This window comes from Clostridium sp. Cult2 (assembly GCF_021655075.1).
Classification (GTDB): domain Bacteria; phylum Bacillota; class Clostridia; order Tissierellales; family Tepidimicrobiaceae; genus Schnuerera.
On record NZ_PPXX01000096.1, the window covers coordinates 57672 to 115342 of the forward strand.

Annotated in this window: 58 protein-coding genes and 1 pseudogene (2 of these 59 cut by a window edge); 50 read left to right on the forward strand and 9 right to left on the reverse strand. The window is 32.4% G+C overall.

The features are described from left to right. Window positions 1–74: the 5' portion of a cell wall hydrolase gene (locus C3E90_RS10015; protein ID WP_236915510.1), read on the reverse strand. Its footprint begins 622 nt before the window's first position; 74 of the gene's 696 nt are visible here — the first part of the coding sequence; the start codon lies at window positions 72–74; the stop codon falls past the left edge of the window. 332 nt (window positions 75–406) lie between these two features. On the opposite strand from C3E90_RS10015, the gene C3E90_RS10020 reads away from it, so the two are divergent. Both C3E90_RS10020 and C3E90_RS10025 read left to right on the forward strand, forming a co-directional pair. Beyond that, window positions 407–2290, forward strand: coding sequence for an aldehyde ferredoxin oxidoreductase family protein (locus tag C3E90_RS10020; protein ID WP_236915511.1), 1884 nt, complete (start codon window positions 407–409; stop codon window positions 2288–2290). A 102-nt stretch (window positions 2291–2392) separates the two neighbouring features. Continuing rightward, complete coding sequence (locus tag C3E90_RS10025) at window positions 2393–3328, forward strand: ring-cleaving dioxygenase (RefSeq protein ID WP_236915512.1); 936 nt, start codon at window positions 2393–2395, stop codon at window positions 3326–3328. A gap of 42 nt (window positions 3329–3370) precedes the next feature. Here the strand turns inward: C3E90_RS10025 and C3E90_RS10030 are convergent, their stop codons facing one another. After that, the gene (locus tag C3E90_RS10030) at window positions 3371–4237 is read right to left on the reverse strand and encodes a MurR/RpiR family transcriptional regulator (RefSeq protein ID WP_236915513.1); all 867 of its coding nucleotides are present in this window, start codon (window positions 4235–4237) and stop codon (window positions 3371–3373) included. A gap of 229 nt (window positions 4238–4466) precedes the next feature. Here C3E90_RS10030 and C3E90_RS10035 point away from each other — a divergent pair, with 229 nt between their 5' ends. The 6 genes from C3E90_RS10035 to iadA all read left to right on the forward strand — a co-directional run bounded on the left by C3E90_RS10035 (window position 4467) and on the right by iadA (window position 9230). Next, window positions 4467–5486 (forward strand): Gfo/Idh/MocA family protein, encoded by a 1020-nt coding sequence (locus C3E90_RS10035; protein WP_236915515.1) that lies wholly within the window; start codon window positions 4467–4469, stop codon window positions 5484–5486. A gap of 74 nt (window positions 5487–5560) precedes the next feature. Then, complete coding sequence (gene srlA, locus C3E90_RS10040; protein WP_236915516.1) at window positions 5561–6091, forward strand: PTS glucitol/sorbitol transporter subunit IIC; 531 nt, start codon at window positions 5561–5563, stop codon at window positions 6089–6091. A gap of 14 nt (window positions 6092–6105) precedes the next feature. Then, a complete protein-coding gene (srlE, locus tag C3E90_RS10045; protein WP_236915517.1) occupies window positions 6106–7110 on the forward strand; it encodes a PTS glucitol/sorbitol transporter subunit IIB in 1005 nt (334 codons plus the stop codon). Window positions 7111–7140: 30 nt separating this feature from the next. Next, window positions 7141–7497, forward strand: coding sequence for a PTS glucitol/sorbitol transporter subunit IIA (locus C3E90_RS10050; RefSeq protein ID WP_236915519.1), 357 nt, complete (start codon window positions 7141–7143; stop codon window positions 7495–7497). A 13-nt stretch (window positions 7498–7510) separates the two neighbouring features. After that, window positions 7511–7864, forward strand: coding sequence for a transcriptional regulator GutM (locus tag C3E90_RS10055; protein ID WP_236915520.1), 354 nt, complete (start codon window positions 7511–7513; stop codon window positions 7862–7864). A gap of 193 nt (window positions 7865–8057) precedes the next feature. Beyond that, window positions 8058–9230: a beta-aspartyl-peptidase gene (gene iadA, locus C3E90_RS10060; protein WP_236915521.1), complete on the forward strand. Its 1173-nt coding sequence runs from the start codon at window positions 8058–8060 to the stop codon at window positions 9228–9230. Between the two features lie 78 nt (window positions 9231–9308). Here iadA and hydF read toward each other — a convergent pair whose 3' ends face one another. The 4 genes from hydF to C3E90_RS10080 are packed head-to-tail and all read right to left on the reverse strand — an operon-like array spanning window position 9309 to window position 13194. After that, a complete protein-coding gene (gene hydF, locus C3E90_RS10065) occupies window positions 9309–10487 on the reverse strand; it encodes a [FeFe] hydrogenase H-cluster maturation GTPase HydF (protein WP_236915523.1) in 1179 nt (392 codons plus the stop codon). Further along, entirely contained in the window at window positions 10474–11889 is a 1416-nt protein-coding gene (hydG, locus tag C3E90_RS10070) for a [FeFe] hydrogenase H-cluster radical SAM maturase HydG (protein ID WP_236915524.1), read from the reverse strand. Before hydG ends, hydF begins: the two co-directional genes overlap by 14 nt. Before the next feature lie 13 nt (window positions 11890–11902). Next, window positions 11903–12937 carry a [FeFe] hydrogenase H-cluster radical SAM maturase HydE gene (hydE, locus tag C3E90_RS10075; protein ID WP_236915525.1) on the reverse strand — a complete coding sequence of 345 codons (1035 nt, stop codon included), beginning with the start codon at window positions 12935–12937 and terminating at the stop codon, window positions 11903–11905. Continuing rightward, the gene (locus tag C3E90_RS10080; RefSeq protein ID WP_236915526.1) at window positions 12937–13194 is read right to left on the reverse strand and encodes a TM1266 family iron-only hydrogenase system putative regulator; all 258 of its coding nucleotides are present in this window, start codon (window positions 13192–13194) and stop codon (window positions 12937–12939) included. Before C3E90_RS10080 ends, hydE begins: the two co-directional genes overlap by 1 nt. 285 nt (window positions 13195–13479) lie before the next feature. Here C3E90_RS10080 and C3E90_RS10085 point away from each other — a divergent pair, with 285 nt between their 5' ends. The 11 genes from C3E90_RS10085 to C3E90_RS10135 all read left to right on the forward strand — a co-directional run bounded on the left by C3E90_RS10085 (window position 13480) and on the right by C3E90_RS10135 (window position 21315). Next, entirely contained in the window at window positions 13480–13752 is a 273-nt protein-coding gene (locus C3E90_RS10085) for a hypothetical protein (protein ID WP_236915527.1), read from the forward strand. Between the two features lie 133 nt (window positions 13753–13885). Further along, window positions 13886–14356 carry a hypothetical protein gene (locus C3E90_RS10090; RefSeq protein ID WP_236915528.1) on the forward strand — a complete coding sequence of 157 codons (471 nt, stop codon included), beginning with the start codon at window positions 13886–13888 and terminating at the stop codon, window positions 14354–14356. A gap of 18 nt (window positions 14357–14374) precedes the next feature. Next, window positions 14375–15556: an iron-containing alcohol dehydrogenase gene (locus C3E90_RS10095; protein WP_236915530.1), complete on the forward strand. Its 1182-nt coding sequence runs from the start codon at window positions 14375–14377 to the stop codon at window positions 15554–15556. A gap of 39 nt (window positions 15557–15595) precedes the next feature. Next, window positions 15596–17497 (forward strand): aldehyde ferredoxin oxidoreductase family protein, encoded by a 1902-nt coding sequence (locus tag C3E90_RS10100; RefSeq protein WP_236915531.1) that lies wholly within the window; start codon window positions 15596–15598, stop codon window positions 17495–17497. Between the two features lie 12 nt (window positions 17498–17509). Continuing rightward, a complete protein-coding gene (locus C3E90_RS10105) occupies window positions 17510–17758 on the forward strand; it encodes a MoaD/ThiS family protein (RefSeq protein WP_236915532.1) in 249 nt (82 codons plus the stop codon). Window positions 17759–17789: 31 nt separating this feature from the next. Next, entirely contained in the window at window positions 17790–18095 is a 306-nt protein-coding gene (locus C3E90_RS10110; protein WP_236915533.1) for a phosphoribosyltransferase family protein, read from the forward strand. A 168-nt stretch (window positions 18096–18263) separates the two neighbouring features. Next, window positions 18264–18560: a plasmid stabilization protein gene (locus C3E90_RS10115; RefSeq protein ID WP_236915534.1), complete on the forward strand. Its 297-nt coding sequence runs from the start codon at window positions 18264–18266 to the stop codon at window positions 18558–18560. 396 nt (window positions 18561–18956) lie between these two features. Continuing rightward, complete coding sequence (locus C3E90_RS10120; RefSeq protein WP_236915535.1) at window positions 18957–19106, forward strand: copper homeostasis protein CutC; 150 nt, start codon at window positions 18957–18959, stop codon at window positions 19104–19106. Further along, complete coding sequence (locus C3E90_RS10125; protein ID WP_236915537.1) at window positions 19100–19219, forward strand: aminotransferase class I/II-fold pyridoxal phosphate-dependent enzyme; 120 nt, start codon at window positions 19100–19102, stop codon at window positions 19217–19219. The genes C3E90_RS10120 and C3E90_RS10125 overlap by 7 nt, the downstream gene beginning before the upstream one ends. A 319-nt stretch (window positions 19220–19538) precedes the next feature. Further along, on the forward strand, window positions 19539–19826 hold the full coding sequence (locus tag C3E90_RS13620; RefSeq protein ID WP_442870577.1) for a hypothetical protein: 288 nt from the start codon (window positions 19539–19541) through the stop codon (window positions 19824–19826). Next, complete coding sequence (locus C3E90_RS10135; RefSeq protein ID WP_236915538.1) at window positions 19819–21315, forward strand: sensor histidine kinase; 1497 nt, start codon at window positions 19819–19821, stop codon at window positions 21313–21315. Before C3E90_RS13620 ends, C3E90_RS10135 begins: the two co-directional genes overlap by 8 nt. Before the next feature lie 41 nt (window positions 21316–21356). Here the strand turns inward: C3E90_RS10135 and mnmH are convergent, their stop codons facing one another. Then, entirely contained in the window at window positions 21357–22382 is a 1026-nt protein-coding gene (gene mnmH, locus C3E90_RS10140; RefSeq protein ID WP_236915540.1) for a tRNA 2-selenouridine(34) synthase MnmH, read from the reverse strand. A 306-nt stretch (window positions 22383–22688) separates the two neighbouring features. Here mnmH and C3E90_RS10145 point away from each other — a divergent pair, with 306 nt between their 5' ends. The 16 genes from C3E90_RS10145 (at window position 22689) to pfkB (ending at window position 39316) form a co-directional block, all read left to right on the forward strand. Continuing rightward, window positions 22689–23303, forward strand: a complete 615-nt coding sequence (locus C3E90_RS10145) for a LysE/ArgO family amino acid transporter (RefSeq protein ID WP_236915541.1) — start codon at window positions 22689–22691, stop codon at window positions 23301–23303. 30 nt (window positions 23304–23333) lie between these two features. Next, on the forward strand, window positions 23334–23753 hold the full coding sequence (locus C3E90_RS10150; RefSeq protein WP_236915542.1) for a PPC domain-containing DNA-binding protein: 420 nt from the start codon (window positions 23334–23336) through the stop codon (window positions 23751–23753). A gap of 276 nt (window positions 23754–24029) precedes the next feature. Continuing rightward, window positions 24030–25115 (forward strand): GntR family transcriptional regulator, encoded by a 1086-nt coding sequence (locus C3E90_RS10155; RefSeq protein WP_236915543.1) that lies wholly within the window; start codon window positions 24030–24032, stop codon window positions 25113–25115. A 351-nt stretch (window positions 25116–25466) separates the two neighbouring features. Then, window positions 25467–26438: a sugar ABC transporter substrate-binding protein gene (locus C3E90_RS10160; protein ID WP_236915544.1), complete on the forward strand. Its 972-nt coding sequence runs from the start codon at window positions 25467–25469 to the stop codon at window positions 26436–26438. Window positions 26439–26519: 81 nt separating this feature from the next. After that, a complete protein-coding gene (locus C3E90_RS10165; RefSeq protein WP_236915545.1) occupies window positions 26520–28010 on the forward strand; it encodes a sugar ABC transporter ATP-binding protein in 1491 nt (496 codons plus the stop codon). 66 nt (window positions 28011–28076) lie between these two features. Then, the gene (locus C3E90_RS10170) at window positions 28077–29009 is read left to right on the forward strand and encodes an ABC transporter permease (RefSeq protein WP_236915592.1); all 933 of its coding nucleotides are present in this window, start codon (window positions 28077–28079) and stop codon (window positions 29007–29009) included. A 19-nt stretch (window positions 29010–29028) separates the two neighbouring features. After that, complete coding sequence (locus C3E90_RS10175) at window positions 29029–30045, forward strand: carbohydrate kinase family protein (protein ID WP_236915547.1); 1017 nt, start codon at window positions 29029–29031, stop codon at window positions 30043–30045. 10 nt (window positions 30046–30055) lie between these two features. Then, entirely contained in the window at window positions 30056–30913 is an 858-nt protein-coding gene (locus C3E90_RS10180) for a class II fructose-bisphosphate aldolase (protein ID WP_236915548.1), read from the forward strand. Between the two features lie 13 nt (window positions 30914–30926). Then, window positions 30927–31469, forward strand: a complete 543-nt coding sequence (locus C3E90_RS10185; RefSeq protein ID WP_236915550.1) for a D-lyxose/D-mannose family sugar isomerase — start codon at window positions 30927–30929, stop codon at window positions 31467–31469. Between the two features lie 153 nt (window positions 31470–31622). Further along, window positions 31623–33290: a ribulokinase gene (gene araB / locus C3E90_RS10190; RefSeq protein WP_236915551.1), complete on the forward strand. Its 1668-nt coding sequence runs from the start codon at window positions 31623–31625 to the stop codon at window positions 33288–33290. An 11-nt stretch (window positions 33291–33301) separates the two neighbouring features. After that, window positions 33302–34774, forward strand: coding sequence for an L-arabinose isomerase (araA, locus tag C3E90_RS10195; protein ID WP_236915552.1), 1473 nt, complete (start codon window positions 33302–33304; stop codon window positions 34772–34774). An 11-nt stretch (window positions 34775–34785) separates the two neighbouring features. Beyond that, a complete protein-coding gene (locus tag C3E90_RS10200; RefSeq protein ID WP_236915554.1) occupies window positions 34786–35478 on the forward strand; it encodes an L-ribulose-5-phosphate 4-epimerase in 693 nt (230 codons plus the stop codon). 21 nt (window positions 35479–35499) lie between these two features. Beyond that, entirely contained in the window at window positions 35500–36972 is a 1473-nt protein-coding gene (xylB, locus tag C3E90_RS10205) for a xylulokinase (protein WP_236915555.1), read from the forward strand. A 118-nt stretch (window positions 36973–37090) separates the two neighbouring features. Further along, on the forward strand, window positions 37091–37666 hold the full coding sequence (locus tag C3E90_RS10210; protein WP_236915556.1) for a DUF4342 domain-containing protein: 576 nt from the start codon (window positions 37091–37093) through the stop codon (window positions 37664–37666). Next, window positions 37644–38342, forward strand: a complete 699-nt coding sequence (locus C3E90_RS10215) for a response regulator transcription factor (protein WP_236915558.1) — start codon at window positions 37644–37646, stop codon at window positions 38340–38342. The genes C3E90_RS10210 and C3E90_RS10215 overlap by 23 nt, the downstream gene beginning before the upstream one ends. 41 nt (window positions 38343–38383) lie before the next feature. Further along, entirely contained in the window at window positions 38384–39316 is a 933-nt protein-coding gene (gene pfkB, locus C3E90_RS10220; RefSeq protein ID WP_236915559.1) for a 1-phosphofructokinase, read from the forward strand. Between the two features lie 367 nt (window positions 39317–39683). On the opposite strand, the gene C3E90_RS10225 is transcribed toward pfkB, so the two are convergent. After that, window positions 39684–40580, reverse strand: a complete 897-nt coding sequence (locus tag C3E90_RS10225; protein WP_236915560.1) for a peptidylprolyl isomerase — start codon at window positions 40578–40580, stop codon at window positions 39684–39686. Between the two features lie 217 nt (window positions 40581–40797). On the opposite strand from C3E90_RS10225, the gene mtnA reads away from it, so the two are divergent. From mtnA to C3E90_RS10250, 5 genes are all read left to right on the forward strand, one after another. Beyond that, window positions 40798–41835: an S-methyl-5-thioribose-1-phosphate isomerase gene (gene mtnA, locus C3E90_RS10230; protein ID WP_272879120.1), complete on the forward strand. Its 1038-nt coding sequence runs from the start codon at window positions 40798–40800 to the stop codon at window positions 41833–41835. 16 nt (window positions 41836–41851) lie between these two features. Continuing rightward, the gene (locus C3E90_RS10235; protein WP_236915561.1) at window positions 41852–43039 is read left to right on the forward strand and encodes a trans-sulfuration enzyme family protein; all 1188 of its coding nucleotides are present in this window, start codon (window positions 41852–41854) and stop codon (window positions 43037–43039) included. Window positions 43040–43055: 16 nt separating this feature from the next. Next, window positions 43056–43703: an L-fuculose-phosphate aldolase gene (locus tag C3E90_RS10240; RefSeq protein ID WP_236915562.1), complete on the forward strand. Its 648-nt coding sequence runs from the start codon at window positions 43056–43058 to the stop codon at window positions 43701–43703. A 127-nt stretch (window positions 43704–43830) separates the two neighbouring features. Continuing rightward, window positions 43831–45915 carry an S-layer homology domain-containing protein gene (locus C3E90_RS13535; protein ID WP_236915563.1) on the forward strand — a complete coding sequence of 695 codons (2085 nt, stop codon included), beginning with the start codon at window positions 43831–43833 and terminating at the stop codon, window positions 45913–45915. Window positions 45916–46143: 228 nt separating this feature from the next. After that, on the forward strand, window positions 46144–47370 hold the full coding sequence (locus tag C3E90_RS10250; protein WP_236915565.1) for a DUF401 family protein: 1227 nt from the start codon (window positions 46144–46146) through the stop codon (window positions 47368–47370). 38 nt (window positions 47371–47408) lie between these two features. Here the strand turns inward: C3E90_RS10250 and C3E90_RS10255 are convergent, their stop codons facing one another. Further along, on the reverse strand, window positions 47409–48011 hold the full coding sequence (locus C3E90_RS10255; protein ID WP_236915566.1) for a TetR/AcrR family transcriptional regulator: 603 nt from the start codon (window positions 48009–48011) through the stop codon (window positions 47409–47411). A gap of 230 nt (window positions 48012–48241) precedes the next feature. Between C3E90_RS10255 and C3E90_RS10260 the strand changes: the two genes are divergently transcribed. From C3E90_RS10260 to C3E90_RS10300, 10 genes and pseudogenes are all read left to right on the forward strand, one after another. Continuing rightward, a complete protein-coding gene (locus C3E90_RS10260; protein WP_236915568.1) occupies window positions 48242–49204 on the forward strand; it encodes an ABC transporter permease in 963 nt (320 codons plus the stop codon). 14 nt (window positions 49205–49218) lie between these two features. Further along, a complete protein-coding gene (locus C3E90_RS10265; RefSeq protein ID WP_236915570.1) occupies window positions 49219–50049 on the forward strand; it encodes an ABC transporter permease in 831 nt (276 codons plus the stop codon). A 3-nt stretch (window positions 50050–50052) separates the two neighbouring features. After that, window positions 50053–50670, forward strand: a pseudogene (locus C3E90_RS13625) (ATP-binding cassette domain-containing protein); the annotation flags it as partial. 81 nt (window positions 50671–50751) lie between these two features. Next, entirely contained in the window at window positions 50752–51021 is a 270-nt protein-coding gene (locus C3E90_RS13630; protein WP_442870579.1) for an oligopeptide/dipeptide ABC transporter ATP-binding protein, read from the forward strand. After that, the gene (locus C3E90_RS10275) at window positions 51022–52029 is read left to right on the forward strand and encodes an ABC transporter ATP-binding protein (protein WP_236915572.1); all 1008 of its coding nucleotides are present in this window, start codon (window positions 51022–51024) and stop codon (window positions 52027–52029) included. A 2-nt stretch (window positions 52030–52031) separates the two neighbouring features. Further along, the gene (locus C3E90_RS10280) at window positions 52032–53615 is read left to right on the forward strand and encodes an ABC transporter substrate-binding protein (protein ID WP_236915574.1); all 1584 of its coding nucleotides are present in this window, start codon (window positions 52032–52034) and stop codon (window positions 53613–53615) included. 74 nt (window positions 53616–53689) lie between these two features. After that, window positions 53690–55078 carry a M14 family zinc carboxypeptidase gene (locus tag C3E90_RS10285; RefSeq protein ID WP_236915575.1) on the forward strand — a complete coding sequence of 463 codons (1389 nt, stop codon included), beginning with the start codon at window positions 53690–53692 and terminating at the stop codon, window positions 55076–55078. A 12-nt stretch (window positions 55079–55090) separates the two neighbouring features. Next, window positions 55091–56245, forward strand: a complete 1155-nt coding sequence (locus tag C3E90_RS10290; RefSeq protein WP_236915577.1) for an amidohydrolase family protein — start codon at window positions 55091–55093, stop codon at window positions 56243–56245. Next, the gene (locus tag C3E90_RS10295; RefSeq protein ID WP_236915579.1) at window positions 56233–57369 is read left to right on the forward strand and encodes an amidohydrolase family protein; all 1137 of its coding nucleotides are present in this window, start codon (window positions 56233–56235) and stop codon (window positions 57367–57369) included. The genes C3E90_RS10290 and C3E90_RS10295 overlap by 13 nt, the downstream gene beginning before the upstream one ends. A 203-nt stretch (window positions 57370–57572) precedes the next feature. Next, window positions 57573–57671 carry the beginning of an S-layer homology domain-containing protein gene (locus tag C3E90_RS10300; RefSeq protein WP_236915580.1) on the forward strand. It continues 1701 nt past the right edge of the window, so the window shows 99 of its 1800 coding nt (coding positions 1–99); it begins with the start codon at window positions 57573–57575; its stop codon lies off the right edge, out of view.

The following is a 57671-nucleotide window of genomic DNA, read 5'->3' on the forward strand; positions in this document are numbered from 1 at the left end:
GCTAAGACTGGCGTAGTAATAACCACTAACATTAGCAGGACCAAAAGGATATGTGTTATTCTCTTTCTTTTCATTTCTATCCACTCCTTCCTAAATTTTGCTTCCGAAGTTAGCATTCTAATTAGGGTTAAACCCCTTGAGTTGGTTCCCTCGTACCTAAAAATTTAGGATTCAGCTGTTACTTAGTTTACAACATAGGTGTTATTATATAAGAAATTATTTATTATGTAAACAACTTGTGGACAATTACCAGAAATTGCATAATCTCTAACTCTTTTTCTTTATCACCATTGACATAATCAGTGGTAAGTTAATATTCTATTGCTGTTTTACTATATATTATTATGGGTAATCTAATATTATAGGGTTTTATAAAGATTTAATGTAACTGAAGAGGAGTGATATTATGAATTTTCCAAGTGCAAATATTTTGGAAGTAGATTTAAGCAATGGGACTATTAAGAAGATCATATTGGATGGAGAAACTCATAGACTTTATCCAGGAGGTTCTGCTCTAGGTACCTATATATTATTAAAAGAGTTAAAACCAAAGGTAGATTCTCTTTCTCCAGAAAATATTTTAGTGTTTTCCGTTTCCCCTTTTACAGGGCTTCCCATTGCAGGAGCCAATAGGATAACTGTAACCACTAAAAGTCCATTGACCGATGGTATAGGGGATAGTCAGGCTGGAGGGTTTTTCCCTGCATACCTAAAGGGAAATGGTTGGAATGCCTTAGTATTTAAAGGAAGGGCAGAAAAGCCAGTATATTTATACATAGATGGTGATAAGGTTCAATTGAGAGATGCTTCAAAGATATGGGGGAAAGTAACTGGGGAAGCAGAAAAACTGATAAGGAAAGATTTAGGTATAGAAGATATAGACATAGCCCAGATAGGGCCTGGAGGAGAAAATTTAGTTAAGTTTGCAAATATATTAAATATGTGTAATAGGGCTAATGGCAGAAATGGCACAGGAGCAGTAATGGGCTCTAAAAATTTAAAGGCTATTGTCGTAAAGAAAAAACTAGGCCTTAAAGCGGCAGATAGAGAAAACTTCCAGAAATTAGCCAAAAAAGGAGTAGAAAGGTTTAATGACAGTCATGGATTACAACAGTTAGGAGAGCATGGTACCAACAGAGGGCTTATTAGTCATCATAAAAATGGTTTTTTAGCCACTAGGAATTGGATATCTGGATATTTTCCTGAAGGAGCTGAAAACATAACGGGGACCACTATGACGGAGACCATATTAAAGAAAAGAGATACCTGTTATGCATGTCCGGTGAGATGCAAAAGGGTAGTAGAAATAGAAGGGAAAGTAGACCCTATATATGGTGGGCCTGAATACGAAACAGCTGCAGCTTTAGGTTCCTATTGTGGTATTACCAATTTGGAAACTGTAGCAATAGCAAATCAGCTATGCAATATGTATGGACTAGATACAATATCCTGTGGTGCTACCATATCCTTTGTTATGGAATGCTTTGAAGCGGGATTATTGACTAAAGAGGATACTGATGGATTAGAATTGACCTTTGGAAATGATGAAGGGTTAATCCAATTAATAGAGAAAATTGGCAAAAGAGAAGGAATAGGGAATCTATTGGCAGAAGGTAGCTATAGGGCAGCAAAGAAGATAGGCAATGGAGCCCTTAAATATAGTATGACTGTAAAGAAACAAGAATTACCTGCCCATATGCCTCAGTATAAACCTTCACTGGGATTAATATATGCTGTGAATCCTTTTGGAGCTGACCATCAATCTTCAGAACATGATCCAGTACTTACATTACCACCTGAAAGTGAAGGAAGGAAGAACTTAGCTATGATAGGAATTTATAAGGGATATGAGGACAATTTTGAATTAGATGATGAAAAGACAAGGTTTGCATTTAATACCCAATGTTTTGAATCTGCAATAGATACATTATCACTATGTCAATTCCTATGGGGTTTTGCAAATTTATATGGGCCAAAGGATTTAATCTTATTAGCTAAATATGGCATAGATTGGGACACTTCCCTTTATGAACTTATGAAAATAGGTGAAAGAAAGGTAAATATGATGAGGTATTTCAATGCTAGGGAAGGATTTACTAGAGATGATGATACTTTACCTGAAAGACTTTTTCAACCTTTCAAAGATGGCCCTTCTAAAGGAGTGTCATTAGATAGAGAAAAATATGAAAAATCAAAGGAATTATACTATGATATAGCAGGCTGGGATAAAGAAACGGGGAACCCAACTGTAGGAACTCTGAAAAGATTATCCTTAGGCTGGTTAGGATAATAATTAATAGGCGACTTAGGTCGCCTTATTTTGATTATCAAGCTATTCTAGGTGGTATGTATACAATATAGGGTTAATAGTGTATTTAAAGGAGATGAAAATATGTTAAAAAAATCTATAGGGATACATCATATTACAGCTATAGTAGGTAATCCTCAGGAGAATATAGATTTTTATACCCATGTATTAGGTCTAAGATTGGTTAAAAAAACTGTAAATTTCGATGACCCATATACCTACCATCTTTATTTCGGAGACAAAGAAGGAAAACCTGGAACTACTATTACTTTTTTCCCTTGGTCTAAGTCAAGGAAGGGAACAATAGGTGGCGGACAGGTATCCATTACTTCCTATGTTGTTCCAGTAGGGGCAATGGATTTTTGGACAAATAGACTAGAAGAATTTAATATTCCCTATGTAAAAAATCAACGTTTCGGGGAAGAATATATACAGTTCCAAGACCCACATGGATTGCAATTAGAGATAGTTTCAAGAGAAGAAGGAGAAAAGAATGACTGGGAGTATGCAGGAATAACCTCTAATGAGGCAATTAAAGGATTTGGCGGTGCTACATTATTGTCCTTATTTCCTGAAAAGACTAGTTATCTATTAGAAAATGTTTTGGGTTTAAAGAAAATTGGGAAAGAATTGGATGTTATTAGATATAAAAGTGTAGGTTCCATAGGAAATGTAATAGATTTAAAAACTACACCTGTGGGGGTTGGACATATGGGCATTGGAACAGTCCATCATATAGCTTTAAGAGCGAAAGATGACGAGGATCAATTGGAATGGATAAATATATTAGAAGATTATAGATATTATGTAAGTCCTATTAGAGATAGGAACTATTTTAAATCCATATACTTTAGAGAAAAGGGTGGAAATCTATTTGAAATAGCTACAGATGAGCCAGGTTTTACCATAGATGAACCTTTGGACCAGCTTGGTCAAAGCTTAAAACTTCCACCCCAATATGAGGCTAATAGGGAAGATATTGAGAAGGGGTTAATGCCTGTAAAGGTAAAGGAATTCTAGATAGAGTTCCTTTATTTTTTTTGAAGTTAATAGCTTCTCATATTAGTCGCAATAATACTTATATTTCCTAAATAACCTTCTAGTATTTTCCACCTCATCTTGTATTTCATCGTTTTCAAGTGCTAAGGAGGTAAATATAGTATCTATTATAATTAACTGAGATATTCTAGAGGTTTGGGAGGTTAATCTAAGATTATTTTCAATGTTTGCAGTATTTAGGATAATATCTGCTTTATCAGCTATGTTTTCGTTTCCTGATTGAGTTATGAGTATAACTGAAGCATTATTATTCTTAGCTATCTCCATACAGTAATGGGCATGCATTGATTTACCTAGTGTTGTAAGAACGATTAGTAAATCATTTTCTTTAATGCCTATAATGCTTTCTAAACTTAAATGCATGTCTTCATAATAAATTGTATTTATATTTAATCTCATAAATTTGGTTTGTAAATCTCTAGCTATAATACTTGAAGCTCCTAATGCAACTATAAAAATATTATGATTAGCTTTACTAGTTTTGCTAATTAAATTAACAGCCTTTTCTAGTTCTAATGGGTCGATGATTTGATTTGTAAACTCTAAGGCCTTATTGGTTGAAGATGTTATTTTATTTAAAATTTCATAAGGTGAATCATTTGCGTAAATATCCCTTATAGATTTAAAGTCATGGGGAGCCACTAAACTTGCTGATAGTTTTAGCTTGAATTCAGCATATCCTGATAAGCCAAGCTTTTTAGTTAATCTTATTATAGTAGCCTCACTAACATTACTATTAGTTGATAGAGTGCTAAGGGTCATATCCACAACAGATTCTTTATTATCCATAATATATTGGGCTAAACTCCGCTCAGTAGGTGTCAAGGAATCCAAATTTGATACTAATAAAATCAATATATTACTGTTCATTATTAATGCTCCTTTTCATTGATACATATATTATATACTAATTGTTGTAAAACTTCATATAAGAAGTATAACATTTTATTCGAAAAGTAGCAAAACTTCATCATAAATAAAAATACTTGAAGTTTTACTACAACCATAGTATAATATATTCAAAGTTAGTAATAAAGTTTTATATTCTAGAAAAGTTAGCAGTTTATATGAGCAATTCAATTATTTTGGAGGGATTTATATGAAGAAATTAAGAGTGGCAGTTGTAGGTGCTGGAATATATGGAATGAATCATATTAGAGCATTTAGCTGGAACAAAGATGTAGAATTAGTTGCAATCTGTGATTTAAATCAAGATATCTTAAAGGGATTAGCAGATGAATTTAATGCAAATACTTATACTAATATTGAAGAAATGTTGGAAAAGGAAGAATTAGATGCTGTTTCTGTAGCAACACCAGATGCTTTTCATATGGAACCTGCTATAGCAGCAATAAGAAAAGGAAAGAATATTCTAATTGAAAAACCATTGGCTACTACTAGTGAGGATGCTTTGGCCATAATTGAAGAAGCTAAAAAATACAATGTAAGAGTTGCAGTAGATTATCATAAAAGATGGGATCCTGCAGCAATTAATCTAAGAAATGAATTACTAAAAGAGTCAACGGGAGCACCAATCCGTGGTTATATGAGTATGGACGATATTATAGATGTGCCTACTAAATGGTTTAATTGGGCTGATAAATCTTCTCCAGTACATTTTTTAGGAACCCACTGTTATGACCAAATACGTTGGTATATGGGTTGTGAAGCTGTTAGTGTATATGCTGTTGGAACTAAAAAAGTATTAAAGTCAAAAGGAATAGATACCTATGACACAATACAAGCTTTTATTAAATTTGAAAACGATTGTTATTGGACTGTTGAAAACTCATGGATTTATCCATCAGGATTTCCCAAAAATAATGATGGAAGAACTCAAATACTAACAGAAAATACTTTACTAAGATTAGATTCACAGAATAGGGGAGTGGAATTTTACAATACTTCTAAGGGACATACTCCAAATTCATATTTTATAATTAATAACAATGGAAGACCATATGGTTTTGGAATCGAGCCTATTAATGATTTTGTTGATTGTTTAATAAATAATAAACCATTTATAGCAGATGATAAGGATGGATTAGAAGCATTAAGAATAGCAGAAGCTGCACATTTAAGTTTAGAAAAGGGTGAAGCTGTAAATATAAAAAGATAAATATTCTAGTTGTAAAAAATATTCCTTATCTAAGTTTAAGTGTTTTATAATAATAAAATAAAGGAGGCAAAATGATGAATAGTGCAGTTAAATTAGCAGAAAGTTTTATTAGCTTTTTCCAGAAAGTTGGAGATCAAATTGTTGCAAATGTAGCAGGTACCATACCTATGCTACTAGGGTTATTATTTTTAATTAATTTTATAATCAAAGTAATAGGGGATAAAAAGATTACAAAAATTGCTGAATTTTTAGGAAAGAGTACTATTTTATCCTATTTAGTTTTACCATCTTTTGCTTGGTTCTTTTTCAGTAGTCCTGGAGCCCTTGCAGTGGGGAAATTTCTTCCAGAGAAAAGAAAACCGGGATTTGAAGATGCTCTTGGTACAACAGTTCATCCATTGACATCCTTATTTCCTCATATAGTTCCTGCAGAACTATTTATTTGGCTAGGGGTGGCAAATGGTATTACAAAACTTGGTTTATCTACTGCTCCTCTTGCTATTCGTTATATTATAGCAGGGTTGATTCTTGGATTAATTCGTGGAATTTTAACAGAAAAAATCTTTGTATATCTTATGAAAAGAAATAACAAACAAGTGGCATAAAGGAGGATTGAAAGATGAGTGGTAAAGAAATTATTATTGAAAAAGATAATGGAGGCTGGGGAGGTCCGCTACGTATACCAGTAGATACAAACAAAAAGGTTCTTTCTATGACTGGTGGAGGTATTCATCACATTGCTAAACATATAGCAGACCTTGCTGGAGTTCAGGCTGTAGATGGATTTAAGTCAGGATTATGTGATGATGAAATCCTTTTAGCAGTTATTAACTGCGGAGGAACTCTAAGATGTGGTGTTTATCCAAAAAAGGGAGTTTTCACTGTTAATTTAAATGCTATTGGGCCATCTGGTCCACTTGCTGAATTTATTAATGAAGATATCTATGTTTCTGGAGTAACTCCTGAAAGTATCCATGTATCTTCAAAGGAATCTACTATTATAGAGGGAACACAAAAATCAAATAAAAACTCAAATAGCAACAAGAAAGTGGACACAACAATGAATTCCAATGTTGAAGATAAAAAAGAAAATTGGTTCATATCAGCAGTTGAGAAAATGGGAACTTCTTTAGGTAAAGTTATTTCTTTAGCATATGAAGCTGGAAAAGAGTCTGTAAATACTGTTATAAAATCTGTATTACCATTTATGGTTTTTGTTAGTGTGTTAGTAACCATAATACTTTCTAGTGGAATAGGAAATGCTATTGCAAATGCCTTAAAACCTATGGCTAGTTCACTAGTTGGACTTATAGTAATATCAATAATATGTGGTTTTCCATTTTTGTCTCCATTGCTAGGACCTGGTGCAGCTATTGCACAGGTAATTGGCGTATTACTTGGGAGCCAAATAGCTGTTGGTGCAATACCACCTCAATATGCACTTCCTGCACTATTTGCTATTAATGTACAGGTAGGAGCAGATTTTGTACCCGTTGGACTATCTATGCAAGAGGCAGAGCCTGATACTATTAAATATGGAACTCCAGCATTCTTACTTTCAAGACAAATTACTGGACCAATTGCAGTAATCATTGCATATTTAATGAGTATTGGTATGTATTAATACAGTTATAAAGGTATTGGAGGGATATAAATGAAACAATATAAATCAAAAATTATAGAGTTAGGTACTTCAGTTAGTGAAATGAGCCAATTGGATATGTTAATATTGTTTTCTAACGATGCACCTAGTGAATTAAGGGATTATTGTATTATCCATAGTAATGAGGAATTATTAAAGAATTTAGAAGTTAATCAAAAAATTTATATTGGTAGGGAACAATATACGATTTCAGCTATAGGAAATACAGCTTTGCAACAATGGCAAGAGTTAGGCCATGTTACATTGAAGTTCGATGGTCAATCAACCCCCCAATTACCAGGAACAATACATTTAAATGAAAAGTTAAAAGGAATACCTAAAGTTGGAGAGTTCATAAAGGTTGAATAGAGGAAGTGTTATTATGGTAAAAGTACTAATTATTTTCATGTTGGCAAGCGTTATCCAAAATTTCTTATTTTCAAAACAATTAAAAACTGTAAACACATTTTTCTATCAACTAAGGGCTCGGGGAGATGTACTAGTTGGACAGAAAAAACATATTATTAAACCTGGTGCGATAGTAATGATGTTAATGGATAAGGATTATATTAAAGAAGCCTATGTATTAAAAGGGTATAGCGTATTTTCCAAAATAAAACAGATGGAGTCTTTAGAAGGCACTCGGTTAAATGATATTAAAAATATTGATGACTCTACTATTAAATTCGCTTTTAACGATGCAGTAGCTAGATTTGAACAGAATACAAATATTTAAGTTGTCAAAAATTAAACAGGGCATAATCCTTTACCTAATGGGTTTAGGATTATGCCAATTTTATTCCCTTATAGAATCAATATCATAGCCTAATATTATATTATATATAATTATTATATTTAGATTATGTTTTTTATTTACCAATAGTATATAATAATAACTGGAGTTTAGTATAAATAGTTGGAGGGATATTATGCTGAAATTGATAAAAGGTGGAGAGGTTTATGCTCCTGATTATTTAGGCAAAAAGGATATATTATTGGTTGGAGATAAAATCGGGTATATAGAGGATGAGATAAGTATTCCTAAGGGTTTTGTAGATATAGAGATTATTGATGCTCATGAAAAATATGTAGTACCTGGATTTATAGATTCCCATGTTCATATATGCGGTGGTGGCGGAGAAGGAAGTTTCAAAACCCGAACACCAGAAATACAGCTTACAGATATAACCCTTGGAGGGGTTACTACTGTAATAGGGGTATTAGGTACAGATGGTACTACAAGGAATATGGCAAATCTAATAGCAAAGGCCAATGGCCTAGAAGAAGAAGGAATTACAACATATATATATACAGGTTCATATCAGGTTCCTATTAGGACCATAACAGGGAGTATTCAGGATGATATTATATTAATAGATAAAATAATTGGTGTAGGAGAAGTGGCCCTTTCAGACCATCGCTCCAGTCAGCCAACTATGGAAGATATTACCAGGGTAGCTGCAGAAGCTAGAGTGGGTGGAATATTATCAGGAAAAGCAGGAATAGTCAATATACATATGGGAGACGGAGATAGACAACTTGACTTTATAGAGGAAATAGTTAAAACTACTGAAATACCAATAACTCAGTTTCTTCCAACCCATATGGGAAGGAGTTTAAAACTATTTGAGAAATCTATTGAATATGCTAAAAAAGGTGGAATAGTTGATTTTACTACAAGTAGCGATAATAAAAATAGGGAGGAATGGGAAACCAAACCTAGTAGAGCATTGAAAACCCTATTAGAAGGGGAAGTATCTCCCAATAATATTACCTTCTCGTCAGATGGTCAAGGTAGCTTACCTAAATTTGATGAAGAAGGAAAGTTTATAGGATTAGGTATAGGAAAGGTTACATCCCTTTATAATGAAGTAAAAGATGCTATAATAGATGAAGGAGTTTCCCTAGACTTAGCCTTAAGAACAATAACTGCAAATACTGCTAATGTATTGAAACTCAGAAATAAAGGACATATTGAAGAAGGAAGGGATGGAGATATAGTAATCCTTGATAAAAACACCCTAGACATTGAAACAGTCATAGCTATGGGGGAGATTATGGTATTAGATGGAGAGGCTATAGTAAAGGGTACTTTTGAATAGCAGGTAGATTAGGGATTGTCTAGTAATAACATTCGAACTTATTAAATGGGGAAGGGATATATGTATCCCTCCCCTTACTTAATTATTAAAAATCTCCAAGGTTCTATCTAATATTCCATTTAGATAAGCGAGAACTATTCCATAATTGGTAATTGGAACTTTTTCTTCATTGCATAGCATTATTCGACTACCCATTTCTTTTCTATTCACCATACAGCCACCACAGTGAATGACTAAGCTATATTTATTTAGACTTTCACTGAAATCATAACCAGTTTTAAAATAGAAGTTAAATTCCTTTCTGGTTTTTTGTTGGAGAAGAGTGGGTATTTTCACTCTACCTATGTCCTCATGAGTAGTATTATGGGTGCAGTTTTCAGCTATAAGTATATTGTCTCCGTTCTTTAGATTTTCTATAGCTCTAACCCCATCTACTAGTTTTTGTAAATCTCCCTTATATCTAGCAAAGAGTATTGAAAATGAGGTTAACCTTATATACTTAGGCACTATATTATCAACCTTCTTAAATATTTGGGAGTCGGTTATAACTAAATCTATATCCTCTAAATCCTTCAAACCACTTTCAAGTTCCGTATCTCTTAGAACATAGCATTTAATTCCGTTATCTATGCAATCCCTTATAACCTGAACTTGGGGGAGTATTAGTCTTCCCTTAGGTGCTTGCTTATCTATGGGGACAACAAGAACAACCTTGCCGTTATAGGGTATTAAATCTCCAACAATAGGAGGGTCAGCTTCTATATCCTGTATCCTTCTTATTAATTCTTCCTTTAAAATATCAATGTTTATCCTTTTAGTTGAAGAAACAAATATAGCATTAGGATATTCCAATTTCAACTGATCTATATAATCTTTATTCACCATATCTATTTTATTCATAACAAGAATATAGGGTATATTGTATTTAGTAAATAACAGTTCCATACTATTTAAAGAATTTCTATCAATATCCATAATGTCCATAATATATATAGCTATATTGGTTCTTCTTGCAGTATCTAAACTTTTTTTGATTCTTAAGTTTCCCAATTCGCCCTCATCATCAATGCCTGCTGTATCAATAAATATAACTGGTCCAATTGGATTTAGCTCCATTGATTTTTTTACAGGATCTGTAGTGGTACCCTTTATTGAACTAACAATAGAGACTTCCTGTTCTGTTATAGCATTTAAAAGAGAGGACTTTCCAGAATTTCTCTTTCCATATATGGATATTGTAGGTTTATACATATACATCCCTTTTTCCTTCATCTATTAGTTTTAACTTTTCTTCAATCATTTTTTTCTTTTCAGGATTAATAGTTCCTATTTCTTTTAGTTCATTTTGAATCAATTTTTCTCCTGCTTTTTTTGTATCTTCTGAAGCATAATCTAAAAGGTACTCTTTAAAAGTTAGTATTCCATTGGGTATACAGAAGTTTTGAATATTACCTGGTTTTGCTATGTCCATAAAATCTTCTCCTGTCCTTCCAGATCTATAGCATGCGGTACAGAAGGAGGTTAAATATCCAAAATCACACATTTCTTTTATTACCTCATCAAGGGGACGGATATCACCCAGGTGGAATTGTTCTTTTTCTGGTATATAATCATCTTTTTTATATCCACCAATTCCAATTTTTGAGCCTGCGTCTATTTGAGATATTCCAAGGGGTATCATTTCCTTTCTAACTTCAGGAGTTTCTCTAGCAGTTAAAATCATTCCGGTATATGGGACTGAAAGGCGAATTATAGCAATTATTTTTTTGAAATCCTCATCAGAAACCTTATATTTTGTTTGATCATAGAATTCAGTATTGATAGCTGGCTCTATTCTTGGGAAGGATATGGTATGAGGTCCTACTCCAAAAGTTTCTTCTAAGTGAATAGCATGTAATAATAATCCCATTACTTCAAATTTCCAGTCATATAATCCAAATAAGGCTCCAATTCCAACATCGTCAATTCCAGCTTCCATAGCTCTATCAAGGCCGTACAATCTCCAAGAATAATCTCCCTTGATAGTTCCTTGAGGATGAAGTTTTTTGTAAATATCATGATTATAGGTTTCTTGAAATATTTGGAATGTGCCTATTCCTGCTTCTTTTAGCTTTTTATAGCCTTCTACATCCATAGGAGCTGCATTTATATTGACTCTCCTAATTTCGCCTTTTTCCTTTTTGGTTTCATATACTACTTTCATGGTTTCAGCTATAAAGTCAGCATCATAACAAGTATGTTCACCATAAACAAGAATCAATCTTTTATGGCCTTTACTTTCTAAAATCTCTATTTGTTCTTTTAATTCTTCTGCTGTTAGGGTTTTTCTAACTATAGCATCATTGTCTCTTCTAAATCCACAATACAAACAATTATTAATACATTTGTTTCCGATATATAGAGGTGCAAAGAACACAATCCTATTTCCATATATATCTTGTTTTAACTTTCTTGCAGCTTCAAATATCTCCTCTAATAGTTCTGGGTCTTCAACTTGGAGAAGCTTTGCAGTTTCAATAGGTTCCAGTCTTGTTTTATTTAGAGATTTATCAATTATATTCCTTATCTCTACTGGATCAGGATTTTTTCCTTTTTCGAGAAGGTCAAAAATCCCCCCATCGTCAATAAAATCTTTGTCATAAGTCCTAAAATTATACATAATGTTTCCTCCTTTATTTTTGCCAGTCAATATGATCACCACGTCCCATATCGATAACATAGCCAATATTGTTAATCCTTTTTTCAACAGTTTTTATTTCATTTACATCCCTAGATTCCTTATTTTTATAGATTTCATATTTTTTTCTTACCTGGATAGGAGAAAGATTTAGCATAAGTACATTACCTCCAGCTTTAATTCCCTTTTCAATTCCTTTTTCATCAAGGGTGTTCAAAGCAGTGGTTACTGGCATCAAAGCTTTTGGAACAAACAATCTTGTCAAGGCTAGAAGCAATAATGTTTTTTTGGTAGAACCAGGTTTCATATAAGAAAGAGGGGTTTGAGGATGAGGAACTAAAGGACCAATTCCTATCATCTCAGGATTCAATTCTTTCAAAAACAAAAGATTATCAGCTAATATCTCATTGTTTTCATTTGGAAGACCAACAATAAATCCTGCTCCTACTTGGTAACCAAGTTTTTTTAGATTATAAAGACAGTTTTTCCTATTTTCAAAATTCATATTGGGATGAAGGGTATTATAGAGATTAGGTGTAGCTGTTTCATGACGCAATAGAAACCTATCCACTCCAGCATTGAAGAACATCTCATATTCATTGTAGCCTCTCTCTCCAATAGATAAGGTTAATGCAGTATCAGGAAATGTATCTTTTATTTCCCTAATAATTTCTACCATGAATTCATCTGTATAATATATATCCTCACCACTTTGTAGTACAAAGGTTCTATATCCTAAATTGTGAGCACCTTCAAGGCAATAAATAATTTCATCCTTTGAGAGCCTATATCTATCTACACTTTTGTTATCCTTTCTAATACCGCAATAGATGCAATTATTTCTACAGTAATTAGAAAATTCCATAAGTCCCCTTATGAATATTCTGTTACCATATACCTTTTTAACAGTATTTTCAGCCATTTCAAATATATAAGGGTATGTATCTTCATCTATATTATCCAATAGGTACATTATCTCTTCTTTTTCAAGATAATTTTTTTTATATAATTTATCTAATAGTTTTATCATCAATCTATTTCCTTTTTAGAGATAGAAGTTTTAACAATACAGTTGTCTAAATTTCCAAGTTTTCCTGTCAAGCTATTTATCTCATCTAGTGTTCCTACAACAGTAATGGAAATTACGGATATATCCTCATCATGAAATGGGATTCCCATTCTTCCACGAATAATGTCCTTATAATTAGAGACAAGTTTGTTAAAATCAAATTGGATTTTTTCAGGTTCTTCCAATATGGCGCTTATGACAGCTATTCTCTTTTTCAAAGCAATTCCTCCTTTCCAAATAAAAAAACTTCCCCGAAAGGAAGTTAGGCACAATTTTAATCCTAAATCCCTTTCAGAATAGATTACTCTATATCTGTTAGGTATTAGTTATGTTTTGAATCTAATTAGATTAAGGTTTCCCTCAAAACAATTAGATGTATATGATACAATTTTAACAATCAAAGGGTAGAAAGTCAAATAAAAATAATAATATTATAAAAATTTTGAAAATGTGAAAAGATAATATAGATTAGAATTTTAATATAAGCTAGAAAGGATGATAGTATGAATTTTGACAATATTATAGAGAAAAGGTCGGTTAATGAGGGGGTCCATAATCTGGTATTGGAGATTTCTGCTGATGAATATAGAAAGGACTATGATGAATACAATAAGGATTATGCTTTAAATATTTTAGAAAGACATTTGGAAAATAGAGGGGATGATGGAAGGCCATCAGATGTGGAGATTAGCTATAGTGGTAAGGATAATATTGTAAGGATTTATGCAAGAGTAAATTATCTAGGGAATGACCATACAACATATAGATTTACTTAAAGAAGAGACACTCCTAATAATATTGGGAGTGTCTCTTTTCTAATAAAAAATTCGCAATATTTGACAAATAATAAATTATAATATAATTATATTAAGTAAGGGATAAAGATTTTAGGATAAAGGGGGGATATCTGTGGGATTTAAACAAATAGTTACAGGAATAGGGCTTAAATTTCTTGGAAAGGGATTGGTTTCTTGTTCTAAAATAGAGAAGATGATTCAGAAAGAGTTAGAGTTTTATGAAGATGGATTTACTATTGAATTAAAGGTTTTTAATACGGACACTAAAGTTGCTGTAGAAAAGGTTGGAGACAAACTTAAATATCTAGGAAGCAAGTATACTAAAACTCCAGACCTTTCCATTGCCTTTAAAAGTTATGAAGCAGCGTTACTAATGATTTTAGGACAAATCGGAGTCTATGAAGGTTATGCTCAGCATCGATTTATCGTAAAAGGAGATTTAATTGCCAGTATGCCTTTCATACGTATCTTATATTATGTAGAAGCTTATCTATTTCCTAGATTCATTTCTAAAAAAATTCTAAAAGAAATTCCAGAACTATCATCGCCTAAAGTAAAGGCCTATATTCGATTAATAGCTTAATAAGAGAGGAGATTTAATATGTTACCTGAATATTATGAGTTTAAAAACTCGGTAAAAATCATTTCTGGGAAGAATGCTTTAGAGAATATTCCTTTTGAACTAAGTAACCTAGAAGCTAACAGACCTCTTATCTTAACCACTAAATCCATGATTAGAAACGGACAATTAAATATTGTTACAAATGCTATGGAAAATGCTAATATAGAAATAGGACTTATCTTTAAGGACATTCCTCAAGATTCTTCTGTAGAGATGGTAAATAGAATTAGTCAGTTATATAAGGATAATAACTGTGATAGCATAGTAGCTATGGGAGGAGGTTCAGTAATAGATACGGCTAAGGGGGTTAATATGCTGGTATCTACTAATGCTACTGACTTAAAAGAGTATATGGGATTGGAAATATTAGGAGGAAAGCTAAAACCCTTTATTGTAGTACCTAGTACCTCGGGTACAGGTTCGGAAGCTACTTTGGTTTCTGTAATTGCAGATACAACTAGAAAGGTGAAGATGGAATTTATCTCCTACAGTATACTACCGGATGTAGCAGTATTAGACCCTCGAATGACAGTAACCCTTCCACCTAAGCTAACGGCCTCTACTGGGATGGATGCCTTAACCCATAGTATAGAAGCCTTTAGTGGTTTTCAAAAGAATCCAATAAGCGATGTTTATGCTTTAACATCCATCGAATTAATTTCCAATTATCTTGAAAAAGTAGTAGTTGACGGAAAAAATGAAGAAGCAAGACTTGCCTTGGCTAATGGTTCATTAATGGCAGGTATAGCCTTTTCCAATTCCATGGTAGGAATAGTCCATGCCATTGGACATGCTTGTGGAGGAGTTTCTAATGTACCCCATGCAGAAGCTATGGCAATACTACTTCCTCATTGCATGAATCTAAATTTAGAACTATGTGAAGGAGAATATGCTAGAATACTTCTAGCCTTTTCAGGTTCAGAGGTTTATAGCCAAACTCCTAAGGAAGAGCGAGGAAGACGGTGTATAGATGAAATCCGCAAATTTATAAATAAATTCAATGAAATTTGTGGATTACCCACTAAACTTAGAGATGTAGGAGTGAACAAAGAGGATTTGGAAACCATTGCAAAGACTGCAATAAATGATGGTGCTGCCATTGTAAATCCAGTAGAAGTTACTTTTGATAGAGTTATGAATATATTAGAGGAGGCTTATTAATAGGTAAACATTCACAAAATGTGAAGTAGGGGGGATTAGATGACTAAATATGGTGGGTATATGGGTAAAGTATTAGTCATAGATGTAAGGAATCGGACTACCAGTCTATACCCTTGGTCAGATAGAGATAGAGAAGATTATATTGGTGGCAAGATAATGGCTGCTAAAATAATTAGGGACAATGTAAACCCTGATGTAAATGCCTTTCATGAAGAAAATATAATAGTCATAAGTACAGGCCCTTTAACTGGAACCAATGCTCCAGCTTCAAGTAGATTTAATATATCCACTATTTCTCCATTAACAGGATTACTCACATCTTCAAATTGCGGAGGAAATTTTGGATTATCCTTAAAAAGAGCAGGATATGATGCATTGATAATTAAAAATAAATCCCAATCTCCCATATGGATAGAGATTACCGAGGAAAAAGTATTATTTCATGATGCAAAAGATTTATGGGGGAAAAAGGTTAGTATAACTCAGGAGGCTTTAGATTCAAAGGCTGGGAAAATTGTTATAGGACCTGCAGGAGAGAATTTAGTAAAATATGCAAGTATATTTAGTGGAGAAAGGGCTGCTGGAAGAGGAGGAACAGGAGCAGTTATGGGTAGCAAGAATATAAAGGCTATAATTACTAAAGGAAATCTTAGACCCAAAATTGCAGAATCTGAAAAAACTAAAGAGTTTTATAAAAAATGGATACATACATTAAGAAACCATCCTTTAACAGGGGAACAACTGCCAACTTTAGGTACAGCAGGATTAGTTAGTTTGATGCAGCATAGAAATATATTAGCTACTAAGAATTTTAAATATGGTCAATACGATGATTTTGAAATGGTATCTGGAGAAAGGTTAAGGAAGGATTTTCTAATTAGAAACAAAGGGTGCGTTACATGCCCTATACAATGTGGACGTCAAGTAGAAATTGATGGCAAAATAGTTAAAGGGCCAGAATTAGAAACCATAGGCCTTTTAGGACCAAATTTACTTAATAAGGATTTAGAGTTAATATTGAGATGGAATTTAGAACTAGATGAATTGGGAATGGATACTATTAGTACAGGTGGAACTATAGCTTTTGCCATGGAATTAAATGAAAAGGGATTATGGGAAAACCACCTAGAGTTTGGGAAAACAGAGAATATATCCGAGATATTTGAAGATGTTGCCTACAGAAGGGGTATAGGAGATGAATTAGCTGAAGGAAGTAGATATCTTTCAGAAAAATATGGAGGTAGTGAATTTGCCATAAACTCAAAGGGAATGGAGCTTTCTGCTTATGAACCTAGGTCTGCTATAGGTCAAGGATTAGGCTATGCAGTATCTAATAGGGGGGGTTGCCATTTAAATGCTGGATATATGGTATTATTTGAAGGATTGGGACTTAGTATTGACCCTTACTCTAAAAAAGGCAAAGCTGAATTAACTATCCTGACACAAAATATTATGGAGGCTACTTCTTCAGCAGGGAATTGTCTATTTACCCTTTATGCAATGCTACCAAGGGGTTTAATTAAGAATCCCAACAGTAAAATAACTAGGTTTACTAATAAACTATTGACTACCAGTTTTGTTGCCAATATTGTAAAACTTATAAATATAGCAAATGAGAAATTATTACCAATTAAACTTCCTCAAATACCTCAAATAAAAGCCATTGAATTGGTAACGGGTATGAAGATGAACGTTGGCAAACTAAAGAATATAGGAGATAGGGGATATAACTTAGAGAGAATATATAATGTGGAAAGGGGAATAACATCAAAAGATGATACTCTGCCAGATAGGCTTATAAAAGTCAAACAAAAAGAAGATGAGCCAAATAGCTATGTACCATTAGAGGAACTAAAACAAAGGTATTATGAAATCAGACAATGGAACCAAAATGGAATACCTAAAGAGGCTAAATTGGAAAAACTAAAACTGATAGAATGAGGGAGAACTTCAATGGCTAAAGTTAAATTATATGGTATCTACAGCACTAAAGTAGAGAATAATCAATTGATAATAGAAGCTAAAAACGTTGAAGAGCTACTACTCAAAGTATCTGAATTGGAGCCTAATTTGAGTATAAAAGAGCTTAAAAGAAGTCTAATATTTGTAAACAATAAGAATATTACAGAGTTGAGCATGTTTAAAACTAAAATAGAGCATAATGACAATATAAGCATATTATCACCTATTGCTGGGGGATAAACCTGAAGTGAAATTTCAAGGAGGGAGAGGTATGTTTAGGGATCGTAATGAAGCTGGATTGAAATTGGCTGAGAAGCTGATTAAATACAGAGATGATTCTAATTCCATAGTTTTCGGTATCCCTCGAGGAGGAGTAGTTGTTGCAGGAGAAATATGCAAAGAATTAAACCTTCCCTTAGACATTGTTGTAACAAGGAAAGTAGGGGCTCCTTTTAATGATGAGTTAGTATATGTAATATCCCAAGAACCCTTTTATGCAGTAGGTCAATTTTATGAAAGGTTTTTTCCAGTATCAGATGAAGAAGTTATAAAAATATTAAGGAAATACAAAGGCTAACACAAATTTGTCGTCCACCCCGTATTATCAAGATGTGGAATTTGATATCAGACTACCCATAAGGAATTGAAACTTGAAATTGGTATTATAAGAGTTTAAATATATAACAAAGACTTAGAATGTATGATATAATATTATAACTAGGAAACCGAGATTGGAGGTATGGGAATGACCAACGAAGAATTTCAAAAAATAGTATTAGGGGAACTTAGAAAATTAAACGAAAAGGTAGGAAACTTAGAGCAGGGACAAATGAAACTAGAGCAAGGGCAAGTGAAACTAGAGCAGGGACAAGAAGAAATAAGAAAGGATTTAAAGGCAGTAATCGAACAAACTGCTGATTTAACTGAATTTAGGGAAGAAATTAATACAAAAGTAGATAAAATAATAGAGGAATTAAATACAATAGAAATAGTCACATCAAAGAATTGGAATGATATAGCAAAGCTAAAATCAATAAAATAGTTATAAAAAAGAACTCTTTAAATAAGGGTTCTTTTTTATTAAGGAGGAAAACATTATAATATTTAAATTTTGTATTTTCCTTTAATTTTACCTTTTCTTAATCATTAAAACCATTGGAATTGGTAATTATTATATTTTCTTGAAGTAGATATAATTATAATATGATATAATGGAAGATAAATATTGAAGCTAAAGGTGGTAGATATATGGGTTATTTATTATAGGGATTTATACTAGGTTTTGGGTATGTAGCACCTATTGGGATAAAAAATCTATACATAATAAGTTCAGCTCAAAGGAATTAACTAGAGACATGGAGATTACAAGCCTAGGCAAATTTTTGTCTGGGTTTTCTTTCTAATGAGTAAAACATATGAATAGAAATGAGGGATGATAATGGAATGGGCAATTATAGGGACATGGAAAATGGCATTAGAAGGTATTGAAAAGGCTGGAGCTCATCGCATAGAGCTAAATAATGCCATGTATTTAGGAGGCTTAACTCCTTCTTTAGGTACCATAGAGTTAGTAGTCGAAAATTGCTAAGATTAAAACCAGAAAATCAATCTTTACCCGATTTAGATGAATTAAAATCTCTAGTAACGGAAAAGACAAAGGTCATATGCATAAATAATCCAAACAATCCAAGTGGTTCCTAGCAAAGCTTTTTATATGGAAGGTTGTTTTAGAATTGGATATGCCTTCGATAAAACCCATTTAATTACAGGGCTTAATAAAATATCAGAGTATATGGATAAATTGGAACAAGCTTAGATTAATAGACAAAGGGACAAAAGCTTGTCCACTATTTTTTAGTTCCTACCCCTAGGATTTATTGATAAAACTATTTCCCTATGATACAATAGCAAAAAAACTAAGTCTATTTTAAATTCTAATCAAATTTTAATTTTTCTTGAATTGTTTTTGAACTTTCTGCTGCTATAATGAAACCATATCAAATAACAGGAGGTTATATTTATGGTAACTTTAGATCAAGTGGAAAAATTGCGTCAGAGAGCCAATATTTCTTATGACGAGGCCAAGGCAGCTCTTGAAGAAACCAATGGGGATATTCTAGAAGCAATAATAAATCTTGAAAAAGAGAATCGCATTAAGTTACCTGAAGGAGGGGGCTATTACAATTCGAGAAATACAGATCAAAATAGGGAATATGATGACTCTGGTATAAATATGAAGAAAGAATCCTTTGGATTAAAAATAATCTATACTATTCGGGGAGTGGGGTATGCAATAAAATATGAATAGAAAAAATGGAGCATCAACCAATATAACTACAAAAATACGTTCATCTCTTGTAATAAAACTCAATTTAGGAATGATGGGTAGATTGCTTTCTGGTTTTCTAGCAGTTAATGTCCTTATTATTCTAATGAGTTTTTTTGTTATTCTATGGAAATCAGAGGAAGGAATTCAAGATATAATTGAAATAATAAAACAATCTCCTGATAATATTGAGTCCATATATTATAGAAAGGGAAAGTATAAGATTTTAGTAGGAGAAGAGCCTGGAAAAGGTGTTAAACTTCCAAAAGATATTCAAAATCGTTTACCAGTAGAGATAAATGATGCAAAGCGAAGTTTTAAAATATCAGAAACTCATAAAGGCATGAGACTTTTAGATAAAGTATATTCCATTAAATATATTGTAGGGTTTCCCTTGGATAACTCCTATTATCAAATAATATATTTATTGGGCTCAGATTTGAAACTATTCTTGTATTTGTTTTCCCTCACATTGATTTTTGAATTATTAATACTAATTGGTAGCATAGATAAAGGTTCTAAGGCCATAAGAAAGACCCTTCAACCTATAGCTGAGTTAGCAGAAACTGCTAAAAGCCTTAATGCAGAAGTATCATCTATAGGCTCTAAGACAAATGGTACTTATATTAAGGATTTAGCTGGGGTTATCAGTAATATTGATGCCAATAGGCTAGATAGTCACATATCTATAGATAGTTCTCAAGATGAGCTTAAGGACTTAGCCTCTGCAATAAATGGCATGCTAAACCGTATTAATGATTCCTATCAATCTCAGGTAAGGTTTGTTTCTGATGCATCCCATGAGCTTAGAACACCTATATCCGTCATACAGGGTTATGTTAATCTTTTGGACCGCTGGGGGAAAAAAGATGAGAAGACTTTGCAAGAGTCAATCGATGCAATTAAATCTGAGACAGAAAATATGAAGGATTTGGTGGAACAGCTTCTATTCCTAGCACGAGGAGATAACGAAACAATTCAGCTTCATAAGGAAGTTTTCGATAGTTGTGAAACAATGGATGAGATAATTCGTGAAACACAAATCATCGATAATAGTCATATTTTTGAAGTTGACATAAATAGACCAGCCTATATTAATGCAGATAAACAGCTTTTAAAGCAAGCCATTAGAATACTTGTAGATAATAGTATAAAGTTTACCCCTAGTGGAGATAAGATTATCCTGAGAATTGTTAAAAAAGATAGTAATATTCATATTGTAGTTCAGGATACTGGAATTGGTATAGAACCAGAAGCTTTACCCCATATATTCGACCGATTTTATCGTTCAGATGAATCTAGAGCAAGAAAGACAGGAGGTTCTGGATTAGGTTTATCGATAGCCAAATGGATAATAGAACGTCACGGAGCCTATTTTGAGATATTGAGTAGGGTTGATATCGGTACTCGAATAACCATAGTCTTCCCTGAAGAAGTAGTAAAAGAAGTAATCATTAATGAAACTAAATAGATTGTTATTTAGATATAAACAAAAAGCCTTGAAGATATTGATTACAAATCATCTACCCACTGAATTATCCTATTAGCCACAACCTCTATATCATCATTATAAAATACCTTACTGTATTTTCTATTATTATACTCGTACATGGGGTCATAATATTTAACCATTAGCTCTTCTGCTACAGGTCTATATTGATGTTCCTCTATAAGTTTTATATATCTATCTATATTATTATCACCTAAATGTTTCCTTAAATGTTCCAAGGATTCTATAAGTTCTTTGTCCGTATTGTGCACATAGGAATCTAAGATGTTATTAATCCTTGTTTCCATATCAGTTTCAATTTTGATATTAATACCATTGTTCATGGCTTCAAATAGATATTCGGGTATTATGTCTTTTCCTATTCTTCTACTTTCACCCTCAACAAATACCAAATTTGTTTTCCTATTTATTAATGATTGGTATAGGAGAGATTCAAACATCTTTTGAGTGTTTTGTTTACCAAGACCTACATTTCCAAGGATAGAACCCCTATGATTAGCACAACCTTCAAGGTCTAGTACATCCATTCCTTTTGTTTTAAGTTTTTCCAAAATACGTGTTTTACCTGTTCCTGTATTGCCATATAGTACAACGAATTGGATATTCTTTATTAAGTCTGGAAGGTGATTATAGATATGTTTTCTATAATATTTATAGCCACCTTCTATCTTGAAGGCATTTATTCCAATAGAGTCAAAAAGAGAGACTAAAGAGCTGCTCCTCATTCCTCCTCTAGCACAGAAAAATGCTAATTTATCATATTTATGGTTAAGTTTATAAACTTCTTCATAAATTTTGGGAAGTTTTTTTGATGCAAACTCTATTCCAATCCTTTTGGCTTTTTCCACACTTTCCTGATTATAGACTGTACCTATTGTGCATCTTTCCTCATCATTAAAAATTGGAATATTTATAGCACCTGGAATGGTTTCGGCTTCATATTCTGATGGGCTTCTTACATCAATAAACACATAGCTTGTATCTACCCAGTTTTTTTCTATTTCTTCATATTTAATTGATTTAAACAAAATAATCCCTTCTTCTAGCCAAATACTAAAATGATTGACTTAAATATTAGTTCAACTTGTTTAGGTAATAGTTTCAATGTTTCTCAACTCAGAACTAACGTTCCAGAACTTATTATAGCATAAATATAGGTAATTAACAACGGAAAATATGAGAGATAACTTCTAATACCTATATATTAACCGTTAGAAGTGAGAATTATTATATATGATATCCCAGGGAATATGGTCTGGTTTATTATGTAGAGTATATATAATAAATATATGGTATAATAGAATGCAAATATTGAAGTTTAAGGGGATAGATATATGGGTTATTTATTACAGGGATTGGTGTTAGGTTTTGGATATGTAGCACCTATAGGGATGCAAAATTTATACGTAATAAACTCAGCTATAAGAGAAAGTAGAAAGAAAGCCTATAGAGTAACTTTTACAACAATATTTTTTGACATCACCCTTGCGTTAGCTTGTTTTTTTGGAATTGGGTTATTATTAGACAAAGTGCCCATATTGGAGGGGGTTATAGTTTTATTAGGTAGTATAGTGGTAATCTATATAGGTTACAGTATTATTAAATCTTCTCCAGAAATATCTACAGAAATAGAAGTTGAAAAACCCTTTATTAATATTTTGAGAGACACTTTTGTTGTTACCTGGTTAAACCCTCAGGCAATTATTGATGGGTCTTTGTTATTAGGCGGATACCAAGCCTACGTACCTGATAATATGAGTAAATATTTTATATTAGGATTTTGTTTAGCTTCATTTTTATGGTTTTTTTCATTATCTACTATAGTATCCATGTTTCAAAAAAAGATAGACAAGAATTTCATAAAGTGGATTAATATTATTTGTGGTATCATAATTATTTTCTTTGGTTTTAGATTAGGATATTCTTTTTTAAAGGAGTTTTTCTTCTAAAAATATTAATTTATAAAGGAAGTGTTAAATATGGAGTTTAAAAAATTTGGAAGTAAATATGTACTTAGGTTGGAGAAAGGTGAGGAGATAGTAGATTCTATTAAAACCCTATGTGAAAAAGAAGGAATAAAATTAGGTAGTATCTCTGGCATTGGGGCTACCAATAAAGTAGTGGTAGGTTTATTTGAAACAAGCACCAAAGAATACCACTCAAAAGAATTGATTGGGGATATGGAGATCACAAGTCTTTTAGGAAATATATCTCAAAAGGATGGGGAAGTCTATCTTCATCTTCACATTACTTTGGCAGATGGTAATTATAATGTACATGGTGGACATTTGACTTCAGCAGTAATTAGTGCCACAGGAGAGATAATAATAGATACAATAGATGGCGTAGTAGATAGGGAATTCAATGAAGAAGTTGGATTAAATCTTTTTAAATTTTAATATTAATAAAGCCTAGACAAATTTGTCTAGGTTTTATTAATATAATAAAAGGGGAATCATAAATCTTTTTAACTTATTTGGACATTTTTGTGGCAATTTAGTAAAATAAAGATAAATAGAAGATTGATTAAGTGGTGCTGTTGAATATGGTGGGTTTCCCAATGAAAATGGAGGTGAACCAAATGAAAAGAATTGTATTGATATTTCTACTAAACTCATGTATCCTTAAGTAGAAAATTGCAGTAATGGAGATTATTAAAAGAAAGGAAAATATTTATGAGACCTACAGGAAAAACAACTAAATATAACATAGTTGCAGATTATTTAAAAGATAAATTTGAGAAGTTTGATATAAGGATGGGGGAGAGAATCCCAACTGAACATGCACTTATGAAAAAATTTAATGTAAGTAGACATACAGTGAGGCAATCGTTGCAAATATTGGAGAATCAAGGATATATCAGTAGACAACAAGGAAGAGGTACTTTTTGCACTTATAGTCCAAAAATAAAAAAAACAAATAACAATATTGGAATAATAACAACATATATTTCTGAGTATATATTTCCATCTATAATTAGAGGCATCGATTCAATATTAAGTAATTTAGGTTATAATTTAGTCCTTTATAATACTAATAATAAAAAGGATTTGGAGAGATCTGTATTAAAAAACATTATCAATTCAGACATGTCAGGACTTATTATAGAACCAACTTCAAGCGCTTTGGAAAATACAAATCTCGATTTATATAGAGCCATAGAAAATTTGAATATACCCTATATACTAATAAATTCAATATATGAAGAATTAGATGTACCCTATATTATTATGGATGATGAATTGGGAGGATATACATTAACGAATTACGCCATTAATCTTGGACATAAAAGAATTTCAGGTATATTTAAGAAAGATGACCTGCAAGGGGTAAATAGGAAAAAGGGATTTATAGCAGCTTTAAAAAAGGCGAACATTAGCAATCCTCATATTGGAGAATACACAACGGATAATAAATTTATCTATCCATATAATTATACAAAATATCTATTAGATTTAAAAAATCCTCCAACTGCAATTGTATGTTATAATGATGAAATTGCCTTTAGTGTTATTAAAGCTATAAAAGATAAAGGGTTAAATATTCCTAAGGATATATCTGTTCTAGGTTATGACGATGCCCAATTATCAACAACGTCTAGTATTGAGTTAACAACAATTAGACATCCCCAAGAAGAAATGGGAATAAGAGCAGCAAGATATATAGTGGACATAATTGAAAAAAAATCAGAAGTATCTCCTTATATCTATAAGCCAGAGTTAATAGTTAGAAATTCTGTAATGCCAATTGTAAATTATTAAATCAATTTTTTGATATGAATTGTACGGACAATAATGCAGCAATTTAATAAAACATATTATGCAAAAAATGTTATGTTATGTTAAAGAATGCTTTATGGTTATGCAAAACTTAGTTGGAAACTATGATACAAAGGTTTGGTATTTCATTTATTTCTTAATTATTAATGTTGAATTATAATAATAAATTTGGTATAATTACGTTAATGTACGAACAAATTGTTGAATCAATTATAATTGATTTAATTTACATTTAAAACCAAGGGCTATTTTTTATAATTGGTATGCAAACGTTACTTTAATTAAGTTTATTACCACAAAAGTGGTTTAAATATAATAAAAGGAGGAAAAAAAATGAATAGGGCAAAAAGAATTTTATTATTAATTTTGTCACTTACATTAATAGTAAGTTTAGTAGCATGTACTAATGAAGGTGGCAAGGATAGTGAAGATGCGTCAGCTGGTGACAAAGAACAATATACCTTTGGGTACACTTGCATGACCATGAACAACCCTTTCTTCCAAATTTTAGAAAAATCAATTAGAGATGAAGTTGAGAAGAATGGAGACGTACTTATAACAACAGACCCAGCAATGGATGTAGCATTACAAATTAACCAAATTGAAGATATGATAACTCAAGGTATCGATGCAATATTTTTAAATCCAGTTGACTGGGAAGGAATTAGACCAGCCCTTGTTGCTTTAGAAGAAGCTGGCATTCCAATCATTAATTTCGATACTGAAGTTAAAGACTTTGAATATGTTACTGCATATGTTGGTTCAGATAACAAAAATGCTGGATTTGTATGTGGTGAAGATTTAGCTAAAAGATTCCCAGATGGAGGAGATATTGTAGTTTTAGACTCTCCATTAATGAATTCTGTAAATGACAGAATTGAAGGATTTTTAGAGGCTATTGAAGGAAAAGGCTTTAATATAGTAGCTCAACAAGACGCAAAAGGTGACTTACAAACTTCTATGAATATAACTGCTGATATTTTACAAGCTAATCCTGATATTGTTGCTATAATGGGTGGAAATGACCCAACTGCACTTGGTGCACTTGCTGCATGTAAAGCTGCTAATGCAACAGATATATTGATATATGGAGTAGATGGATCTCCAGATGCTAAATCAGAAATAGCACAAGGTGGACAATTTGTTGGTTCTGGAGCTCAATCACCAGTTCAAATTGGTGTAAAATCAGTGGAAGTTGGATATAAAATATTAAAGGATGAAGCTTATGAAGAAAGAACTCCAGTTGAGACATTCTTAATTAATGAAGATAATGTTGAAGAATATGGAGTAGATGGCTGGCAATAAAAATCAAATTTGCATTTTTAATATGGTGAGCTTTACTTATTTAAACAAGTGAGGCTCACTTACGTTAAAGAAGGTGAAAATATGAACAATAAGCTGCTAGAAATGAAAAATGTTAATAAGAGGTTTCCTGGTGTATATGCCTTAAAAGGGATAGATTTCAACCTGGAAGCTGGCGAAGTCCATGCTTTGCTGGGTGAAAATGGTGCGGGAAAATCTACACTTATGAAAATTTTAAGTGGAATTTATGAAATAGATGAAGGAGAAATCTTCATTAATGGAGAGAAACGTGTTATTGAAGATGTTAAAGATGCTCATAAAAATGGAATAAGTATTATACATCAAGATTTAGTTTTAGTACCCTATATGACAGTGGCTGAAAACATTTATTTAGGTCGTGAAATATTAACTAAGACTGGTCTAGTTGATAGGAAGGCTATGGTTGAAAAGTCTCAGGTTTTATTAGATGAATTTGAATTAGATATAAAAGCTGAAAACCAATTAAATTCATTAACTGTTGCTCAGCAACAAATGATTGAAATAATAAAAGCTGTATCTTTTGAATCAAAGATTATTGTTATGGATGAACCTACATCTTCCTTGACTGAAAAAGAAGTAGAATTTTTATTTAAAACCATAAATAATTTAAGGAATCAAGGTGTTGGAATTGTATATATTTCTCATAGACTAGATGAAATTTTTGAAATAAGTGATAGAGTCACAGTTATAAGGGATGGAGAATATGTAGGAACTGTTAGAACAAAAGAAACTAATGTAGACGAGCTAATATCTATGATGGTGGGAAGAGAGTTAAAAAACTATTATATAAGGGATTTTAATGAATCAGGCGAAACCGTTATGAGTGTTTGTGGTTTAAGTAAAAAAGGGAAATTACACAATATTAACTTTGAACTGAAAAGAGGAGAGATACTAGGATTTTCTGGTTTAGTTGGTGCTGGAAGAACAGACCTTATGAAATGTATATTTGGAATAGATAACTATAATGAAGGAAAGATAATCGTTGAAGGAAAAGAGGTAAATATTAAAAACCCAAATGATGCATTGAATTATAATATTGCCTATGTACCAGAAGACAGAAAAGAAGAAGGATTGTTTTTAATAGAGTCCGTTCGGTTTAATATGACCATAAAGATATTGAAAGAGTTTATTAGTAGGTTTAAGGTAAATTCAAAGTATGAAGAAGATATATCCTCAGAATTTATAGAGTCCTTATCAATAAAAACCCCAAGCTTAGAGCAAGCAGTTAATAATTTAAGCGGTGGGAATCAGCAAAAAGTATTAATAGCTAGATGGCTATTAACTAAACCAAAGATATTGATATTGGATGAACCTACAAGAGGTGTCGATGTAGGTGCAAAATCAGAAATATATTCTATTATGAATGAATTGGTAAATAGTGGGGTTTCAATTATTATGATATCCTCAGAATTACCTGAGATTATTAATATGAGTGATAGGGTTGTAATAATGCATAATGGCAGAATTCAAAAGATATTAGACAAAGAAGATTTCACTCAAGAAAAAATAATGCATTATGCTACAGGAGGTAATTAAATGATTCAAGATACTAGTTCCAAATCTAATAAAAAATCTAATATTTTTGTAAGAATTGGTCATGCAATGAGAAGATATATAAAAGAAAATAAGGGCATACTGATTGGTTTCCTAGTACTTTGTGTCTTCTTGTCTATTGTTAATCCAAGATTTTTATCATTTAAAAACATCAGCAATGTACTAAGACAAACTTCAACTAATCTTTATTTAGCCACAGCTATGACTATGGTAATTATACTAGGAGGAATAGACCTTTCTGTTGGTGCTGTAATTGCTTTAACTGGAGTAGTGACAAGTGGACTAATAGCTTTTAATGGATTTCCAGTATGGGTAGCTGTAATTTTTGGTATTTTACTTGGTATAATAATAGGGGCATTTAATGGATTGATTATTTCTTCAACTAAAATACCCCCATTTATTGTAACACTAGCTACTATGAATATTGCTAGGGGTGCCTCATATGTCTATACTGGTGGGAAACCTGTAAGGGTTATGTCGGATTCCTTTAATTTCATCGGCTCTGGATATATTAAGGGTATTTTACCAACTCCAGTTTTATACCTGATAATCATTTTGATTATAGCATCTTTAATAATGAATAGGACTAAATTAGGTAGATATATCTATGCTGTAGGTGGCAATAAGCAAGCAGCAAAGTTTTCAGGTATTAATATTAGAAGGACTGAATTTTTTGCATATACCTTTAGTGGACTTATGGCAGCAATAAGTGGGATAGTTCTAGCTTCAAGAATGTTTTCAGGACAACCTACTGCTGGAGAAGGTGCTGAGCTTGATGCTATAGCAGCTGTTGTTTTAGGTGGTACTAGCATGAGTGGTGGTTCCGGGAAGATAGGCGGAACTGTTTTAGGTGCTTTAATTATAGGAGTGTTAAGTAATGGTCTTAATCTTATGAGGGTACAATCATTTTGGCAGTATATAGTTAAGGGTATTGTTATTTTGGTAGCAGTATATGCAGATGCAATGAAAAAGAAAGATTAATTTGTTGGTAGGTGATTAAATGCGTAGAGGGATAGCAATTGCAGGTAATATAGCCGTTGATGAAATTAAATATATAGATAAATATCCTGCAAAATCTGAACTAACTACAATAAGGAATATAGATAGAAATACTGGTGGCATTATTTCTAATTGTGGAATTACATTATCAAGAATTGATTACAACATTCCAATAGAGATAATAACTTTAGTAGGGAAAGATGAAAAAGGAGATTATCTAAAGGAAACTTTAAGTAAATATCCAAATATTATTTTTAATCAAGTCAAAGCAGTTGGCAAAACACCCTTTACTGATGTAATAAATGATATATCGGATAAAAGTAGAACATTTTTTTTCTTTAGGGGAAACTCTCATCTTTTTAATGAAGATACTATTGATTTGGAGAAGTTAAATTCCAAAATATTGCATATAGGATATATATTGCTTTTAGATGGACTGGATGAAGAAGATGAGGTATATGGAACAAAGATGGCTAGGCTTTTGAAAAATGCTCAAGAAATAGGACTAAAAACTTCTATTGATATCGTTAGTGAAAATTCCAACAGATTTGTAGATAAAGTTCCTCCAAGTTTAAAATATACTGATTATTGTATAATTAATGAAATTGAAGCGGGTAAAAGTGTTAATGTAAATTTGAGAGATGCCAATAATAGATTAATTAAAGAGAATATAAGAGACGTTTTATATAAATTGAAAAAGCTGGGAGTAAAAGAGTGGGTAATTATTCACTGCCCAGAAGGAAGTTTTGGATATGATGGATTAAATATATATAGTGTACCTTCATTATTCTTGGAGAAAGAAAAAATAAAAGGAACAGTAGGAGCTGGAGATGCATATGCTGCTGGTGCATTGTATGGAGCTCACGAAGGTTTAAGTATTGAAGACTCAATGAAGTTAGCAACTTCTTCTGCAGCTTCTTTATTATTAGCTGAAGAGGGTGCTTCAGGAGTAAAGACTTATAATGAACTATTGAAGATGTTTGAGGAATATCCGAAACATGAGACTATAACAATTTAGGAGGATTAATATGTTAGTGAATATGAAAGAAGTATTATCAAAGGCTGAAGACGGTGGATATGCAGTAGGAGCATTTAATGTGCCATCCTTAGAAATGATGAGAGCAGTTCTAGAGGCAGCAGAAGAATTAAAAATGCCTTTAATATTGGCTCATGCAGAAGGTCATAATGAGGTTATTCCTTTAAGCTTAATTGGACCTATTTTAGTTAATGTTGCTAAAAATGCAAAAATACCAGTTGTAGTTCATTTAGACCACTGTTCAGATTTTGAATTAATTAAACAAGCAATCGATATTGGATTTACATCAGTAATGATTGATGCATCCCATATGGAATATAAAGATAATGTTGAAATAACTAAAAAAGTTGTTGATTATGCTAGTAAATATAATGTATCTGTAGAAGCTGAATTAGGTGTAGTTGCAACTTCAGAAATAGGTGTTGATGAAACTAAAGAAACTGCTGATGCAAGTGTAGAAAATATTTATACAGATCCTGATTTGGCAAAAAAATTTGTTGAAGAAACAGGGATTGATTCACTAGCTGCATCCTTTGGAACTGTACATGGTATTTACTTAAAAGAGCCAAAATTAGATTTTGATAGATTAAGAAACATACATGAAAGTGCAAAGATTCCAATTGTAATGCACGGTGGTTCTGGTTTGAAAGACGAGGATTATATAAATGCTATAGATAATGGTGTAAGGAAAATTAATTATTTTAGTTATCTTGCAAAAGAAGGAGCAGAGGCTGTTAGGGAATATCTTAATTCAAATAAAAATGTTTTTTACACAGATATTAATGTTGTAGGGAAAGAAGCCATGAAAGAAAAAGCGAAAAAGATAATTAAAATATTTTCAAGAAAATAAGGAGGTTATTCTGTTGAATATTGAAGAATATAACAAGTATAGAAATATTATTCTTGAAACATTGGATAAAGCCAATATTATTTTAACAGATGAGGAAAAAGAAAAAATCGAGGTTGCTGATTTTGGGCTTGGTAAATTTGAAGAGACGGGATTAGGGGCCATAACTTATGTTAATACTGATAATGTTTGTGCCAAGGAAATGGTACTTCTTCCTAATCAAACATGCCCAGAACATCTTCATCCACCAAGAGAAAAGGATCAGGGAAAGGAAGAAACTTTTAGATGTAGATATGGGACAGTCTATCTATATGTGGAAGGGCCTAAAACTGAAAACCCAAAGGTAACCCCTCCAAAAGGTGACGAAGAATATTATACTGTATATCATGAAATTGTTTTAAAACCTGGTGAACAACATACTCTTTACCCTAGTACATTGCACTGGTTTAAGGCTGGTAAGGAAGGTGCTGTCGTATCGGAATTTTCTACAAAGAGTACGGACGAAAGCGATGTTTTCACAGATCCTAGAATTAAGAGAATACCAGAAATAACAGAATAGAAATCAATAGATACAAATTTTACTTGCCAAAACTATTCCAATCCCCAATATTAATAGTTTTGGCAATAATTTTATCAATTTCAGAATTATAGAAATAATTAATTTTATTTTGGAGTATTTGTCACAAATAATGTATACTAAGAGGTGAGGACAATGGATAAATACACGATAGGAGTAGATTTTGGCACATTATCAGGTAGAGCTGTACTAGTAAACGTTAACACGGGGGAAGAGATAGATTCCAGTGTATATGAATATCCCCATCAGGTTATGGACCATAGATTACCTTCAGGGAAAGAGCTACCCCATGATTGGGCATTACAACATCCCCAGGATTATTTAGATGTACTGGCTAAGACTATACCAGATGTTTTGAAAAAAACCAATGTTAGTCCAGATGATGTTATTGGTATAGGAATAGATTTTACTGCCTGTACGGCTATACCTGTTAAAGAAGATGGAACTCCATTATGTTTTATAGATAAATATAAAGATAGACCCCATGCCTATGTTAAGCTGTGGAAGCATCATGCAGCCCAGGATTTGGCAAATAAGTTGAATAGTATTGCTGAAGAAATGGGTGAAAAATGGCTTAATAGATATGGTGGTAAAATATCTTCAGAATGGCTATTCCCTAAAATATGGCAAATGTTAGAAGAGGATTCAGAACTATATGATGAAATGGACAAATTTATTGAAGCAACGGATTGGATAGTATGGCAATTGACAGGGAAAGAAACGAGAAATTCATGTACAGCAGGGTATAAGGCCATATGGAATAAGAAAGAAGGGTATCCAGATAAAGCCTTTTTTAAAGCATTAGACAATAGATTAGAAAATGTAGTAGATGAAAAGTTATCAAGGGATATAATTCCCATAGGAGAAAAAGCTGGGGAGATTACAGAGTACGCTTCCAAGCTAACTGGATTAAACATTGGTACAGCAGTAGCTGTAGGAAATGTAGATGCCCATGTTTGTGCTCCAGCGGTAAAGATATATGAACCAGGGAAAATGCTTGCCATTATTGGAACTTCAACTTGTCATGTATTGTTGGGGGACCAAGAGAGAGAAGTACCAGGAATGTGTGGCGTAGTAGAAGATGGCATTATACCAGGATACTTTGGATATGAAGCTGGACAATCTTGTGTAGGAGATAGTTTTGCCTGGTTTGTAGACAATTGCGTAACAGCTGAATATATGAAAAAGGCAGAAGAAGAAGGAATGGATATACATCAATACCTAACCCAAAAAGCAGAGGAATTAAAAGTAGGAGAAAGCGGTTTATTAGCTTTGGATTGGTGGAATGGAAACAGATCAGTATTAGTAGATGTGGATTTAACAGGATTGATAATAGGTATGGACCTTCAAACTAAACCTGAAGAGATATATCGGGCATTAATAGAGTCAACTGCTTATGGTACAAGGATGATTATAGAAACCTTTAGAGAAAATGGAGTCCCAGTAGATGAATTTTATGCCTCTGGTGGAATATCACAAAAAAACCCTTTTATGATGCAGATATATGCAGATGTATTAAATATGCCAATTCATATAGCAGGAACTGAACAGGGTCCAGCACTAGGTTCTGCAATTTTTGCAGCTGTAGCAGCAGGCAGTGAAAAAGGCGGGTATAATGATGTAGTTGAAGCATCAAAAGTTATGGGTAAAGTTAAAGATATAGTATATACACCAATAAAAGAAAATGTAGAAGTATATGATAAATTATATGAGGAATATAAAAAACTTCATGATTATTTTGGTCGTGGGGAAAACAATATTATGAAGCGATTGAAAGATATTAAAAAGTCCACTACAAAGTAGGAGTGAACAATATGAATAATTATGAATTTTGGTTTATCATAGGAAGTCAACATTTATATGGAGAAGAGGTTTTGGAGAAAGTAAAAAACCATGGAGAAATAATGGTGGATGAGTTAAATAGAACACCAGATATTCCTTGGCCTATTAAATTTGTACATGTGGCTACTAGACCAGATGAAATAACTAAAACAATACAAAAAGCCAATTATGATGAAAATTGTGCAGGAATTATAGCTTGGATGCACACATTTTCACCATCCAAAATGTGGATTAGAGGATTGTCAAAATTGGATAAACCATATCTTCATATGAATACTCAATTTAACAGAGAAATTCCATGGAATGAAATCGATATGGATTATATGAATTTAAACCAATCAGCCCATGGTGATAGGGAACATGGATTTATAGGAGCAAGACTTAAATTGCCAAGAAAAATAGTCGTTGGCTATTGGAAGGATGAAGATTTTATAAAAAAAATTGGCAATTGGATGCGTTCAGCAATAGGAGTTATGGAATCTAGAAGTTTGAAAGTGGCTAGATTCGGTGATAATATGAGAGAAGTAGCAGTTACTGAAGGAGATAAAGTTGAGGCACAAATTAAACTTGGATGGTCAGTAAATTATTATCCCTTGGGGGATTTAGTAAAATATATTGATTCAATAGAAGAAAACCAAGTAGATAAATTGATGAAGGAATATGGAGAAAAATATGAATTATTTACGGACAACATAGAATCCGTTAGATATCAAGGTAGAATAGAACTTGGAATAAGAAAATTCTTAGAAGAAGGTAAATTTGGAGCCTTTACAACAACTTTTGAAGATCTATACGGATTAGACCAATTACCTGGACTTGCTGTCCAAAGACTTATGGAAGATGGATATGGATTTGGGGCAGAAGGAGATTGGCAAACAGCTGCTTTGACTTATATTATGAAAACAATGGCTAAAGGTCTTGATGGTGGTACATCTTTTATGGAGGATTATACCTATCACCTAGAAAAAGGTAATGAGTTAAATTTAGGTGCACATATGTTGGAAGTGTGCCCAACAATTGCAGATGGTAAACCTAAAATTCAAGTACACCAATTAGGAATTGGTGGCAAAGAAGCACCTGCTAGGATGGTTTTTGATGGCAAAGAGGGCAATATTATACTTGTATCCTTGGTGGATTTATGTGGTAGGATGAGATTAATTGTAAATGAAGCAGTTGCGGTAAAACCTCTAGATAATATGCCTAATTTGCCAGTAGCAAGAGTTTTGTGGAGACCATTACCAAATTTACAAACCTCTGCAGAAGCATGGATACTTGCAGGTGGGTCTCATCATACGGTTTTAAGCTATCCATTAACAGCTGATCATATAAGGGATTTTGCAGAGATGGTAGGAATAGAATTTATTCATATAAATAAAGATACTAATATAGTGGAACTAAAAAAAGAGTTGCTTTATAACGATATTGCATGGAAACTTAATTTGTAAGGAGAATTATTATGTTAAAGGATTTAAAAAAAGAAGTTTATGAAGCAAATATGTTGTTGAAAGAAAGTGGATTAGTAATACTGACTTGGGGCAATGCTTCTGGAATTAATCGAGAAAAAGGTTTATTTGTTATTAAACCTTCAGGAGTTCCTTATGAAAAGATGAAACCAGAAGATATGGTGGTTATGGATTTAGAGGGCAATAAGGTGGAAGGAGATTTAAATCCCTCCTCAGATACACCAACCCATTTAGAATTATATAGAAAATTTAAAGATATTTGTGGAATTGTCCATACCCATTCAAAATGGGCTACTATATGGGCTCAAGCAGGGAGAGGGATAGAACCTTATGGAACTACCCATGCTGATTATTTTTATGGCAAAATTCCTTGTACTAGAAGTATGACAGAAGATGAAATAAAAGGAAACTATGAGAGAGAAACGGGAAAGGTTATAGTTGAAACCTTTAAAGGCATAAATCCAACCTTAATGCCTGGAGTACTTGTAAAATCCCATGGACCTTTTACTTGGGGGAAGGACCCAATGGAAGCAGCACATAATGCTATAATATTGGAAGAGATTGCTCTAATGGCCTATGGCTCAGAACAGTTAAAGGATAATCTTAATAGAATGAATCAAAACTTATTAGATAAGCATTTTTTAAGGAAACATGGTAAGGATGCTTATTATGGGCAAAATTTGTAATAAAAGAGAGGGGGTATATAATTGTATTTTGTCGGTATAGATATTGGAACTTCTTCTGTAAAATTATTAATAATTAATGAAAAAGGAGAAATCATCAATAGCGTTAGTAAAGAATACCCTATATATTTTCCACAACCTTCTTGGTCGGAGCAGAATCCAGAGGGCTGGTGGGAACAGACATTAATAGGGCTAAAAGAATTATTAAAAGGAATAGATGGAAAATCTGTTAAGGCTATAAGCTTTAGTGGACAAATGCATGGGTTGGTAACTTTAGACAAAAATGATAATATAATTAGACCAGCAATACTTTGGAATGATCAAAGAACTGAAAAAGAATGCCTGTTTTTAAATAATACAATTGGGAGAGAGAAAATTTCTCATTGGACAGGCAATATTGCATTAACTGGTTTTACAGCTCCTAAAATTTTATGGTTAAAGGAAAATGAACCAGATAATTTTGAAAAGATAGAGAAAATAATGCTGCCAAAAGACTATATAGCATATAAGATGAGTGGAGTATTTGCAACGGATTATTCTGATGCTTCTGGAACCTTGTATTTAGATGTAAAGAATAAGAAGTGGTCTGAGGATATGCTAGATATTCTAGGAATTTCAGTTCATCAACTTCCTAAGCTTTATGAATCGTATGAAGCTATAGGTAATATTAACAAGGATTTAGCAGATGAATTAGGATTAAATGATAATGTTAAAATTGTTATTGGTGGAGGAGATCAAGCTGTTGCTGCAGTTGGAGGGGGAATAGTTAATGAGTATGAATGCTCTGTATCTTTAGGAACATCAGGAGTAATCTTTGCTAATACTAAAGATTTCCTTGTAGATGATAATAATAGACTTCATTCATTTTGTAATGCAAATGGGAAATACCATGTAATGGGCGTTACACTTGCAGCTGCTGCTTCATTGAAGTGGTGGGTTGAAAAAATAAATAAATCAGCTCGATATGATGAAATTGTTTCTGAGATAACAAAGGCTGATGTAAATAAAAATATATTCTTTTTACCTTATCTAATGGGTGAAAGAACTCCACATAATGACCCAAATGCAAGAGGGGTTTTCATAGGAATGGATATGACCAATGAAAAGAAAGATATGACTCGTGCAGTATTAGAAGGTGTAGCTTTTTCTCTTCGTGATACTTTTGAAATCATGAAAGATATGGGAATTAATATTTCTGAAATCACTATAAATGGAGGAGGAGCTAGAAACCAAATATGGTGTCAAATAATATCAGATATATTGAACGTTAAAGTAAACAAGGTAAATTCAGAAGAAGGTCCATCATATGGGGCAGCAATCCTTGCTACTGTAGGGCATAAATTATTTGATACTGTAGATGAAGCATGCAATTCCTTTATTAAAGTCAACAGCACAATTCATCCAAATCCTGATTTAGTTAATTACTATGATGAGAAATATAAAAAATATAAGCTTATATATCCGTCGATTAAAGGATTATATAAGGAGCTAAATTGAAGGTTTATTTGTCATTAGCCATTTTTATAATTCTAATCAAATTTTAATGTTTCTTGAATTGTTTTTGAACTTTCTATTGCTATAATGAAGCTACAATAAATAATAGGAGGTTATATTTATGGTAACTCTAGATCAAGTTGAGAAATTACGCCAACGAGCAAATATTTCTTACGATGAAGCAAAAGCAGCCCTTGAAGAAACTAATGGCGATATTCTCGAAGCTATAATCAACCTTGAAAAGCAGAATCGCATTAAGGTACCTGAGGGAGGGGGCTATTACAATTCGAGAAGCTCAGAGGAAAATAGAGGGAGTAATGGCTTTGACAAAAAGGCAAAAAAGGAATCCAAAGGGGATAATGGCACATCTTTTGGAGAATTAGTAGGTAGATTCTTTAAATGGTGCGGAAAGGTAATAAGCAAAGGGAACAGAAATCATTTTGAAATTATAAAAGACGGAAATAATATAATGACCATTCCAGTTACAGTATTAGTTGTCCTTGTTGTATTTATGTTCTGGGTTATAATCCCTATTATAATTTTGGGACTATTCTTCGGATATAGATATATGTTTAGTGGTCCTGATTTAGGGAAAGAAAATGTAAACCGTGCCATGGATTCGGTTGCTGATGCAGCTGAGAATTTAAAAAAGGAAGTAAAAGGTGAGAAATCTAATGGGGAGAATTCTGATAGTTGAAGATGAAGAAAAAATTGCACGTTTTATAGAACTAGAGCTTATATATGAGGGTTATGAAGTAGAGAAGGCTTTCAATGGAAGAGATGGGCTGGAATTAGCAAAAACCCAGCCCTTTGACCTAATATTGCTTGATATAATGCTACCGGGTCTTAATGGAATTGAAGTCCTTAGAAGGATTAGGCAATTTTCTGATTTGCCTATAATACTTCTTACTGCTAGAGATGCAGTTGTAGATAAGGTTACAGGCCTTGATGGAGGTGCTGATGACTATATTACAAAACCTTTTGCAATAGAAGAGTTGCTAGCACGCATTAGAGCAGCTCTTAGAAAAAGGGAGACAAATAATGAATTGGAAACATCAGCTGAACTGGTTATAGGAGATTTACGTCTTGACCCTAATAGAAGAGAAGTTCGAGTAAAGGATACATTAGTGCATTTGACAAAACGTGAATTCGATTTATTGTATTATCTATTAGAGAATAAAAATATAGTTATAAATCGTGAAACTCTACTTGAACATATTTGGGGTTACGATTTTTCAGGTGGAACCAATGCAGTAGATGTATATATTAGATATCTTCGTGCTAAGATTGAAGAACCCTTTGGGCTAAAAATAATATATACTGTACGGGGAGTGGGGTATGTAATAAAAGATACCTTTGGAAACTGTAGTTGATAAGTGAATTATATATTAATCTAACGCTAAAGGAGGACAATATGATTTATACTGTAACATTAAATCCAGCTATAGATGAGACTATAGTAATAGAGGAGTATCAAAGAAATGAGGTAAATAGGAGTCTAGATTCTAGAAAGGATGTAGGTGGAAAAGGAATCAATGTATCCAAGGTATTAAATATATTTGGAATAGATAGCATATGTGCAGGCATATTGGGAGATGAAAACTCTAAAATTTTCATAGATTATTTGAAGGGTCTTAATATTGAAACTGATTTTTATATTATATCCGGAGAAAATAGAACCAATATAAAGATAGTAGAAAGAAAACTTGGAACTATTACAGATATAAATAATAAAGGATTTAAAGTAAAAAATGAGGATTTGGAGGATTTTTTAGGACATTTCTTGTCACAAGTAAAAGAAGGAGATTTAGTAGTACTATCAGGAAGTCTACCTAAAGGTATTGGAAATCATATATATAAATATATAATTGAAAGCTTAAATCTAAAATCTGTTAGAGTCATTTTAGATGCAGATGGCAAACCTTTGCTGAAAGGAATAGAAGCTATACCCTATGCTATAAAGCCCAATATTCATGAGTTAAAGAGTATAGTAGATGTAGATGAAAAGGATATGAATTCTATATTAAAAGGTGGCAAATATTTAATTGATAAAGGAATAAAAAAGGTTTTAATTTCTTTAGGATCAGAAGGGGCAATATATATTACTGAAAAAAATGCTTATATTTCTAAGGAAATTAAAGTACCTATTAAAAGCACAGTGGGAGCAGGAGATGCTATGATTGCAGGGTTAATTTACGCCATTGAAAACAACCTTACTGATTTTCAATCATTGAAAATAGCTGTAGCTTGTGGTACAGCTAAAGTAATGACAGAAGGTACAAAAATACCAGATATAGATATAATAAGAGAAATATTAAAAGATATTGTAGTAGAATCTATAGAATAATAGGGAAGGGACAGACAAAATCTATCCCTTTTTATAATTATCAGCTATTTTCACTAATTACATCCACAAAGATTAGACAATTTTACATCTATTACAAAGCTGCATTAATCGTCCATATTATCATAAATATCAGATACTAAATCAATTATTCTATTTTTATTTCCCCTTGATTTTCAATAAATTCAAAAGTTGCCATAGAAAATATTCCATCAAAATATTCATCTCTTTGATTTTATTATAAAGGAAAAATACACTCAATTAATATTGTACTACAAATATCTAGAGCAATCCTTCTTTTATATAATTTATTATTTATATAGATAAAAAATGGACAAGGTGCTGTTCAATAAGCACCTTGTCCAAACTATTATAAGAATGTTTTTATTTCATATTTGTTAAGCTTGTCTTGTATCCAAGTATCATATACTTCTTGGAATTTTTGCTGGAACAGTATATCTTTTATATCATCTTTACTGTCTTCGAAATTAGCTTCTTTTGCTTCCTTTTTATCTTCTACTTCAATAATATGATATCCAAAATTGGTTTTAACAGGGTCACTAATTTCTCCAATTTCTAATGAAAAGGCTGCTTCTTCAAATTCTTCTGCCATTCTTCCTCTTTTGAAGAATCCTAAGTCTCCACCTTGTTCACTATTGCTAGTATCTTTAGAATATTCTTTAGCCAATTCTTCAAAACTTTCACCTTTGGATAATTTTTCTTTAACTTCCAAAGCAGTTTCCTCATTCTCAACTAATATATGGCGAGCTTTAACTTCCTCTTGTTGCTTAAAAGAATCTTTGTTTTCATTGAAATAATTTTTCATATCCTCATCAGTTATTGGGATTTCTGGTTCTAATAATTTAGTAAGGTATAGATTCATCTTTATATCCTCTTTTAATTCATCTTCAGTAAAACCAGAAAACAATAGGGCTGATTCAAAGGCTTGTTGTCCGCCTAAGTTTTCTATCATTTTATCAGTTTGCTCTTTAACTTCTTCTTCAGTGATTTGGATATTTTGCTTTTCTGATTCTAGAAGTATAATCTTATTGACAATTAATATATCCAATGCACTTTCGCCACTTGCCTTGATTAAAAAATCATATAATTCATCCTTAGTAATCTTTTCATCACCTACGAGGGCTACTACATTTTCCTCTTTCTTATCTCCATTGAAACCTAATTTAACAGTTACTAATGCTCCAACTATTATTACAACGGCTATAAGTAATGCAATAATTCTTTTTTTGTTTGTTTGCTCTATCAATAATCTTCCACCTTTCTAATATTAATCTTATTTGATTATACCATATAGTTTTAGTTTATAGATGATTTAATATTATTTTTAACAATTTCCCATAAATTTGTTTTTACAAATGAAAAGTATAAAACATTGTTTACAGAATATTTGTTAGATGATAACATTCAATTAAGACATTAAACTTCTTAATCAGTAAGATTAATAGATAAGGAGAGAAAACATTATGAAAGAGATAAAAACAATTGAATTTAAAGGAGATATTCTATACCTAATAGACCAGAGAAAACTACCTATTTCCTATGAAATATTTCAATGTAGAACTTATAAGGATGTAGATTTTGCCATAAAGGATATGGTTGTTCGAGGAGCACCAGCTATAGGAGCAACAGCAGCCTATGGAGTAGTTTTAGCAGCAAAGGAATTTTCAAATTTGGATAAGGAAAAATTTATAGCTAATATGGATAAGGCTCTAGACCTATTAAATAAATCAAGACCTACAGCAGTGAATTTAATGTGGGCTATAAATAAAATGAGAAATCTTATTGAAAAAAATAAGGATTTATCCGTAAATGAAATATACAAGAAGATAAAGGATGAAGCAGATACTATATTAAAGGAAGATATAGATACCAATAGGAAGATGGGGAAATATGGCAATGAAATAGTTAATGGAAAAGCAACTATTTTAACTCACTGTAATACAGGAGCCCTTGCTACTGCAGGGTTTGGAACTGCATTAGGAGTGGTAAGGGAGGCCTTTTATAGTGGAAAAGATATATTTGTCTACGCTGATGAAACCAGACCAAGATTACAAGGAGGGAGGCTTACAGCCTGGGAATTAGTACAAGAAGGTATTCCATCTAAACTTATTGCTGATAGTGTAGCTGCTACTTTGATAAGAGATGGAAAGATAGACCTAATATTAGTAGGAGCAGATAGAATAGCTTTAAATGGAGATACAGCAAACAAAATAGGCACATTTATGCTATCCGTATTGGCTAAGGAGTACAGTGTGCCTTTTTATATAGTAGCTCCAACTACTACCATAGATTTTGAAATAGAAACGGGAAAAGAAATAGATATTGAAGAAAGGGATAGCAAAGAAGTTACTCATATTGAAAATATTAGGATAGCCCCGGAAGGAATGGAAGTATACAATCCAGCCTTTGATGTAACTCCCAATGAAAATATAACGGGGATTATTACGGAGAAAGGAATAGTGAAACCTCCATTTAAAGAGAATATATTGAAACTTAAATAATAAAGGGTGATTTATAATGGATAACAAAGAATATAATTTTGAAACCATGGCAATACATGCTGGTTCTGATGGAAAACATGCCAATAATGCGTTAAATCCACCAATATATCAAACTTCTACTTTTATATTTGATAATATAGACCATGTGGAAAAAGTAATGTCCTTTGAAAGTGATGATTATGTATATACTAGAGGTAATAATCCTACTTTACGTCTTTTTGAAAATAGGATGGCAGCATTGGAAGAAGGAAAAGGAGCAGTAGCTTTTTCATCGGGAATGGCAGCTATAAGTTCCGTACTATTTTCATTATTAAAACCAGGAGATAATGTAATAGTAAATAAAACCTTATATGGTTCTAGTTACAATGTAGTAACCAACCTACTTCCTCAGTATAATGTAGAATGCAGAATAGCTGACTTAAGAGATTTAGATAAATTAAGGGATTTAATAGATGAAAAGTCTAAAGTTATATATTTTGAAACACCTTCCAATCCCAATCTTACTATTTTAGATATAGAAAAAATTTGTAGCATTGCAAAAGAAAAAGATGTAAAGGTAGTAATCGATAATACTTTCGCAACTCCATATTTTCAAAGGCCTTTGACTCTAGGTGCAGATGTGGTAGTCCATAGTGCTACTAAATATATATGTGGACACGGTGATGTAGTTGGTGGAGTTGCAATAGCTAAGGACATGGATTATATTCATTACCTTAAATTCGACTATATGTGTGAATTTGGTGGGGTAATGAGTCCCTTTAATGCTTGGCTTTTACTTAGAGGACTAAAAACTTTAGGAATAAGGATGAAACAACATGAAAAAAATGCATTAATAGTGGCAAATTTTTTAAAAAATCATCCAAGAGTAAGAGAGATTTATTATCCAGGTCTTGAAGACTTTGAAGGATTTTCAATTGCTAAAGAACAAATGACTGGGTTTGGAGCTATGATTAGTTTTGAAATAGATGGAACCTTAGAAGAGGCAAAAAAATTTGTGAATTCAGTAAAACTTGCCCAATTAGCTGTGTCCCTTGGTGATTGCGAGACCCTCATTGAATTACCAGCAGCTATGACCCATAGAGGATATCCTCGTGAAGAATTAGCTAAATTTGGTTTGACAGAGAGTATGATAAGGATATCTGTAGGATTGGAGCATTATGAAGACATTATATATGATTTAGATAGGGCATTATCAGTAATCTAATAGGAGGATATACCAAATGTTGATGAAAAAGGAAAGAGAATTAATCGTTGAATATGGGAAAAAACTATTAACTTCTGGTCTTACGAAAGGCACTGGTGGGAATTTAAGTATTTATAATAGGGAAGAGAAGTTAATGGCCATTAGCCCTTCTGGAATTGATTATTTCAAAACCAAGCCAGAAGATGTGGTAATATTAAATATCAAAGGTGAACAAGTAGATGGGGATAGAAAACCTTCTAGTGAGGTGGAAATGCATAGAATATTTTATGAAAGAAGGACTGATATAGACGCTATAATCCATACTCACACTATGTATGCAACTACCTTAGCCTGCCTAAATTGGTCCTTGCCGCCAGTTCATTATATGGTAGCTTTAGCAGGATTAGATGTAAGATGTGCTAAATATGCCACTTATGGCACTAAGGAGCTGGCGGAAAACGCCTTTGAAGCAATGAAAGATAGAAAGGCTGTATTATTAGCAAACCATGGTCTTTTAGCTGGTGCTAAGGATTTATTAAATGCATTTAATATAACTGAAGAAATAGAATACTGTGCAGAGTTATACTATAGAACTAAATGTATAGGAGAACCTGTAATTCTTCCAGAAGAAGAGATGATGTTAATGATAGAGAAATTTAAAACCTATGGACAAAGGAAGGAATAAGGACAACTATAAAATCCCTTGCTAATCGTAACTTGTTTGTAACCTATATTTTCCAAACTAACAGTATAATATAGATATAGAGCAGTTTAAAAATAGCAAGGATTTTTTAATATAAGGAGGGGTTAAGGTGAAAAGGAAAATATCCTTTTTATTGGTTATGGTTATTGCTTTGACTTTTATTCCATTTGGTTCCTTTGCACAAAACTATGACAAACAGTTGAAAGAAGCCATTGTCAAAAGCAAGGAGTTATTTAACATTGGAAGTGAATATGATAAATTTGACCAAAGTGTAAGTTCTAGAGATGAAACTACAATATTTTATTTAAATTGGTCGGATAGTAAGGGGAAGTTTGGCAATATAGATGTTTCAATAACTGTAGATGGAACTGTGATAAGTTATGGGAAGTGGAAACCCATTTATAGGGAACAAGGACCTAAACTACCAAAGATTAGTAAAGAAGAAGGATTAAAAATATCAAAGGATTTCATCAAAAAAGTTGCTCCAAAATTTGCAGATAGTATTGAATATATAGATGTATCAGAACCCCTAAATATAAATTCTGATGGCTATGGATATAATTTTGTGAGAACTGAAAATGGAATTCCTTATTACAATAATAGTATTGATATTTTTGTTGATAGTTCCACAGGAGAAATAAGAAATTATTATGCTAATTGGGATATGGATTTAAAATTTTCAGATGCAAAGAATCTAATTTCTTTGGAAAAAGCTGAGGAATTGTACAAAGAAAAAATAGGACTGGATTTAATGTATAAAACAAGCTATAGAGATAGAAGTCCAAAAGTATTTTTAGCTTATAGTCCTAAATATACCAATCTAGGAATTAATGCTAAAGATGGAGAAGTGACTCCGTTAAATGATTATTATCCTCTTTATGAAAAAGCTGCTGACATGGGAGCTAGAGGAGATGCTCCAGCAGATGAATTAAGTCCAGATGAGACAAAAGCAGTAGAAGGTATTGCAGGTCTTATATCTCAAAAAGAAGCTGAAAAAACTGGTAGAGAAATATTAGAATTGGATTCGGAGTATAAATTGAATTATGTTAGACTTTATAAAAACTGGAGATCTGATGATAGTTATAATTGGCAAATGGATTTTGTAAAAGGTTCAGATTCTAAGGCTTATTATGCAAATATAAGTATAGATGCAAAAACCAAGGAGCTTATATCTTTTTATAAATTCGGACCAGAAGAATCGGATAAAAAAGTTAAATACAATGAGGAACAATCCTTAGAAATTGCAAAAGAGTACCTTAAAAAAACAAATCCAGATAAAGTTGAGTTAGTTGAATTTAGAAAGAGTCATGAAGGTTTTAAACCTTTAGAAGACCAAAGAAGCTATTCCTTTGGATTCATTAGAAAACTTGACAATGCCTATGTAGAACAAGATGGTATAACAATTACAGTAGATGCTGTTAATGGGAAAATAATGGAATATAGAATTACTTGGACTAATACAAAATTTCCACCACAGGATAAAGTAATGTCCATAGATAAGGCTTATGATATTTTGTTCGATAATATAGGAATAGAGTTAAAATACGTCAATCCTGATAGATATGAAGGAATCGTTAAGAATGAGAAAGAAGCAATATTGGTCTATGGTTTAAAAACTGATAAACCATCTATAATTGATGCCAACACCGGAACCATATTAAATTATATGGGAGAACCTTATAAGGTACCAACAATAATTAGTTATAAGGATATAGACAAAAGTTATGCAAAGGAAAAGATTAATATATTAGCCCAATATGGTATAGCCTTACCAGGAGAAGAGTTTAAACCAAAGGAAAAGATAATTCAAAAGGATTTTCTATACCTATTAGCAAAGGCACAAAATCCTTATATGGAAATAGATGAATCAGAGGATAAATTATATGCTTATTTGATTAATATGGGGATTATTAAAGAAGATGAAAAGGCTCCAGAAAAAATGGTGACTAAAGAAGAAGGAATAAAATATATAATAAGGGCATTAAAATACGATAAAATTGCGGATATAAGTGAAATATATAAGGATATATTCAAGGATACAAAAGATATATCTCCAGAATTAAAAGGGTATATATCTATAGCCTATGGTCTAAAAATAGTTGAAGGGTATAATGGCAATTTGAATCCTAAAGCAGAATTAAATAGAGAAGATGGAGCAAATATAATATATAACTATTTATTTAGTGGAATGTAGGAATATGGATTTAGCCTATCTTTTATGGTTACCTATACCTTTATAATTAAATATATGAAAGCATATCAATAACATCAATATGTTGAATCAAACAAAACTTCCTTTTTTGGGTGAAAGCCATAGAAAGGGAAGTTTTTTAATTAGGGCCTGTTGTTCTACAGTACTTGTATTCATCTATGAAATAATATAATATATAGGAGAGACTTTAATGAAAGGAATGATTTGACTTTGGCACAGTTGACATCAGTGTTTGTATCTTTTTTACTTATACCTTTTTTAATAAGATTAAAATTTAAATTGAGTTACACCCTTTTGATTTCAGCTGGGGTTCTAAGCATAATATCTGGTTTAGGACTTGAAACTGCAGGAAAAGTTGCAATTAATATTTTTATTAATCCATCATCACGGAATACCATATTAACGGTTATGATGGTGAGTATCCTTGGGGGATTGATGAAACATTATAAAATTCTTGACAAGATAGTGGAAAGTATTTTACTTGTAATTCGCAGTAAAAAAAATGCTTTAATGATAATACCAGCCATGATTGGAATTTTAATAATACCTGGAGGGGCATTGTTGTCTGCTCCTTTTGTCAATAATATTGGGGAAGAGATGAATGCATCTCCCTCTCGAAGAGCTGCAATTAATCTTGTATTTCGTCACATTGCTATGTTTTTATTGCCCTATTCAACTCCATTATTGATAGTTTCTGCTGCTCTCCCCAATTTGAAAATCTTTAAATTGATCTTATTTAATCTATGCTTTGTTGTTTTAATAATTATTACAGGATATTTTTTCTTTTTAAAGGATATAGAATCGGAGATACTGCCGCCTAGAAAAAACATTAGGGGGAATTTATTAAAACTTGCTATTTTAACATCTCCCATTTATATTTCTGTAATAATCAATGGCATAACAGGATTACCGTTTTACATAACTTTAATAGCAAGTATTTTTATAGTCTATTTATTAAGCGATAAAAAAGATTTCTTCAAAGGCCTTATTAAATCTATTAATTGGAATACCATATTAACGGTTATTGCTGTTCTTATTATGAAAGAAATTATATTAAATATGGAAGATTTAATTGGTTTATTCAATAATATATTTGGTACAAGCAGTAATATGCTAGTCACCATGGGTATATTATTGATTTCTTCAATTTTCTTTGGCTATATAACAGGAAATATAACAGCCTCTTTAGCTATAATACTTCCCATGCTTTCTCAGCTTAATATTACAGGGGAACTTATTTATATCTATACCTATTTTGTATTTGGTTCTGCATTTATTGGCTACTTTTTTTCACCACTTCACCTCTGTCAAGCCTTTACATTGGAACATATTGGAGTAACTACTGGTGAACTTTACAAGGAATATAGGTTCTATACGCCTATATTAGTATTAATATTAGTTGTTTCCACATTTGTTTTGAAAATTTTATTTGCTTAAAATAATGGACAAGGTACTAGTGAACAGTACCTTGTCCATTAACTTGCCTCATCTTTTAGTATACCACTGGGAAACCATTTAGAAAAAAAATCCCTTTTTATTCTAAGCTTTTCCTCATTATCAACAATATTATTATCTCTAAAATAAATCTGTACATTGAACATAGAGGTTGCATAGATATGGAAAGCAAAATCTACATCCACAAAATCTTTTAACCTTCCTGATTTTTCAAGTTCTATAAGCTCGTCCAATACATGACTATTCAATTCCTTACTATATTCACCGAAGTAAAATTTCATCATGACTTCAATAGGTGCTCTAGACCAAGTTCGATTGAAATCGATTTCCTTTTGAGTACATATTTTTTCAATAGGGATTATATCGGTATCCATTAGAAAATATCCACCCTTTTCCCTTTCTTTTGCATATACCTTTTTTTCAATTTCGCTCATCAAATGTATATATAAGTCATCTTTATCATGGAAATATTTATAAAAGCTGCCTATTGAAATTTCAGCCCTAGAAGTAATCATTCTAATACTTATATCCTCATAATCTTTTTCGATAAACAAATCATAAGTAGCATTAATAATTTTTTGCTTTTTTTCTGAAGGTAGGTTAAAAAAAGTTTGTTTTGGCATAGAAACCTCCTTTCAAAATCTACATTACTCCAATTATAATTATACCAAATATTTAAAAAATTGAAAGTTTATATTCATGATAGATGAAATATCTAAATGCTTAAAATTGTTAAAAAAAGGCATTGACATAAGAATTTACCTATGTTAAGATATTTACAATATTCAAAAGTGAACACGTTCACTACAGCGATTTAAAGTGATACCATAATAATATGCTAGGAGGGAATCTGGTGAAAAGGTATATATATAAAAGAATTTTAACAGGGTTGTTAACAATTCTAATAGTATTTTCTATTAATTTCATAATAATAAATTTAGCGCCGGGGAATCCTATAAAGACGCTAATGGGTAAGGAAACCGATGACCCAGCTCTAAGAGCTGCTTTAGAACAAAAATATGGTTTGGACAAGCCATTACACATACAGTTTATTTCTTATTTAAAGACTGCCATGAGTGGAGATTTAGGCACATCCATTATTTATAATAGACCAGTTAGTGAAATGATTACTGAGAAATTACCAGCTACTATTTTGTTGGTTTTAACATCTGGAATATTATCTCTTATCATAGGTACTCTAATGGGGATTGTTGCTGCTAGAAAAGAAGGTTCTTTTGTCGATGTGGTATTTTCAGGTTTTTCTTATATTTTAAATTCCATGCCTTCATTCTGGCTAGGTTTGATGTTGATTATTATATTTTCATCTGTACTTAATCTACTTCCTACTTGTGGAATGACAGACACAAGGGCTTCCTATAAGGGAATGGCATATGTAATGGATGTTTTAAAACATATGATATTGCCTGTAGGTACATTGATACTAATAGAGATTCCTCTATATTATCGGATTGCGAAATCCTCTGTATTACAGGTAACCAATGAAGACTTCATTTTAACATTGAGAGCTACAGGAATGAATGAAAAAAAGATATTTAACAAATATATTTTTAGAAATGCCATTTTACCTACTGTAACAATATTTGGTATATCCTTAGCTTATTTGATTACTGGAGTTGCCCTTATAGAAACGGTATTTGCATGGCCAGGGACTGGTAGACTTGTACTAACTGCCATCACCCAAAGGGATTATCCTACTCTAATGGGGATATATTTAGTTATGTCAGTTTCCGTTGCAGTTGTTATGATGTTGGTTGATATTTTATATGCAGTACTAGACCCTAGAATTAGGTATTAAGGAGGGCTTTAAAGATGATAAAGACTATTGTAAACGATAAACAGCTTTTATTTGGGGTACTAGGCATAATATTTTTATTAATAATTGTCGCATTTGCTCCAAATATTGCACCAGAAGACCCATATGTTTTTGGACCCGATGTATTAAATAAAATAGGAGAAAATGGACATATACTTGGGACCAATAAAATGGGACAGGATATTTTTAGCATGATTATTTACGGAACTAGGACTTCTTTACAAGTAGCTGTAATTTCCGCTTTGATTTCTGGGTTATTAGGGATTTTAATAGGCGGGATTGCAGGTTTTTTTGGAGGGGCTGCCGATAGAGTGGTTTCTGAAATAATAAATATTTTTATGATGCTTCCAACTTTCTTTTTAATATTACTTATTATTGCATTGTTTGGAAACAGTATTTATAATGTAATGATTGTAATAGGCCTTACTACCTGGCCAAGTAATGCCAAGCTTATGAGAGCCCAAGCATTATCCTTAAGGGAAAGAACTTTTGTTAAGGCAGCTACTGCTATGGGAGAAACTAAAGGTCAAATATTATTTAAATATATAATTCCTAATGGAATATTCCCTGTTATAGCAAATACCACTGTTGGAATGTCAAATGCAATATTAACTGAAGCGGGTTTAAGCTTTTTAGGTTTAGGTGATCCCAATATAATAAGTTGGGGACAGATGATATATGATGGGAAATCCTTCCTTACTAGTGCATGGTGGATTGCAACTGTTGCAGGTGTTGCCATTGTAATTACAGTAACCATATTTTATCTATTAGGGGACGGATTAAACCATGTGATGAACCCTAAACATTCCAAGGAAAAAGGGGTGTAGAAGATGGATAATACAATCTTAGAGTTAAAAGATTTTAATGTAACCTATGTAAATAAATATAAAAAAGTATATGCAGTAAAAGATGCAGGTTTCAAAATAAATAGGGGAGATTCTTTAGGTCTGGTAGGCGAATCTGGATCAGGGAAATCCACATTGGCTATGGCTTTACTTAGACTTTTACCAGAGAAAACTACTGAAATATCAGGGGTAGCAAATTTCCTAGGAAAAGATTTAATTAAAATGTCTCAAGATGAACTCAAAAAGATTAGATGGAAAGAACTTTCTGTAGTATTCCAAAAATCTATGAACTCACTATCTCCTGTTCATAAGATAGGAACACAAGTAGAAGATATATATTGGGTTCATAATCCAAAGGCTACTAAGAAGGAGATATTTGATAGATTTGCCTATTTACTTGGATTAGTAAATCTATCCGATAGAGTATATAATCTATATCCTCATGAACTATCTGGTGGTATGCTTCAAAGGGTTTCCATTGCCTTAAGTCTTATTAATAACCCAAAGCTACTCATATTAGATGAGGCTACTACAGCCTTAGACGTAGTTACTCAAGGACAAATACTTGATGAGATTGTCAAGATGGAAAGGGAAATGGATATGACCAGGATAATGATTACCCACGATATGTCAGTAGTGGCTACATCCTGTAATAAAGTTGCTGTTATGTATGCTGGAGAGCTTATGGAATTAGGATATGTAAAAGAAGTGCTAAAAAGCCCTCTACATCCATATACTAAAGGACTTTTGGCATCTTTTCCATCCTTGAAAGGAGAAAATAGTAAATTAGAAGGTATAAGTGGATTTTTACCAGACTTATCTCAAAAGTATGAAGGGTGTATTTTTGCTCCTAGATGTGAACAGGCAATGGATATATGCAAGAAAAAACCTAAGCTAATGGATTTAGGCAACGAAAGAGCTATTAGATGTCACCTATATGGAGGTGAAAAGTAGATGAAAAATAATGAATCATATATAAATATAGATAATGTATCCATGTGGTATCCAGTAAAGGGCAAGTTTAGCTTAACCTCCAAAGGGAAACAATTTGTAAAAGCTGTAGATGGAGTATCTTTACAGCTGGAAAAGGGAGAAATACTTGGAATAATTGGAGAATCTGGATGTGGGAAATCTACTCTTGGAAGGATTCTTGCTAGGCTCGAAGATCCTACAGATGGAGATGTATATATAGAAAATGTGTCCACAAGTGAACTTATGAAGAAAGACCCAAAGGCTTTTAGAAGATTGGTTCAAATAGTATTTCAAAATCCCTATGATTCCTTTACCCCTAGGGATACTATAGAAGAAATTTTGATGCGACCATTAAATATCCATTCTATTGGAAATTCAAAAGAGGATAGAAGAAAGCTTATTGAAGAAACTTTGGAATTTGGTGGACTTCGCCCAGCAAAGGATATTATGAAAAGGTATCCTCATGAATTATCTGGTGGGCAATTGCAAAGAATTTCTATTTTACGTGCTATGTTAATGGACCCTAAATTTATTATAGCTGATGAACCTGTATCCATGTTGGACGTTTCCGTTAGAGCTGAGATTATCAATATGCTTATTAGGTTGAGTAAGGAAAAGGATGCAGCAATAATATTCATCAGTCACGATATCTCCCTTACTAGGTATATTTCTAATAAGGTAGCTGTAATGTATTTAGGAAAAGTTGTAGAGTATGGCGAGGCAGATGAAATAGTTAAAAATCCAAAACATCCTTATACTCAAACTTTAATTTCTAATTGTGGTTCCATAGATCCAGATGAAATTATGGACAAGATAAAAGTAGAAGGGGAACCACCTACACCAATAAATCCAGGGCCAGGCTGTTATTTTGCACCAAGATGCTTTAAAGCCACTGAAGAATGTTTCAAAAAATATCCAGCTACTCTTGATTTAGGACAAGGTCATTTAGTAGCTTGCGATAAATTAATCAAAAATGATGAGGAGGCATAATCATGAAAAGAAAGATTTTTTTAGTAATAGCAGTTTTAACATTAATCGCTGTTACGGCAGTAGGATGTAGTTCTAATACTAAAGATAATAATACAGCAGGAAAAACAGAAGGTGTAGAAAAAACATTAATAGTAAGAGCTACTGGAGACCCAATGTCCTTTAATCCAGATACATTGTCAGATGACAATAACTATTCTATTGTACAAAACATATACAATAGGCTTGTTAAGTTAGATGCTAGTAAACAGATTATCCCCGATTTAGCTACTGAATGGGATGTAAGTGAAGATGGTAAAGCTATTACCTTCCATTTAAGGGACGATGCTCATTGGCATGATGGGGAACCTGTAACTAGTAAAGACGTAAAATATACTTTTGACACTATAAAAGAAAATCCAACCTATTATATGAGTTCAAGACTTCAAATAGTTGATTCCATTGATACTCCAGATGAAAACACTGTAGTTTTCAATATGAATCAAGCTGATGTTTCCTTTATTGCAGATTTAGGCTGGTATGGAACCTTTATTTTACCAGAACATGTATTTAACAATGGACAAACATGGGAAGAAAACCCTGCTTCAATGGAACCTATAGGTTCTGGACCATTTAAATTATCAGAATTCAAACAAGGAGAGAGCATTACTATAGTTGCTAATCCAGATTATCATGAGGGAGCTCCTAAACTTGATAAAGTAATATTTACAATAATTCCTGATGATGCAACTGCAGTACAAGCATTAATCAATGGTGAGATAGATGTATTAGAAACTGTACCTGCAGCCAATGTGGATGAATTGATGGCTAATGAAAATATTAGGATGGAACTAAACGAATATCCATCACCTATGAGAATTATATTTAATTTAAATAATGATTTAGTATCTGATGTGAATGTTAGAAAAGCTATAGCTACAGCATTAGATAAAGAAGAAATATCCCAAAAGATATTTAATGGAGTTCAAAAACCAGAATACAATATGTATCCTTCATTAATCGAATGGGCTAGTAATAGTGAAGATACATCCCCTAAATTTAATATAGAAGAAGCTATAAAAATATTAGAAGATGCAGGATATACTAAAGATGCTGATGGGTTCTATGTAAGAGGACTTACCATAGATGTATTTGATAGTAGTGGATACCCAGATGCTGCAAAACTTATGGCAGCTTCATTAGAAAAAGCTGGTATTGAGTTAAAAGTTCAAGTTCATGAATTCAACGCTTGGGATGAAAAGGTTTCAATACAAAGAGATTTCATACTTGAATTACAAGGTGGATTCATGGGACCAGACCCTAATGCATTATACAAACGTTTTGGCACAGGGATGGGCAGTAACTATGGAGAATATAGCAATAAAGAATTCGACGATATATTAGCTCAAGCAGCAGCTACAGGAGATCAAGAAAAAAGAGCAGAACTATATAAGAAGGCACAAGCCATATTAGCAGAAGACCTTCCATATGTTCCAATTGTATCCTATGCTGGTTATGATGCAAATAATGTGAAATTCACAAATCTACCAATAGATGGTACTGGAAAATGGGGTTGGCAAGAATTTACATTTACTGATATAGCAGAGTAATTAACTATTAAAAGGCTAATTGCATTTTCTGGAAAAAGATGGTGCAATTAGCCTCTATTTAGGAGGTAGCATAAATGAAAAACTTAATTGATGAAGTAATAAGAAAGGTACCTAATTATAATGAGTTTTTAACTGTAGATGAAATGGATGCCAGTAGCAAAAAATTAGCTGAAGAATATCCAGAAGTTGTGGAATTGTTTGAAATGGGTAGAACTAGAGATAATCATCCTTTATACTGTTTAAAAATTGGCAATGGTTCAGAAAATGCTCTTATGTTTGGATGTCCCCATCCTAATGAGCCAATAGGAGCTATGATGCTTGAATATTTTACAAGAGAATTAGCTGAAAACAAAGAATTAAGGGAAAAACTAGACTATACTTGGTATATTGTAAAATCCTGGGATGCAGATGGTACAAGGCTTAATGAAAATTGGTTTAAGGGACCCTTTACTCTATATAACTATGCTAGAAATTTCTTTAGACCTGCAGGTCATCAACAAGTAGACTGGACTTTCCCAATCGATTACAAAGAATTACATTTCCATGATACTATTCCTGAAACTAAGGCTATGATGAATTTAATAGATGAGATAAGACCAAAATTCATATATTCCCTTCATAATGCTGGTTTTGGTGGTGTTTATTGGTATATAACATGGGAAACTCCAGAAATATATGATGATATGAGAAATGCAGCTCATAAACAAGGTATTCCTTTGAATTTAGGAGAACCAGAAGCACCTTATTGTGTAGCTTATTCTCCTGCAATCTATCAGGATTTAGGAATTCAACAAGATTATGATTATCTAGAAAAATATGGTGTAGAAAATCCTGGAGAAGTTATTAAAGCAGGAACTTGTAGCTCGGATTATGGCGAAAAAGTATGTAATGCCTTTACACTTTTAACTGAATTACCATATTTTTATGATAAAAGGATAAATGATTTATCCCCATCGGATATAACCAGAAAAGATGCTGTTTTAGAGAGTTTAGAATTTAGTGAAGAAGCAGATGAGTTTATAAGAATTACATTAAATAAGACTAAAAAACATATGGATAAGAAAAATCCATTTAGATTAGCCTTAGAAGCTTTTACCGATAATAATGAAAGTAACGAAGCTACTAGAGAAATGGTCAATACCAATCCGGATTTTGCAAAGATGGCAACGGTAGCTGAAAAATTTGATAACCTTTTAGTATCTAAATTTTACAAGATGCTTTCCTATGGATTATTGGTTAGAGCCCATGAAAGTGAACTTAAGAATATGAAAGAAAACAATGAAGCAAATCCAGAAAAAGAAAAGGATTTAGAAGAAGCCTTCAATGCTGCTTTAAATAGACTAAAGGCATTAAGCGAAAAACTTGAAAAGGAAATCGATTATGAAGTAGTACCTATTAAAAAACTTATTAGTATCCAATTGGAATGTGGTCTACTAATGGCAGACTATTTAAAAAGGGATTAAGGAGGTTTCCTAATGATTCTAATTAAAGGCGGAAATGTTCATGACGGTAAAGGAAATATATTGGAGAATACGGATATTTTAATAGATGGAAAAGTTATTAAAGAAATCAACTCTTCCATTAAGGTATCAGAGGATACTGAAATATATGATGCAAAGGGGAAAACTATTTTTCCTGGATTTATAGATTCCCTTAATGTATGGGGATGTGAGGGACCAGGATGGGAGGATAATGATTTACGAGAGCATTCGAACCCAGTAACTCCGGAGATGAATGTGGTTTATTCCTTTGACCAAGATAGTATGATGTTTCAAAGGGTATTTGAATATGGGGTAACCAGTGCAGGTATAACTCCTTCCACATCCAATGTTTTAGGAGGACAAGCAGCAGTATTTAAAACCTATGGAAAACATCCCTATGAAATGTTAGTCAAAGAAAAGGTTGCTATGATTTCTTCCATAACAGCAGAAACTAAAAAGGTTTATGGGACTAGAAATACTTGCCCTATGACTAAAATGGGAGCTATCTCTTTACTAAAAGAAGCAATTATTAAAGCTATGGAATATAAGAAAGATGATAAAAAAGAATATGATTCCAAATCAGTTGCTCTACAGAAGGTAATAGATAGGGAAATTCCATTATTTATTAATTGCAATACTAAATCCGATATGGATGCAATTGAATTGGCATTAAAGGATTTACCTGTGAATATTGTTTTTACCGGTTCCTTTGGTGTAAGTGAAGATACGGGAAGCATATTGAAGGATAACTTTAGTATAATCCTTGGAGATTTATCCAATGCAATGTCTTCTACCAATAGGTATGTGGATTTTGAAGGCGTTAAAAAACTTATGGAGAAGGGAATAGATGTGGCTATTAGCTGTTGTGGAGATAGAACAGCTTCAGGAAAAGAATCCTTACTATGGAATGCCATACTATGTTATAAATATGGTATAAAGGACGAAGATGTATTGAAGATGGTTACTTCCATCCCAGCCAAGATTCTTGGCGTAGAGGATAAAATAGGCTCCATAGAAGTTGGAAAGGATGCAGATATTGTTATATGGACAGACAATCCTATTAAAACCTATTCTGCTAAGATTGAAGCTACATTTATTCAGGGAGAAAACATCCTGTATTCTAGGAGGGATAATACATGTTGGTCATAAAAGATGCGAAAATATATACTTCTGCTGGGAAAGTTTATGAAAAAGGAGATATCCTTATAGAAGAAGGTAAGATTGTAGATGTAGGACAGAATTTAAGTTGGGATAAAGGAGAAGTAATAGATGCTAATGGCCTTGTAGTAATCCCTGGAATAATAGATGCCCATAGCCATATAGGTGGCTTTGGCAGTACTATGGACGACCAGGACCTAAATGAAATGACTAAAAATGCCACTCCTGAAGTAGAATCCATATATTCTATAGATACTAAATCCCCAGAATTAAAAAGGGTTTTAGAAGCTGGTATTACTACCTCAGCTATTGCTCCAGGAAGCGGTAACGTAATAGGTGGTCTAGTATGTGCTGTAAAATCTTATGGGGATAATATTGAAGACATGTGCATTAAAAATCCAGTGGCATTAAAAGCAGCTCTAGGAGGAAATCCTAAAGGTGTTTATGGTAAGAGGAATGAAATGCCTATGACTCGTATGGGAATTGCCAATGTAATTAGAGATACTCTAATCAAAGGGCAACAGTATATGGAAAAAAGAGAACGAGGAGAAGCAGAATTTGATTTTGGTATGGAAAATGTATGCAAGGTACTTAGAAAAGAGATACCATTAAAAGTACATTGCGAACAATTTGATATGTTAACCATTATCCGCATTGCCAAAGAATTTGACATTGATTTTACATTAGACCATGCTTGGGGAGCGAGTGATTTTTACGATGATATTGTAGAATCTAACTGCAAAGGAGTAATTTATGGACCAATAGGAGTATTACTATTACCAGGAGAATGTGGAAAGATTGATATATACAGCCTTATAGAATTGGACAAAAGAGGAGTTACATGTGCCATAATGACAGATGGACCTATATTAAATCCTGACGTAATCATTGTTCAAGCTGGCGAAGTTGTTAGATTTGGTGGAGATATTGAAAGGGTTATCAATATGCTCACCATAAACCCAGCTAAGATAATTGGTATAGATGATAGAGTAGGTTCCATTGAAAAAGGAAAAGATGCCGACTTAGTCATCTTTGATGGAACTCCAGCATTGGACACCAATGCTACTGTAAAATACACCATTATAAACGGGCAAATTGTCCATAAAAACATATAATATAACAAAAAGCCAAAGGTTATCCCCCTCCTTTGGCTTTTTTGAATGTTTTGAGAAAATAGGCCTCGAAATTGTTGGTAAATTTGTAAGACTAATACAATGAAATAATAATAAATTATGGTATAATATATGTCCAATATATTAAAATTCACATTTAATGGGTTTTAATTATATTTAATTTATTAGAAAAGGGGGTAGGGAAATTGGCGAAATATAATAATAGTAAGGGGCTAAGATTGATTATTGTAATATTAATCTTAGTTTTTGCAGCAAGGAGTATATCAATTGCTGAAAGACATTGG

Excerpts from the sequence above, each read along its gene's own strand:
- C3E90_RS10020 (WP_236915511.1), top strand. The coding sequence starts at position 407 with ATGAATTTTCCAAGTGCAAATATTTTGGAAGTAGATTTAAGCAATGGG.
- C3E90_RS10025 (WP_236915512.1), top strand. The coding sequence starts at position 2,393 with ATGTTAAAAAAATCTATAGGGATACATCATATTACAGCTATAGTAGGT.
- C3E90_RS10030 (WP_236915513.1), bottom strand. The coding sequence starts at position 4,237 with ATGAACAGTAATATATTGATTTTATTAGTATCAAATTTGGATTCCTTG.
- C3E90_RS10035 (WP_236915515.1), top strand. The coding sequence starts at position 4,467 with ATGAAGAAATTAAGAGTGGCAGTTGTAGGTGCTGGAATATATGGAATG.
- srlA (WP_236915516.1), top strand. The coding sequence starts at position 5,561 with ATGAATAGTGCAGTTAAATTAGCAGAAAGTTTTATTAGCTTTTTCCAG.
- srlE (WP_236915517.1), top strand. The coding sequence starts at position 6,106 with ATGAGTGGTAAAGAAATTATTATTGAAAAAGATAATGGAGGCTGGGGA.
- C3E90_RS10050 (WP_236915519.1), top strand. The coding sequence starts at position 7,141 with ATGAAACAATATAAATCAAAAATTATAGAGTTAGGTACTTCAGTTAGT.
- C3E90_RS10055 (WP_236915520.1), top strand. The coding sequence starts at position 7,511 with ATGGTAAAAGTACTAATTATTTTCATGTTGGCAAGCGTTATCCAAAAT.
- iadA (WP_236915521.1), top strand. The coding sequence starts at position 8,058 with ATGCTGAAATTGATAAAAGGTGGAGAGGTTTATGCTCCTGATTATTTA.
- hydF (WP_236915523.1), bottom strand. The coding sequence starts at position 10,487 with ATGTATATGTATAAACCTACAATATCCATATATGGAAAGAGAAATTCT.
- hydG (WP_236915524.1), bottom strand. The coding sequence starts at position 11,889 with ATGTATAATTTTAGGACTTATGACAAAGATTTTATTGACGATGGGGGG.
- hydE (WP_236915525.1), bottom strand. The coding sequence starts at position 12,937 with ATGATAAAACTATTAGATAAATTATATAAAAAAAATTATCTTGAAAAA.
- C3E90_RS10085 (WP_236915527.1), top strand. The coding sequence starts at position 13,480 with ATGAATTTTGACAATATTATAGAGAAAAGGTCGGTTAATGAGGGGGTC.
- C3E90_RS10095 (WP_236915530.1), top strand. The coding sequence starts at position 14,375 with ATGTTACCTGAATATTATGAGTTTAAAAACTCGGTAAAAATCATTTCT.
- C3E90_RS10100 (WP_236915531.1), top strand. The coding sequence starts at position 15,596 with ATGACTAAATATGGTGGGTATATGGGTAAAGTATTAGTCATAGATGTA.
- C3E90_RS10105 (WP_236915532.1), top strand. The coding sequence starts at position 17,510 with ATGGCTAAAGTTAAATTATATGGTATCTACAGCACTAAAGTAGAGAAT.
- C3E90_RS10110 (WP_236915533.1), top strand. The coding sequence starts at position 17,790 with ATGTTTAGGGATCGTAATGAAGCTGGATTGAAATTGGCTGAGAAGCTG.
- C3E90_RS10115 (WP_236915534.1), top strand. The coding sequence starts at position 18,264 with ATGACCAACGAAGAATTTCAAAAAATAGTATTAGGGGAACTTAGAAAA.
- C3E90_RS10120 (WP_236915535.1), top strand. The coding sequence starts at position 18,957 with ATGGAATGGGCAATTATAGGGACATGGAAAATGGCATTAGAAGGTATT.
- C3E90_RS13620 (WP_442870577.1), top strand. The coding sequence starts at position 19,539 with ATGGTAACTTTAGATCAAGTGGAAAAATTGCGTCAGAGAGCCAATATT.
- C3E90_RS10135 (WP_236915538.1), top strand. The coding sequence starts at position 19,819 with ATGAATAGAAAAAATGGAGCATCAACCAATATAACTACAAAAATACGT.
- C3E90_RS10145 (WP_236915541.1), top strand. The coding sequence starts at position 22,689 with ATGGGTTATTTATTACAGGGATTGGTGTTAGGTTTTGGATATGTAGCA.
- C3E90_RS10150 (WP_236915542.1), top strand. The coding sequence starts at position 23,334 with ATGGAGTTTAAAAAATTTGGAAGTAAATATGTACTTAGGTTGGAGAAA.
- C3E90_RS10155 (WP_236915543.1), top strand. The coding sequence starts at position 24,030 with ATGAGACCTACAGGAAAAACAACTAAATATAACATAGTTGCAGATTAT.
- C3E90_RS10160 (WP_236915544.1), top strand. The coding sequence starts at position 25,467 with ATGAATAGGGCAAAAAGAATTTTATTATTAATTTTGTCACTTACATTA.
- C3E90_RS10165 (WP_236915545.1), top strand. The coding sequence starts at position 26,520 with ATGAACAATAAGCTGCTAGAAATGAAAAATGTTAATAAGAGGTTTCCT.
- C3E90_RS10170 (WP_236915592.1), top strand. The coding sequence starts at position 28,077 with ATGAGAAGATATATAAAAGAAAATAAGGGCATACTGATTGGTTTCCTA.
- C3E90_RS10175 (WP_236915547.1), top strand. The coding sequence starts at position 29,029 with ATGCGTAGAGGGATAGCAATTGCAGGTAATATAGCCGTTGATGAAATT.
- C3E90_RS10180 (WP_236915548.1), top strand. The coding sequence starts at position 30,056 with ATGTTAGTGAATATGAAAGAAGTATTATCAAAGGCTGAAGACGGTGGA.
- araB (WP_236915551.1), top strand. The coding sequence starts at position 31,623 with ATGGATAAATACACGATAGGAGTAGATTTTGGCACATTATCAGGTAGA.
- araA (WP_236915552.1), top strand. The coding sequence starts at position 33,302 with ATGAATAATTATGAATTTTGGTTTATCATAGGAAGTCAACATTTATAT.
- C3E90_RS10200 (WP_236915554.1), top strand. The coding sequence starts at position 34,786 with ATGTTAAAGGATTTAAAAAAAGAAGTTTATGAAGCAAATATGTTGTTG.
- C3E90_RS10210 (WP_236915556.1), top strand. The coding sequence starts at position 37,091 with ATGGTAACTCTAGATCAAGTTGAGAAATTACGCCAACGAGCAAATATT.
- C3E90_RS10215 (WP_236915558.1), top strand. The coding sequence starts at position 37,644 with ATGGGGAGAATTCTGATAGTTGAAGATGAAGAAAAAATTGCACGTTTT.
- pfkB (WP_236915559.1), top strand. The coding sequence starts at position 38,384 with ATGATTTATACTGTAACATTAAATCCAGCTATAGATGAGACTATAGTA.
- mtnA (WP_272879120.1), top strand. The coding sequence starts at position 40,798 with ATGAAAGAGATAAAAACAATTGAATTTAAAGGAGATATTCTATACCTA.
- C3E90_RS10235 (WP_236915561.1), top strand. The coding sequence starts at position 41,852 with ATGGATAACAAAGAATATAATTTTGAAACCATGGCAATACATGCTGGT.
- C3E90_RS10240 (WP_236915562.1), top strand. The coding sequence starts at position 43,056 with ATGTTGATGAAAAAGGAAAGAGAATTAATCGTTGAATATGGGAAAAAA.
- C3E90_RS10255 (WP_236915566.1), bottom strand. The coding sequence starts at position 48,011 with ATGCCAAAACAAACTTTTTTTAACCTACCTTCAGAAAAAAAGCAAAAA.
- C3E90_RS10265 (WP_236915570.1), top strand. The coding sequence starts at position 49,219 with ATGATAAAGACTATTGTAAACGATAAACAGCTTTTATTTGGGGTACTA.
- C3E90_RS13630 (WP_442870579.1), top strand. The coding sequence starts at position 50,752 with ATGGAATTAGGATATGTAAAAGAAGTGCTAAAAAGCCCTCTACATCCA.
- C3E90_RS10275 (WP_236915572.1), top strand. The coding sequence starts at position 51,022 with ATGAAAAATAATGAATCATATATAAATATAGATAATGTATCCATGTGG.
- C3E90_RS10280 (WP_236915574.1), top strand. The coding sequence starts at position 52,032 with ATGAAAAGAAAGATTTTTTTAGTAATAGCAGTTTTAACATTAATCGCT.
- C3E90_RS10285 (WP_236915575.1), top strand. The coding sequence starts at position 53,690 with ATGAAAAACTTAATTGATGAAGTAATAAGAAAGGTACCTAATTATAAT.
- C3E90_RS10290 (WP_236915577.1), top strand. The coding sequence starts at position 55,091 with ATGATTCTAATTAAAGGCGGAAATGTTCATGACGGTAAAGGAAATATA.
- C3E90_RS10295 (WP_236915579.1), top strand. The coding sequence starts at position 56,233 with ATGTTGGTCATAAAAGATGCGAAAATATATACTTCTGCTGGGAAAGTT.